Source organism: Streptomyces sp. NPDC041124 (genome assembly GCF_055592385.1).
Window position 1 is genome coordinate 111499 of the sequence record NZ_JBVIYR010000008.1, and the last position, 57671, is coordinate 169169.

51 protein-coding genes and 1 pseudogene (2 of these 52 only partly in view) are annotated in these 57671 nt (G+C 71.3%); 38 read left to right on the top strand and 14 right to left on the bottom strand.

All coding sequences use genetic code 11. The features are described 5' to 3' along the window. Nucleotides 1-161, top strand: the 3' end of a protein-coding gene (locus tag ACZ6A9_RS22385; protein WP_468987978.1) for a chaplin. Its footprint begins 589 nt before the window's first position; the window shows 161 of its 750 coding nt (coding positions 590-750); its start codon lies off the left edge, out of view; the stop codon is at nt 159-161. A gap of 73 nt (nt 162-234) precedes the next feature. Here the strand turns inward: ACZ6A9_RS22385 and ACZ6A9_RS22390 are convergent, their stop codons facing one another. Further along, entirely contained in the window at nt 235-423 is a 189-nt protein-coding gene (locus ACZ6A9_RS22390) for a DUF5703 family protein (RefSeq protein WP_142196342.1), read from the bottom strand. Between the two features lie 47 nt (nt 424-470). On the opposite strand from ACZ6A9_RS22390, the gene ACZ6A9_RS22395 reads away from it, so the two are divergent. Beyond that, on the top strand, nt 471-1160 hold the full coding sequence (locus tag ACZ6A9_RS22395; protein WP_468987980.1) for a hypothetical protein: 690 nt from the start codon (nt 471-473) through the stop codon (nt 1158-1160). A 64-nt stretch (nt 1161-1224) separates the two neighbouring features. Here the strand turns inward: ACZ6A9_RS22395 and ACZ6A9_RS22400 are convergent, their stop codons facing one another. Together ACZ6A9_RS22400 and ACZ6A9_RS22405 are read right to left on the bottom strand one after the other, a co-directional pair. After that, the gene (locus ACZ6A9_RS22400) at nt 1225-3273 is read right to left on the bottom strand and encodes a helix-hairpin-helix domain-containing protein (protein WP_468987982.1); all 2049 of its coding nucleotides are present in this window, start codon (nt 3271-3273) and stop codon (nt 1225-1227) included. Continuing rightward, on the bottom strand, nt 3270-4256 hold the full coding sequence (locus tag ACZ6A9_RS22405; protein ID WP_468987984.1) for an aldo/keto reductase: 987 nt from the start codon (nt 4254-4256) through the stop codon (nt 3270-3272). Before ACZ6A9_RS22405 ends, ACZ6A9_RS22400 begins: the two co-directional genes overlap by 4 nt. Before the next feature lie 479 nt (nt 4257-4735). Between ACZ6A9_RS22405 and ACZ6A9_RS22410 the strand changes: the two genes are divergently transcribed. Together ACZ6A9_RS22410 and ACZ6A9_RS22415 are read left to right on the top strand one after the other, a co-directional pair. After that, nucleotides 4736-5791, top strand: a complete 1056-nt coding sequence (locus ACZ6A9_RS22410; protein ID WP_468987985.1) for an LLM class F420-dependent oxidoreductase — start codon at nt 4736-4738, stop codon at nt 5789-5791. A 254-nt stretch (nt 5792-6045) separates the two neighbouring features. Further along, complete coding sequence (locus ACZ6A9_RS22415; RefSeq protein ID WP_468987987.1) at nt 6046-6834, top strand: ferritin-like domain-containing protein; 789 nt, start codon at nt 6046-6048, stop codon at nt 6832-6834. 63 nt (nt 6835-6897) lie between these two features. On the opposite strand, the gene ACZ6A9_RS22420 is transcribed toward ACZ6A9_RS22415, so the two are convergent. Beyond that, the gene (locus ACZ6A9_RS22420; RefSeq protein ID WP_468987989.1) at nt 6898-7893 is read right to left on the bottom strand and encodes a magnesium and cobalt transport protein CorA; all 996 of its coding nucleotides are present in this window, start codon (nt 7891-7893) and stop codon (nt 6898-6900) included. Nucleotides 7894-8021: 128 nt separating this feature from the next. Between ACZ6A9_RS22420 and ACZ6A9_RS22425 the strand changes: the two genes are divergently transcribed. From ACZ6A9_RS22425 to mshC, 4 genes are all read left to right on the top strand, one after another. Next, on the top strand, nt 8022-8708 hold the full coding sequence (locus ACZ6A9_RS22425) for a histidine phosphatase family protein (RefSeq protein ID WP_468987990.1): 687 nt from the start codon (nt 8022-8024) through the stop codon (nt 8706-8708). 100 nt (nt 8709-8808) lie between these two features. Further along, entirely contained in the window at nt 8809-9399 is a 591-nt protein-coding gene (locus ACZ6A9_RS22430) for a DUF3090 domain-containing protein (protein ID WP_468987992.1), read from the top strand. Continuing rightward, complete coding sequence (locus ACZ6A9_RS22435; protein WP_468987994.1) at nt 9363-10196, top strand: SCO1664 family protein; 834 nt, start codon at nt 9363-9365, stop codon at nt 10194-10196. The genes ACZ6A9_RS22430 and ACZ6A9_RS22435 overlap by 37 nt, the downstream gene beginning before the upstream one ends. 154 nt (nt 10197-10350) lie before the next feature. Further along, complete coding sequence (gene mshC / locus ACZ6A9_RS22440) at nt 10351-11580, top strand: cysteine--1-D-myo-inosityl 2-amino-2-deoxy-alpha-D-glucopyranoside ligase (RefSeq protein ID WP_468987996.1); 1230 nt, start codon at nt 10351-10353, stop codon at nt 11578-11580. A gap of 66 nt (nt 11581-11646) precedes the next feature. Here mshC and ACZ6A9_RS22445 read toward each other — a convergent pair whose 3' ends face one another. The 6 genes from ACZ6A9_RS22445 to ACZ6A9_RS22470 form a co-directional block, all read right to left on the bottom strand. Continuing rightward, entirely contained in the window at nt 11647-12633 is a 987-nt protein-coding gene (locus ACZ6A9_RS22445) for a PAC2 family protein (RefSeq protein ID WP_468987998.1), read from the bottom strand. 162 nt (nt 12634-12795) lie between these two features. Continuing rightward, entirely contained in the window at nt 12796-13467 is a 672-nt protein-coding gene (locus ACZ6A9_RS22450; RefSeq protein WP_468988000.1) for a FadR/GntR family transcriptional regulator, read from the bottom strand. A gap of 372 nt (nt 13468-13839) precedes the next feature. Continuing rightward, entirely contained in the window at nt 13840-15456 is a 1617-nt protein-coding gene (locus ACZ6A9_RS22455; protein WP_468988002.1) for a glycerol-3-phosphate dehydrogenase/oxidase, read from the bottom strand. 8 nt (nt 15457-15464) lie between these two features. Next, on the bottom strand, nt 15465-17003 hold the full coding sequence (gene glpK / locus ACZ6A9_RS22460) for a glycerol kinase GlpK (RefSeq protein WP_468988003.1): 1539 nt from the start codon (nt 17001-17003) through the stop codon (nt 15465-15467). An 84-nt stretch (nt 17004-17087) separates the two neighbouring features. Next, nucleotides 17088-17882 carry an MIP/aquaporin family protein gene (locus ACZ6A9_RS22465; protein WP_468988005.1) on the bottom strand — a complete coding sequence of 265 codons (795 nt, stop codon included), beginning with the start codon at nt 17880-17882 and terminating at the stop codon, nt 17088-17090. Nucleotides 17883-18216: 334 nt separating this feature from the next. Continuing rightward, on the bottom strand, nt 18217-18981 hold the full coding sequence (locus tag ACZ6A9_RS22470; RefSeq protein ID WP_189560450.1) for an IclR family transcriptional regulator: 765 nt from the start codon (nt 18979-18981) through the stop codon (nt 18217-18219). 295 nt (nt 18982-19276) lie between these two features. Here ACZ6A9_RS22470 and metH point away from each other — a divergent pair, with 295 nt between their 5' ends. From metH to ACZ6A9_RS22490, 4 genes are all read left to right on the top strand, one after another. Further along, a complete protein-coding gene (gene metH / locus ACZ6A9_RS22475) occupies nt 19277-22789 on the top strand; it encodes a methionine synthase (protein WP_468988007.1) in 3513 nt (1170 codons plus the stop codon). Nucleotides 22790-22906: 117 nt separating this feature from the next. Further along, on the top strand, nt 22907-23608 hold the full coding sequence (locus ACZ6A9_RS22480) for an HAD family hydrolase (RefSeq protein ID WP_468988008.1): 702 nt from the start codon (nt 22907-22909) through the stop codon (nt 23606-23608). Nucleotides 23609-24053: 445 nt separating this feature from the next. Continuing rightward, a complete protein-coding gene (locus tag ACZ6A9_RS22485; RefSeq protein WP_468988009.1) occupies nt 24054-25661 on the top strand; it encodes an ABC transporter substrate-binding protein in 1608 nt (535 codons plus the stop codon). A gap of 63 nt (nt 25662-25724) precedes the next feature. Beyond that, nucleotides 25725-27311 carry an ABC transporter substrate-binding protein gene (locus tag ACZ6A9_RS22490; RefSeq protein WP_468988010.1) on the top strand — a complete coding sequence of 529 codons (1587 nt, stop codon included), beginning with the start codon at nt 25725-25727 and terminating at the stop codon, nt 27309-27311. Between the two features lie 74 nt (nt 27312-27385). Here the strand turns inward: ACZ6A9_RS22490 and ACZ6A9_RS22495 are convergent, their stop codons facing one another. After that, entirely contained in the window at nt 27386-28057 is a 672-nt protein-coding gene (locus ACZ6A9_RS22495) for a response regulator (RefSeq protein ID WP_189560445.1), read from the bottom strand. 14 nt (nt 28058-28071) lie between these two features. Next, nucleotides 28072-29014, bottom strand: a pseudogene (locus ACZ6A9_RS22500) (RecB family exonuclease). Nucleotides 29015-29178: 164 nt separating this feature from the next. Between ACZ6A9_RS22500 and ACZ6A9_RS22505 the strand changes: the two are divergent. The 3 genes from ACZ6A9_RS22505 to ACZ6A9_RS22515 all read left to right on the top strand — a co-directional run bounded on the left by ACZ6A9_RS22505 (nt 29179) and on the right by ACZ6A9_RS22515 (nt 32610). Next, nucleotides 29179-30801 (top strand): site-2 protease family protein, encoded by a 1623-nt coding sequence (locus tag ACZ6A9_RS22505; protein WP_468988011.1) that lies wholly within the window; start codon nt 29179-29181, stop codon nt 30799-30801. 101 nt (nt 30802-30902) lie between these two features. Continuing rightward, a complete protein-coding gene (locus ACZ6A9_RS22510) occupies nt 30903-31805 on the top strand; it encodes a tRNA (adenine-N1)-methyltransferase (RefSeq protein WP_228967665.1) in 903 nt (300 codons plus the stop codon). Nucleotides 31806-32034: 229 nt separating this feature from the next. Further along, complete coding sequence (locus ACZ6A9_RS22515; protein ID WP_468988013.1) at nt 32035-32610, top strand: hypothetical protein; 576 nt, start codon at nt 32035-32037, stop codon at nt 32608-32610. 130 nt (nt 32611-32740) lie between these two features. Here ACZ6A9_RS22515 and ACZ6A9_RS22520 read toward each other — a convergent pair whose 3' ends face one another. After that, a complete protein-coding gene (locus ACZ6A9_RS22520; protein WP_468988015.1) occupies nt 32741-33046 on the bottom strand; it encodes a ferredoxin in 306 nt (101 codons plus the stop codon). 245 nt (nt 33047-33291) lie between these two features. Between ACZ6A9_RS22520 and arc the strand changes: the two genes are divergently transcribed. The 6 genes from arc (at nt 33292) to prcA (ending at nt 39282) form a co-directional block, all read left to right on the top strand. Next, the gene (gene arc, locus ACZ6A9_RS22525; protein WP_468988016.1) at nt 33292-35058 is read left to right on the top strand and encodes a proteasome ATPase; all 1767 of its coding nucleotides are present in this window, start codon (nt 33292-33294) and stop codon (nt 35056-35058) included. 232 nt (nt 35059-35290) lie between these two features. Then, nucleotides 35291-36802: a depupylase/deamidase Dop gene (gene dop, locus ACZ6A9_RS22530; protein WP_468988017.1), complete on the top strand. Its 1512-nt coding sequence runs from the start codon at nt 35291-35293 to the stop codon at nt 36800-36802. Nucleotides 36803-36979: 177 nt separating this feature from the next. Next, the gene (locus ACZ6A9_RS22535; RefSeq protein WP_030867314.1) at nt 36980-37198 is read left to right on the top strand and encodes a ubiquitin-like protein Pup; all 219 of its coding nucleotides are present in this window, start codon (nt 36980-36982) and stop codon (nt 37196-37198) included. A gap of 200 nt (nt 37199-37398) precedes the next feature. Then, nucleotides 37399-37647 (top strand): endonuclease domain-containing protein, encoded by a 249-nt coding sequence (locus tag ACZ6A9_RS22540; RefSeq protein ID WP_468988018.1) that lies wholly within the window; start codon nt 37399-37401, stop codon nt 37645-37647. Beyond that, entirely contained in the window at nt 37599-38444 is an 846-nt protein-coding gene (gene prcB / locus ACZ6A9_RS22545) for a proteasome subunit beta (RefSeq protein ID WP_468988021.1), read from the top strand. Before ACZ6A9_RS22540 ends, prcB begins: the two co-directional genes overlap by 49 nt. Nucleotides 38445-38508: 64 nt before the next feature. Next, nucleotides 38509-39282 carry a proteasome subunit alpha gene (gene prcA, locus ACZ6A9_RS22550; RefSeq protein ID WP_468988023.1) on the top strand — a complete coding sequence of 258 codons (774 nt, stop codon included), beginning with the start codon at nt 38509-38511 and terminating at the stop codon, nt 39280-39282. Nucleotides 39283-39714: 432 nt separating this feature from the next. On the opposite strand, the gene ACZ6A9_RS22555 is transcribed toward prcA, so the two are convergent. After that, entirely contained in the window at nt 39715-40734 is a 1020-nt protein-coding gene (locus ACZ6A9_RS22555; protein WP_468988025.1) for a LacI family DNA-binding transcriptional regulator, read from the bottom strand. Nucleotides 40735-40828: 94 nt separating this feature from the next. Here ACZ6A9_RS22555 and ACZ6A9_RS22560 point away from each other — a divergent pair, with 94 nt between their 5' ends. The 17 genes from ACZ6A9_RS22560 to ACZ6A9_RS22640 form a co-directional block, all read left to right on the top strand. Then, the gene (locus ACZ6A9_RS22560; RefSeq protein ID WP_468988027.1) at nt 40829-42088 is read left to right on the top strand and encodes an MFS transporter; all 1260 of its coding nucleotides are present in this window, start codon (nt 40829-40831) and stop codon (nt 42086-42088) included. A gap of 9 nt (nt 42089-42097) precedes the next feature. Further along, on the top strand, nt 42098-43459 hold the full coding sequence (gene pafA, locus ACZ6A9_RS22565; protein WP_189560433.1) for a Pup--protein ligase: 1362 nt from the start codon (nt 42098-42100) through the stop codon (nt 43457-43459). 139 nt (nt 43460-43598) lie between these two features. Then, nucleotides 43599-44600, top strand: coding sequence for an FKBP-type peptidyl-prolyl cis-trans isomerase (locus tag ACZ6A9_RS22570; protein ID WP_468988028.1), 1002 nt, complete (start codon nt 43599-43601; stop codon nt 44598-44600). A 61-nt stretch (nt 44601-44661) separates the two neighbouring features. Beyond that, entirely contained in the window at nt 44662-45033 is a 372-nt protein-coding gene (locus tag ACZ6A9_RS22575; protein WP_030835713.1) for an FKBP-type peptidyl-prolyl cis-trans isomerase, read from the top strand. A gap of 123 nt (nt 45034-45156) precedes the next feature. Further along, nucleotides 45157-46110, top strand: a complete 954-nt coding sequence (locus tag ACZ6A9_RS22580; RefSeq protein WP_189560431.1) for a helix-turn-helix transcriptional regulator — start codon at nt 45157-45159, stop codon at nt 46108-46110. Nucleotides 46111-46128: 18 nt separating this feature from the next. Further along, nucleotides 46129-47124, top strand: a complete 996-nt coding sequence (locus ACZ6A9_RS22585) for a helix-turn-helix transcriptional regulator (RefSeq protein WP_468988030.1) — start codon at nt 46129-46131, stop codon at nt 47122-47124. A gap of 88 nt (nt 47125-47212) precedes the next feature. Beyond that, a complete protein-coding gene (locus tag ACZ6A9_RS22590; RefSeq protein ID WP_468988031.1) occupies nt 47213-47473 on the top strand; it encodes a hypothetical protein in 261 nt (86 codons plus the stop codon). A 9-nt stretch (nt 47474-47482) separates the two neighbouring features. Then, entirely contained in the window at nt 47483-47677 is a 195-nt protein-coding gene (locus ACZ6A9_RS22595) for a hypothetical protein (protein WP_468988033.1), read from the top strand. Between the two features lie 278 nt (nt 47678-47955). Then, the gene (gene tatA, locus ACZ6A9_RS22600; protein WP_190099433.1) at nt 47956-48240 is read left to right on the top strand and encodes a Sec-independent protein translocase subunit TatA; all 285 of its coding nucleotides are present in this window, start codon (nt 47956-47958) and stop codon (nt 48238-48240) included. A 47-nt stretch (nt 48241-48287) separates the two neighbouring features. Beyond that, nucleotides 48288-49232: a twin-arginine translocase subunit TatC gene (gene tatC, locus ACZ6A9_RS22605; protein ID WP_468988035.1), complete on the top strand. Its 945-nt coding sequence runs from the start codon at nt 48288-48290 to the stop codon at nt 49230-49232. 31 nt (nt 49233-49263) lie between these two features. Beyond that, on the top strand, nt 49264-50154 hold the full coding sequence (locus ACZ6A9_RS22610) for a diacylglycerol kinase (RefSeq protein ID WP_468988038.1): 891 nt from the start codon (nt 49264-49266) through the stop codon (nt 50152-50154). A gap of 38 nt (nt 50155-50192) precedes the next feature. After that, nucleotides 50193-53051 carry a DEAD/DEAH box helicase gene (locus ACZ6A9_RS22615; protein ID WP_468988041.1) on the top strand — a complete coding sequence of 953 codons (2859 nt, stop codon included), beginning with the start codon at nt 50193-50195 and terminating at the stop codon, nt 53049-53051. Between the two features lie 459 nt (nt 53052-53510). After that, nucleotides 53511-55064, top strand: coding sequence for a sensor histidine kinase (locus tag ACZ6A9_RS22620; RefSeq protein WP_468988042.1), 1554 nt, complete (start codon nt 53511-53513; stop codon nt 55062-55064). Then, entirely contained in the window at nt 55061-55468 is a 408-nt protein-coding gene (locus ACZ6A9_RS22625) for a roadblock/LC7 domain-containing protein (RefSeq protein WP_468988044.1), read from the top strand. The genes ACZ6A9_RS22620 and ACZ6A9_RS22625 overlap by 4 nt, the downstream gene beginning before the upstream one ends. Then, complete coding sequence (locus ACZ6A9_RS22630) at nt 55465-55875, top strand: DUF742 domain-containing protein (protein WP_468988045.1); 411 nt, start codon at nt 55465-55467, stop codon at nt 55873-55875. Before ACZ6A9_RS22625 ends, ACZ6A9_RS22630 begins: the two co-directional genes overlap by 4 nt. Further along, the gene (locus tag ACZ6A9_RS22635) at nt 55856-56476 is read left to right on the top strand and encodes a GTP-binding protein (protein WP_468988046.1); all 621 of its coding nucleotides are present in this window, start codon (nt 55856-55858) and stop codon (nt 56474-56476) included. The genes ACZ6A9_RS22630 and ACZ6A9_RS22635 overlap by 20 nt, the downstream gene beginning before the upstream one ends. A gap of 58 nt (nt 56477-56534) precedes the next feature. Next, nucleotides 56535-57671, top strand: partial view of a cytochrome P450 gene (locus ACZ6A9_RS22640; RefSeq protein ID WP_468988049.1) — the 5' portion only. 372 nt of this gene lie beyond the right edge of the window; the window shows 1137 of its 1509 coding nt (coding positions 1-1137); its start codon is at nt 56535-56537; the stop codon falls past the right edge of the window.

The following is a 57671-nucleotide window of genomic DNA, read 5'->3' on the forward strand; positions in this document are numbered from 1 at the left end:
ACGGCAACCAGCCGGACACCCACTCCGGAACCCGGCCCGGGGCCGGCACGGAGCTGGCCCGCACCGGCAGCGAACTGCCCCTGGGCCTCGTCCTGCCGGCAGGCGCGGGCGCCCTGATCGCCGGCGCGGTCCTCTACCGCAGGGCCCGCACCGCCGCGTGACACCGGACACACGGAGCGGGCCCCGCGTGACGAGGCCCGCTCCGTCGTGTGATTCCGGCCGGGAGTGGCGAGCTCACCAGGTGGCGCGCACCTGTCGGATGATCCGCCGCCGCAACCGCACCCTGCGGCTGCCGTCACGCATCAGCGTCAGGCGGTACAACTCCCAGTGACCGTACTCGGCGTGGTCCGTCAGCAGACGTGCCGTCTCCCTGCGGGAGACCCCGCGCGGTACGTACACGTCGACAAATTCGTATTCCGGCATCGCATCTATTGTGCGGGCCGGGCCCCGGTACGGATAGCGTCTGCACTATGTCTGATGCTGCGCAGCCCACCGCTGCCGAGGTACGCGCCGCCGCCGAGGCGGTGAAGACCGCGCTCGACCGCCACCTGGCCGCGGTCGAAAGCCGGTCGGGGGATGAGGACCCGGCCGTCTACGAGGCGTTCAACCAGCTGGCCGCGGCCGCGGAGGCGTACGACGAACTGCTCTACGACCGCTACGACGAGGTCACGCCCTTCGAGATTCCCAGCGCCGGGGACGCTCCGCCGTACACCGGCCCCGAGGAGCCGAGCGCGGTCAGCGTGCTGATCCGCCGCGACTACGCCGTGGCCGAGCCGCAGCGGCTGCGCGCGCACGCCCAGCGGATCGAGGCGGCGGACGACGAGGGCGGGGAGGCCTCCGGCACCGTCCACGGCGCGCTCGGCCTGCTGTTCGGCGAGTTCGAACCGGACGAGATCGCCTCCCGGCACGCGGAGTTCGGCCTGGAGGAGGGCGACTCGACGCTCTGGGTGACGGCATCGGACGAACCGGCGGAACCCGGCGAGTGGCTGGAGGCCCCGTTCGATCAGGTGGACCCGCAGCAGGTGGTCTGCCGCTTCGACGTCAGCGCCGTCTTCGACGACGAGGACCTGGACGACGACGGGGACGACGACCTGGAGGGGATGCCGGCCCTGGTCCTCGACGAGGACGAGGACCTGGAACCGCTCGACGCGGACCGCTGACCGCACCCGGGCGGCGGCGGCGTCCACGCATGCCGCCGCCGCGCGGGCCCGAACCGTCCCGGTCTCAGTCGCCGGTGCCCGCCGGAAGCTGCGGCGCCAGCAGCACCGGCAGCCTCGTCGTCCGGGGCTTCGCCGGCACCTCGGCCACGGCACGCGGCAGCGCCTGCTCCACCCCGTGCACCACGGACAGATGCCGTCCGGCCCGGCCGAACGCCGTGTACACCCAGGGCCTGCTCAGCGCCTGCACCGCGTCACCGGGCAGCACCACCACCACCGCGGGCCACCGGCAGCCCACCGCCTGGTGCGCGGTGAGCGCCCACCCGTGCCGCACGGACTGCTCCACCCGCTCCCTCGGCACGACGACCTCCTCACCGCCGCACTCCAGGTGCAGACCCTCACCGTCGGCCGTCACCACACGGCCCGGCAGGGTGCGTCCGGGTGCGGGGGAGTAGGCGACCCGGTCGCCCGGGTCGAACCCGCCGAAACGCCCCGGCCCCGGATTGAGCCGCTCCTTCAGCGCGCTGTTCAGCACCCGCGTGCCCACGGCGCCCCCGTGCCCCGGAGTGATCACCTGAGTCTCCTCGGCCGGTACCCCGATGGCGCGCGGCACCGAGTCCACCACCAGCTGCACGGTGCGGTGCACGGCCTCTCCCGCGTCCCTCACCGGCACGATCACGACCTCCTTGCCGGGCGCCTCCACCTGGTTCAGCTCGCCGACGCCGATCCCGGAGACCAGCTCGCCCAGCGGCCCCGGATCGGGCCGCCGGGAGGCGACCTGCGGGCAGACCCGCGCCGCCAGCAGATCCGCGAACACCCGCCCGGGCCCCACGGACCACAGCACCCCCGGATCACCGGACAACACCAGCCGCGCCCCGTCCGGCAGCGACTCCGCCACCAGGGCCGCGGCCTCGACGTCCAGCTGCGGAGCGTCGAGCACCAGCAGCAGGTCCACGTCCCACGCACCGTCGCCGTCCCGCCCGGGCCCCTCGGCACCGGACAGCAGCCCGGCGACCGTCGCCACACCGGGCCCCTCCACCAGCGCCTCGAAACGGACCCGCCCGAGCGGACCGTGCGTGGCGGCCCAGGCCCGCAGCCCCAGACCGTGCGCCGCGTTCAGCAGCGCCGCGGCCTCCACCGACGAGGCCTCCCCGCCGGTGTGCAGCACCAGCCCGTGCCCGGCGACGCCGCGGATCAGCTCACCGGCGGACCCCTCCGCCGCGGCGGCCGCACGCTCCCACTCGTCGTCCGCGCCGTCCCGCCCGGTCACGGAGTTGATCAGCCGGGCCAGTCCGTCGGCGAGAGCCTCCTCGGCCATCGCGTACCGCTCCAGACCCACCAGCACCCGAACCGGCTGCTCCCCGTCCTCCCCGGCCTCGCCCAGGGCGTCCTGGAAGACGAGGACGTCCCCCTCCGCGATGGCGTCCTGCACGGCCCCCTCCGGCTCCGGCACGCCCTGCCGCCCCAGCGCGTCGGCCAGCGCGGCCGGCTCCAGCACGGTGTGCCCGGCCGTCGCGGCCTGCTCCAGCAGCCACACGGCGACCGAACGGCCCCGCCGCCCGTCACCCGGACCGGCCTCGGCACCGAGCAGCGCCCGCGCGAACCCGTCGGCCTGTTCGGGCCGTACCCCGGCGATCCGCAGCAACTGCCACGGATCGGAGCGCAGCACCCCGGCGGCCCCCTCACCCCACACGGCGGCGGCCTGCACGGCCAACCCCTCGGGAGCACCCCCCTGGGCCAGCACCTCCCGCACGCCCTCCACGGCACCGGCGGCGGGAACGGCCGGAGTCACGGCCGGAGCCCGCCGTACGGGCTCGGGCTCGGGCGCGGGCCGCCGGGGAGCGGGCCGCGCCTCCTCGAACACGGTGGCGGGCGGCTTCTGTCCGCTCTCCACCGCCCGCACCGCGGCCAGCAGATCGGCCGCGGTGCCGCTCAGCTTGCCCCCGGCCTCGACCGGCCCCTGCCGCTCCGCCCTGCGCCGCTCGATGCGCTCCCGCTCCAGGCGCTGCGCGGCCAGCTCGGCCTCGGCCTCGGACACCTGCGCGCCCTCGGCGGGTGTGCCGTCCGCGCTCCCCGGCTCGGCGTCCTCCGGTGTCTCGGGCGGCTCGGTGCTCACAGCGTGCTCCAGTCGTGATCGGGATAGCGGTGCACGGGCGCCGACACGTCGTCCAGCGCCCGGCAGATCTCGTCAGGAAGACTAAGCGTCTCCACTGACAACGCCGCCGTGAGCTGCCGCGCGTTGCGCGCGCCGACGATGGGAGCGGCCACCCCGGGCCGGTCCCGGACCCAGGCGAGCGCCACCTGCAGCGCGGTCACGGCGAGCCCGTCCGCCGCCGTGGTCACGGCGTCCACGATGCGGCTCGCGGCGTCGTCCAGATACGGCGCGACGAACGGCGCGAGGTGGTCGGACGCGCCCCGGGAGTCCGCCGGGGTGGCGTCGCCCCGGTACTTGCCGCTGAGCACGCCCCGCCCCAGCGGTGAGGACGGCAGCAGCCCGATGCCGAGGTCGAGGGCGGCGGGCAGCACCTCACGCTCCACACCGCGCTGCAGCAGCGAGTACTCCATCTGCGTACTCGCCAGCCGTGTCCGGGTGCCCGGCGCGGCCAGCTGCCAGGTCGCGGCCTTGGCGAGCTGCCAGCCGCAGAAGTTGGACACACCGGCGTACCGCACCCGGCCGCTGCCGACGGCGATGTCGAGCGCCTGGAGCGTCTCGTCCAGCGGGGTGGCGGGGTCGTAGGCGTGGAGGTGCCACACGTCGACGTAGTCGGTGCCGAGCCGGGTGAGCGAGGCGTCGAGGGCGGCGAGCAGGTGACCCCGGGAGCCGTCGAAGCGGCGCTCCGGATCGGGCACGCTGCCTGCCTTCGTGGAGATGACGAGGTCGCGGCGCGGTACGAGCCCGTCCATCAGCCTTCCGAGCAGGTACTCGGCCTCTCCGTCGCCGTACACGTCGGCGGTGTCGACGAGTGTGCCGCCGGCGTCCCAGAACGTCTTCAGCAGGTCCGCCGCGTCGTGCTCGTCGGTGTCCCGACCCCAGGTCAGCGTCCCGAGCCCGATCCGGGACACACGCAGGCCGGTACGGCCGAGATGCCTCTGCTCCATGGACGCCGAGATTACTGGCCGTGGGCGCGGGCGTGGGGGCCTGTGGACAACCGATTTCCGCGAGGTCGCGGGGCGGCCGGGGCGGGCTGCGCGACCCGGCGTCGCCGCGTCGCGGCACGACTGCCCGCGGACGAGGGACGGCGGGTGGGGGCGTGGTCGCGCGCGGCGGGGGTGGCCGCCCGCAGTGGCCGGCGCGTCCGCACCGGCCGGTCCCACCAACGGCACTGTCACGCCAGCCCGAGGACGGACACCCCCGACGCGGCCCCGCACCACCCACCCACCGCAGGCGCTACCCCAAGCCCCCACCGGAGGGACAGCGGCGCCGCAGGCATCCACCCACCAGCCGCACACACCACCACACAGACGCCCCGCCCCGACAGGCACAGGCACCGGCACCCGCGCCACAGACCTCCGCCCGACCACCGGAGGTATAGGGTCTCCGCACACACGACGTTACTCATCGGTAAGGGGAGTCGGTCATGCAGCTAGGGATCAACCTCGGCTACTGGGGCGCCGGAATGGACGCGGACAACCTCGCCGTGGCCCAGGAAGCCGACCGCCTCGGATACGCGGTCTGCTGGGCCGCGGAGGCCTACGGCTCCGACGCCGCCACGGTCCTCGCCTGGGTGGCCGCCCAGACCGAGCGCATCGACGTCGGCTCCGCCATCTTCCAGATCCCCGCCCGCCAGCCCGCGATGACCGCGATGACCGCGGCCACCCTCGACTCCCTCTCCGGCGGCCGTTTCCGCCTGGGCCTCGGCGTCTCCGGCCCCCAGGTCTCCGAGGGCTGGTACGGCGTCAAGTTCGACAAGCCCCTCGCCCGCACCCGCGAGTACGTCGAGATCATCCGCAAGGCCATGACCCGCGAGCGCCTCTCCTACGAGGGCGAGCACTGGACCCTCCCCCTCCCGGGCGGCCCCGGCAAGCCCATCAAGCTCACCGTGCACCCCGAGCGCGAGCACATCCCCCTCTACATCGCCGCGATCGGTCCGAAGAACCTCGAGCAGACCGGCGCGATCGCCGACGGCGCGCTGTTGATCTTCCCCTCGGCCGACCACCTCGAGGACACCGCCGTCCAGCACATCCGTGCCGGCCGCGAGAAGGCGGGCAAGACCCTCGACGGCTTCGACATCTGCCCCACGCTCCCCCTCGCCGTCGGCGAGGACAAGGACGTCACCACCCTCGCCGACACCTTCCGCCCTTACACCGCGCTGTACGTCGGCGGCATGGGAAGCCGTAAGCAGAACTTCTACAACCAGCTCGCCCGGCGCATGGGCTACGAGCGGGAGGCCGCCGAGATCCAGGACAAGTACCTGTCCGGTGACAAGCAGGGCGCCGCCGCCGCGGTCCCGCACGACCTGATCGACAAGACGACCCTGCTCGGCTCGGTCGACCGGATCGCCGACCGCATGAAGGCCTACGCCGCCGCCGGAGTCACCACCCTCACCCTCGCGCCGGCCGGCTTCACGCTCGACGAGCGCCTCGCCTCCCTGCGCGCGGGCACCGAAGCGATGGAGCGCGCGGGCCTGGCCTGACACGTCAGCGGCCGTGGCGGGGGCTCGGGGGTCGACCCCGCCACGGCCATCACCTCGACAACGCCCCCACGTCTCCGCGGTCACGCCCTGCGTACCCACGGTCCACGGTCAGGTCACGCGCACCCCCATGCGTAATCCTTTTGGCGGAGTTGTCCGACTCGCCGGTTGCCGCGCCCGCCTCCGCGCACTTGACTCCTTCTTTGCGGAACTGCAGTAAGTGCAGCACCGCGGAAGCCCGCGGAGAGGTGGCCATCATGCTGTCGGCGAAGAGCCTGTTCCAGGAGATCCTCGACCACGACGCGTCGTTCGCGTTGTTCTGCTCGATCGCCGCCAGCGGCGAGTCGCAGGGCGGCTGGGAGAACGCCCGCATCGCGGCGCTGGTCCCGGAGACCCAGCGTGACCTCGCACCCAAGATCACCAGGCACGGCGCCGACGAGGACAAGCACGGCCGGATCTTCGAGGCGTTGCTCAAGAAGCGCGGTCTGGACCCCGTCCCCGTCCCCCCGGACACCGACTACACGATGCTCCTGGAGCAGAACGGCATCGGTCTGGCCCACGACCAGCTCAAGCGCGACGAGCCGCTCACGGTCGAGGACATCGTGACCTACCTGGCCCACAGCAGGGTCACCGAACAACGCGCCTCGGAGCAGATGGAAGTGCTCCGCAAGCACTTCGCCGACCACCCCGACCTCGGCCGCGCGGTGAAGGTGATCTCCCATGACGAGGACAACCACCTCGCCTACTGCCACGAGGAACTGCTCCGCTTCGCGTACGCGGGCCACGGGCGGGCCATCCAGCGGACCCTGCGCGAGTGCGCGCTGGCGGAGATCCGCGTCTACCGTGACGTCAGTCTCGCGGTGATGGCCCACATGGGCCGCGTCCTGAACTGGCCGAGGCCCAAGGCCGCGGTCCTCGCGGCGGGCATCCACGCGGTCTACGCCTACGAACGCCTGGGGGGCTGGCGCCGCATGGTCTCCCTGCGCATGCCCGAGCGCCGCGGCGCGTTGTCCGGCCCGGCGGCCCCGGAGCCGGAGGCTGCCTGACCACTCGCGCCGCGCGCCACGTGCCACGTGCCCGCCGTCACGCGCCAAAGCCGGCCTGCGGGACTACATCCACCCCCGCCGCTTGAACATCCGGTACAGCAGCACCTCCAGCAGACCCATCGCCACGATCACCACCGGATACGACCACTCCCACCGCAGCTCCGGCATGTGCTCGAAGTTCATCCCGTAGATCCCGGCGATCATCGTCGGGACCACGGCCATGGCCGCCCAGGCGGAGATCTTCCGCATGTCGTCGTTCTGCTGCACGCCCACCTGGGCGAGATGCGCCGAGAGGACGTCCGAGACCAGCCGGTCCAGTCCTTCCACGGACTCGTTCACCCGGGTGAGGTGGTCGTGCACGTCACGGAAGTAGGGCCGCGCCCCGTCCTCCACGAACGGCACCTTCCCCCCGTACGTGCCGACCCCCGCCAGCCGGGCCATCGGGGGTGTCAGCGGCCCGGTGGCCCGGCGGAACTCCAGGATCTGCCGCTTGAAGTTGTAGATCCGGGACGCGGTGCCCCGCGAATCGCCGGCATCGGGGGTGAAGACCTCGGTCTCCAGCTCCTCCAGGTCGGTCTGCAACTCGGTCGCCACGGCGAGGTAGTGGTCGACGACGGCGTCGGCGACCGCGTAGAGCACGGAGGTCGCCCCCTCTCCCAGCAGCTCGGTCTCCCGCTCGAGCCGGTCGCGCACCGCGTCCAGCGGGGCACCCTCCCCGTGCCGCACGCTCACCGCGAACGAGTCGCCGAGGAAGATCATGATCTCGCCGGAGGAGACGGTGTCGGTGCGCGGCTCGTACACCACGGGTTTGAGGACCACGAAGAGCGAGTCGTCGTACACCTCCAGCTTGGGGCGCTGATGGGCTTTGAGGGCGTCCTCCACCGCCAGCGGATGCAGCCCGAACTCCTCCGCCACCAGGTCGAACTCCTCCGCCGACGGCTCGTGCAGCCCGATCCAGACGAAGCCCCCCGTCGACCGCGCCGCGTCCAGCGCGTCGGAGAAGTCGCGGGGCCCCTCCGACCGTCGTCCCTCCCGGTAGATGGCACAGTCGACGATCACGAAACGTGTTCTCCCTTCACCTTCACGGATGCCCGTCCCGCAGGACCGACCCGTATTCCCGTCCCGCATTCCCGTCACGGATTCCCGTCCCGGACGGGGCGCATGCCCGTGCGCCTACCCTGGGCCGCATGCCCACGTTGCTACTGGTCCGGCACGGACGATCCACCGCCAACACCGAGGGACTGCTCGCCGGCCGGACGCCCGGCGTGGCCCTCGACGACCGCGGGGCCGCACAGGCCGCCGCACTGCCCGGACGGCTCGCCGCGCTGCCGCTGGCCGAGATCGTCTCCAGCCCGCTCCTGCGCTGCCGGGAGACGATCCGGCCGCTGCTCGACGCCCGCCCCGGTCTCACCGCGCACACCGACGAGCGCGTCAACGAGTGCGACTACGGCGACTGGACGGGCCGCAAGCTCGCCGAACTCAAGGACGAGCCCCTCATGGACGTCGTGCAGGCGCATCCGTCCGCGGCGGCGTTCCCCGGCGGGGAGTCCATGCGGGCGATGCAGACGCGCGCCGCCGAAGCGGTGCGCGAGTGGAACGCACGCGTGGAGCGCGATCACGGCGCCGACGCCGTCTATCTCATGTGCTCGCACGGCGACATCATCAAGTCCCTCGTCGCGGAGGCACTCGGACTTCACCTCGACCTCTTCCAGCGCATTTCCGTCGAGCCGTGTTCCGTCACCGCGATCCGCTACACCCGGCTGCGCCCGTTTCTCCTCCGGCTCGGCGACACCGGCGACTTCGCGTCCCTGGCGCCGCGCGAGGCGGAGCCCGCCGACGACGCCACGGTCGGGGGTGACGCGGGCGCACCGTGATCGTCGGCCGCAGTAGGGTGAAGCGATCGCAGCAGTGCGGTTCCGTCCGGACCGCCGTGAACAGTCCGCCCGTTCCCACGACTCTCAATGGAGACAGGACGTGTCCCGTCAGGTGTTCCTCTACGACCAACCGGAACGTTTCGTGGCCGGTACGGTCGGACTGCCAGGGCGCCGTACGTTCTTCCTCCAGGCTTCCGCCGGCTCCCGGGTGACCAGCGTGGCCCTGGAGAAGACCCAGGTCGCCGCCCTCGCCGAGCGCATGGACGAACTGCTCGACGAGGTCGTACGCCGCAGCGGCGGCAGCGCCGCGGTGCCCGCGATGGCGCCGGCCGAGGTCGCCGACACCGCCCCGCTGGAGACCCCCGTGGAGGAGGAGTTCCGGGTCGGCACGATGGCGCTCGCCTGGGACGGTGAGGACCAGCGCATGGTCGTCGAGGCGCAGGCGCTGGTCGAACTGGACGCCGAGTCCGAGGAGGATCTCGCCGAGGCCGAGGAGCGGCTGCTCCAGGACGAGGAGAACGGGCCTCCGATGCTGCGCGTCCGCCTCACCGGCACGCAGGCCCGCGCCTTCGCCAAGCGGGCACTGGACGTCGTCAACGCGGGGCGGCCGCCGTGTCCGCTGTGCAGTCTCCCGCTCGACCCGGAGGGACACGTATGTCCGCGCCAGAACGGATACCGTCGCGGAGCGTGACGACCGCCGACCCGGCCGCCGCCGAACTGCTCGCCCGGGGCGAGCTGACCGTGCGCGGACGCATCCGTGAGGCGTCGAACGCGGCGCTGTACTGCACCGTCACCCACGAAGGACGCGAGGCGGCCTGCGTGTACAAGCCGGTCGCGGGGGAGCGGCCCCTGTGGGACTTCCCCGACGGGACGCTCGCCGGGCGAGAGGTCGCCGCGTACGAGGTCTCGCAGGCGACCGGCTGGGGGCTGGTGCCCCCCACCGTGCTGCGGGACGGCCCGTACGGCGAGGGCATGTGCCAGCTGTGGGTCGAGACGGCCCCCGGCGCGGAGCTCCTCGCCCTGATGGACGGGGAGGAGCCCGGGCCCGGCTGGAAGGCGATCGGTTTCGTGGAGGCGGAGGAGGGCCGCACCGCGCTGCTGGTGCACGCCGACGACGAGCGGCTGCGCCGGCTGGCCGTGCTCGACGCGGTGATCAACAACGCCGACCGCAAGGGCGGACACCTGCTGCCCACCACCGAGGGACGGCTGTACGGCATCGACCACGGGGTCACCTTCAACGCCGAGGACAAGCTGCGCACGCTGCTGTGGGGCTGGGCGGGGGAGCCGCTGACGGGAGAGGCCGTCGGTGTCCTCGAGGCCCTGAGGAGCGCGCTGACGGCCACGGGCACGCTCACCGCCGCCCTGGCCCCCCTGATCACCCCCGCGGAGATCGACGCCACCCGCGCCCGCGTCGAGTCCCTGCTCACCACGGGCGTCCACCCGCGGCCCGGAACGGAATGGCCGGCCATCCCCTGGCCGCCCGTCTGACCGCCCCCGGGCCGACAACCGACACGGGAGCGCCACGGGACCGCCGCGGACCCCGGCGGAGCGCATACCGGGCGGGGGTGCGCAAGAGCGCCTTCCCGGCCATCCGGCCCGCTCCGGTTCGTATCCGGAACTCCGGTCCGGTTACGCTCATGACATGCATGCCTGGCCCGCTTCCGAGGTCCCCGCCCTGCCTGGTCAGGGCCGCGACCTGAGGATCCACGACACCGCGACCGGTGGCCTGACCGCCCTGGACCCCGGTCCCGTCGCCCGTATCTACGTGTGCGGCATCACCCCCTATGACGCCACCCACATCGGACACGCGGCGACCTACAACGCGTTCGACCTGGTGCAACGCGTGTGGCTCGACACCAAGCGGCAGGTGCACTACGTCCAGAACGTCACCGACGTCGACGATCCGCTGCTGGAGCGGGCCGAACGGGACGGCATCGAATGGACCGCGCTCGCCGAGCGCGAGACCGCGCTGTTCCGCGAGGACATGACGGCCCTGCGGATGCTGCCCCCGCGGCACTACATAGGAGCCGTGGAGGCGATACCCGGCATCGTCCCGATCGTCGAACGGCTGCGCGAACTCGGTGCCACCTACGAGATCGACGGCGACATCTACTTCTCCGTCGAGTCCGACCGGCACTTCGGCCAGGTCTCGCACCTGGACGCCGCCGCCATGCGGCTGCTGTCCGCCGAACGCGGCGGCGACCCGGACCGTCCGGGCAAGAAGAACCCCGTCGACCCGATGCTCTGGACGGCCGCGCGTGAGGGCGAGCCGAGCTGGGACGGCCGCTCGCTCGGCCGGGGCCGCCCCGGCTGGCACATCGAGTGCGTGGCTATCGCCCTCGACCACCTCGGCATGGGCTTCGACATCCAGGGCGGCGGCTCCGACCTCGTCTTCCCGCACCACGAGATGGGCGCCTCCCACGCCCAGGTGCTCACCGGCGAGTTCCCCATGGCCAAGGCGTACGTCCACGCCGGCATGGTGGCCCTGCACGGCGAGAAGATGTCCAAGTCCAAGGGCAACCTGGTCTTCGTGTCGCAGCTGCGGCGTGACGGCGTGGACCCGGCGGCGATCCGGCTGGCGCTGCTCGCCCACCACTACCGCGCCGACTGGGAGTGGACCGGCCAGGTCCTCCAGGACGCCGTGACCCGGCTGGAGCACTGGCGGGCCGCGGTCTCCCGCCCCGACGGCCCGCCCGCCGACGCACTGGTCGAGGAGATCCGCGAAGCCCTGGCCAACGACCTGGACGCGCCGGCGGCGCTGGCGGCCGTCGACCGCTGGACGCTCCTCCAGGAGGAGAGCGGCGGTACGGACACCGGCGCGCCCGGCGTCGTCTCCCGCGCGGTGGACGCGCTGCTCGGCGTGGCGCTGTAGGACGGCGGGCACGACAAACGCGTGAAGGGCGCCCCTCCCGGCCGGGAGGGGCGCCCTTCACGCGACTCAGTCCTCCGACGACTCCTCGCCGTCCGAGTCCGCCTCCGGCTTCGGCGGCTTCGGCGGCCGGGCCCGGCCGCCGGGAGTGTCCCGCCGGTAGGAGGGACCGTCCGAACCGTCCGCCGTCGCGTGCCCGCCGGGCGGGCCCGACACTCCGTCACGACGCCGCAGGTAGCGCTCGAACTCGCGGGCGATCGCCTCGCCGGACGCCTCCGGCAGCTCGGCGGTGTCCCGGGCTTCCTCCAGCGTCTGCACGTACTCGGCCACCTCGGTGTCCTCCGCGGCCAGTTGGTCCACGCCCACCTGCCAGGCACGCGCGTCCTCGGGCAGTTCGCCGAGCGGGATCCGCACGTCGATGAGGTCCTCCAGGCGGTTGAGGAGGGCCAGGGTGGCCTTCGGGTTGGGCGGCTGCGACACGTAGTGCGGGACCGCCGCCCACAGCGACACGGCGGGTACGCCCGCGTGGGTGCACGCCTCCTGGAGGATGCCGACGATGCCCGTGGGCCCCTCGTACTTGGTCTCCTCCAGGTCCATGCGGCGGGCCAGGTCCGGGTTGGACGTGGTCCCGCTGATCGGGACCGGACGGGTGTGCGGGGTGTCACCGAGCAGCGCACCCAGGACGACCACCAGTTCCACGCCCAGTTCGTGCGCGAAACCGAGGATCTCGTTGCAGAACGACCGCCACCGCATGGACGGTTCGATGCCGCGCACCAGCACCAGGTCGCGCGGCTTGTCGCCGCCGACCCGGACCACCGACAGCCGTGTCGTGGGCCAGGTGATCTTGCGGACCCCGCCGTCCATGAACACCGTGGGGCGGTTCACCTGGAAGTCGTAGTAGTCCTCGGCGTCCAGCGCCGCGAACACCTCGCCCTTCCACTCCCTGTCCAGATGCGCGACCGCGGTGGAGGCTGCGTCACCGGCATCGTTCCAGCCTTCGAACGCGGCCACCATGACCGGGTCGACCAGCTCGGGAACCCCCTCGAGCTCGATCACCCAGCGCCTCCTTCCGACGTGCCCTCGCGTACGTCCCAACCTTACGGCGTGCCCGTGCGGACGCCCGCAGCCCCCCGCACGGGGGGAGTGCCCCATCACTGCCCCTGTCCGACCGGGGGAAACACCCCCGGGTGTCACCGGCCCGGGTGCCGAAGGCGCGGTTCACAGCGTGGAGCGCAGCCACTGCTCCACGCTCGCGATGTGCACCGTCGCCCAGGACCGCGCCGCCTCGGCGTCCCGGTCCCGCAGGGCGGCGAGGATCGCCCGGTGCTCGCGCAGGGTCCGGCCGACCGCGTCCTCCTGGGTGAGACCCCGCCAGATCCGGGCCCGGGTGGTGGGGCCGGACAGACCGTCGAGCAGGGAGCACAGCACGGAGTTGCCGGAGCCGCTCACGATGCCCCGGTGGAACTCCAGATCGGCGGCGACGAGGTCCTCCACGGACGGATCGTCCCCCAGCTCGTCCAACTGCCGTGACAGGGCGTCCAGCTGCTCCTCGCTGATCCGGGCGGCCGCGGCGGCCGTCGCGGCCGGCTCCAGGATCCGGCGCACGGCGAGGAACTCGAGCACCGTGTCGTCGCGGTGGAAGTCGACGACGAAACTCAGCGCCTCCAGCAGGAGTTGCGGATCCAGGCTGGTCACGTAAGTGCCGTCGCCCTGCCGCACGTCCAGGATGCGGATCAGCGACAGCGCCCGCACCGCCTCGCGCAGCGAGTTGCGGGACAGCCCCAGCTCGGCGGCCAGTTCGCTCTCCCTGGGCAGGCGGTCACCGGGACGCAGCGCACCCGAGACGATCATTCCCTTGATCTTCTCGATCGCCTCGTCGGTGACTGCCATGACCGGCCTCCCACGCTCTCAGACGTCCGATGTATCCCGCCATTATGCGTCCGTGAAGGAGTCGACGGTTGCCCGGATCCCGTCCCGGCGCCCTCCGCCTCACGACGGGCGGCACCGGCGGCGGAGCCCCCTCGGCCCGGCGCTCGGTACCGCCGGCCGGGACGAGAGGCGCCTCAGGGCCGCCCACGGCCGACGGTTCGGCGAGCCGCGCTGCGGGGCCGGGCGGCGGAGTTGCCTGCGGGCCGGGCTGCTGCCGCCGGCGCCGGCAGCCCGGCGCGTCTCGTGCGAGACGCGAGAGGGGGCGGCCCCGTCGGCGCGGAGCCGCCCCGTCCCGCTACCGGCTCCCGTGCGGAGGAGCCGGGTCAGTGGCGGTCACTTCTTGTCGAGCAGGTCCTGGACGCCCGCCCGGACCTCGTCCGTGGCCAAGCCCCGGATCGTCAGCGTGGTGCGGCGACGCAGCACGTCGTCCGCGGTCTCGGCCCACTCGTGGTCCCGGGCCCAGACGACCTGCGCCCAGATCTCCGGGGCGTCCGGGTGGACGCGCCGGGCCAGCGCCGGGTCCTCGTTCGCCAGGCGGGCGATGTCGAAGGCCAGCGAGCCGTAGTGGGTGGCCAGGTGCCTGGCGGTGTCCGCCGCCATGCGCGGGCCGGGCGCCGGCCCGTCCACCAGCAGCCGGTGCGCCACGGCGCGGGGGTTGGCCACACCCGGCAGCGGCAGCTTCTTCGGCAGCGAGGAGATCGGCTCGAGGTCCTCGCCCAGCGGATGCCCGGGAAGCGCCTGGAGCTTCTGCATCACCGTGCGCCCGATGTGACGGAACGTGGTCCACTTGCCGCCCGCGACGGACAGCATCCCGCCCGGACCCTCGGTGACGACCGTCTCCCGCTTCGCCTTGGCGGTGTCGCCGGGGCCGCCCGGCAGCACCCGCAGACCGGCGAAGGCGTAGGTGATCAGGTCACGGTCGAGCTGCTGGTCGCGGATGGAGAACGCGGCCTCGTCGAGTATCTGCGCGGTGTCCTTCTCGGTGACCGCGACGTCCGCCGGGTCGCCCTCGAACTCCTCGTCCGTGGTGCCCAGCAGCAGCATGTCCTCCCAGGGGAGGGCGAAGGTGATCCGGTACTTGTCGATCGGCGTGGCCAGCGCGGCCTTCCACGGGGACGTCCGCTTCAGGACCAGGTGCGCGCCCTTCGACAGGCGGATGGACGGCGCCGCGTCGGGGTTCTCCATGCGGCGCAGGTGGTCGACCCAGGGGCCGGTCGCGTTCAGCACCAGGCGTGCGTCGACGCCGAACTCGTCGCCCGAGAGGCGGTCGCGCAGCTCGGCGCCGGTGACCCGGCCCCGGGTGAAGCGCAGGCCCGTCACCTCGGCGTGGTTGAGGACGACGGCGCCCGACTCGGCGGCCGCGCGGACCGTCATCAGCGCCATGCGCGCGTCGTTCATCTGGTCGTCGCCGTACACGGCGACGGCCCTGAGGTTGTCGGTGCGCAGCTCCGGCACGTCCCGCGCGGCCCTGGCCGGGGAGAGCAGGTGGCCGACGCCGTCGCCGAAGGCGGACAGCGCCGAGTACGCGAAGACACCGGCCCCGAGCTTCGCCGCGCCGTGCGGCCCGCCCTTGTACACGGGGAGGTAGAACGTGAGCGGGTTCGCCAGGTGGGGGGCCACCTGACGGGAGACCGCACGGCGCTCGAAGTGGTTCTCCGCCACCAGCTTCACGGCGCCGGTCTGCAGGTAGCGCAGACCGCCGTGGAGCAGCTTGGAGGAGGCGGAGGAGGTGGCGCCGGCGAAGTCGCCGGCGTCCACCAGAGCCACCCTGAGGCCGGACTGCGCGGCGTGCCAGGCGGTGGAGATGCCCAGGATGCCGCCGCCGATCACGAGAAGGTCGTACGACGCCTTGGAGAGCTGCTCCCGGGTCTCGGCGCGGCTCGGGTTCGAGCCGGACGCCGGGTGCGTCCCCAGGGCAGGCACGGACTGCAGGGTGGACTGGGTGGTCATGGCGGTTCTTACTCCTCGTCCTCGAGCCAGCCCATGGTCCGCTCGACGGCCTTGAGCCAGCTCTTGTACTCACGGTCGCGGGTCTCCGCGTCCATGCGGGGGGTCCACTCGGCGGCCCGCCGCCAGTTGGCGCGCAGGTCGTCGGTGCTGTTCCAGAAGCCGACGGCCAGGCCGGCGGCGTAGGCGGCGCCGAGGCAGGTGGTCTCGGCGACCATCGGGCGCACCACGGGGGCGTCCAGGAAGTCCGAGAGCGTCTGCATCAGCAGGTTGTTGGAGGTCATGCCGCCGTCGACCTTGAGGGCGGTGAGCTCCACGCCGGAGTCCTTGGTCATGGCGTCCGCGATCTCCCGCGTCTGCCAGGCGGTGGCCTCCAGCACGGCGCGCGCGAGGTGCGCCTTGGTCACGTACCGGGTGAGGCCGGCGATCACACCGCGGGCGTCGGAGCGCCAGTACGGGGCGAACAGTCCGGAGAAGGCCGGGACGAAGTAGGCGCCGCCGTTGTCCTCGACGGAGAGCGCGAGGGTCTCGATCTCGGCGGCGGTGGAGATCAGGCCCATCTGGTCGCGCATCCACTGCACCAGCGAACCGGTGACGGCGATCGAGCCCTCCAGGGCGTAGACCGTGTCCTGGTCGCCGATCTTGTAGCCGACCGTGGTCAGCAGGCCGCTGTAGGAGTTGATGATCTTGTCGCCGGTGTTCATGACCATGAACGTGCCGGTGCCGTACGTGGACTTGGTCTCGCCCTCGGCGAAGCAGGTCTGGCCGAACAGGGCCGCCTGCTGGTCGCCCAGCGCCGACGCGACGGGGATACCGCCGAGCAGGTCGCCCAGCTTGCCGCCCCTGATCTCGCCGTAGACCTCGGCGGAGGAGCGGATCTCCGGCAGCATCGCGGTGGGGACGCCGATGGATTCGGCGATCCTCTCGTCCCACTGCATGGTGTGCAGGTTCATCAGCATGGTGCGGGAGGCGTTGGTGACGTCGGTGACGTGGTGGCCGCCGTCGACACCGCCGGTCAGGTTCCAGATGACCCATGAGTCCATGGTGCCGAAGAGGATGTCGCCGGCCTCGGCGCGCTCCTTGAGGCCCTCGACGTTGTCGAGCAGCCAGCGGGCCTTCGGACCGGCGAAGTAGGAGGCGAGGGGGAGCCCGGTCTCGCGGCGGAAACGGTCCTGGCCGACGTTGCGGCCGAGCTCGCGGCAGAGGGCGTCGGTACGGGTGTCCTGCCAGACGATGGCGTTGTGGACGGGCTCGCCGGTGTTCCTGTCCCACAGCACGGTGGTCTCGCGCTGGTTGGTGATGCCGATGGCCTTGATGTCGTCGCGGGTGATGCCGGCCTTCTCGACGGCCCCGGCGACGACCTCCTGCACGTTGGTCCAGATCTCGGTGGCGTCGTGTTCGACCCAGCCCGGCTTGGGGAAGATCTGCTCGTGCTCCTTCTGGTCGACGGAGACGATGCGGCCGTCACGGTCGAAGACGATGCAGCGGGACGAGGTGGTGCCCTGGTCGATGGCGGCGATGAACGGGCCGGCGGTGTGGGCGTCGGTCACTGTGTGCTCCTGGGGTGTTCCATGGTTACGGGGCTGGGTGTGCGGCGCTTCTTCAAGGTTCGCGCCTCGCGTCGATCCGGTCACCTATGCGATGGCGAGGTTGTAGAACCCGGCCGCGAGGGCGCCGCCGGCCAGCGGGCCGGCCACCGGGATCCAGGCGTAGGACCAGTCCGAGCCGCCCTTGTTGGGCAGCGGGAGCAGCGCGTGCACGATGCGCGGACCGAGGTCGCGGGCCGGGTTGATCGCGTAACCGGTCGGGCCGCCCAGCGACAGACCGATGGAGACGACCACGAGCGCCGTGATCAGGCCTCCGAGCACACCGAGGCCGTTGCCCGCGTCGTTCAGGCCCTGGGTGAGGATGGCGAGCAGCAGCACGAAGGTGCCGATGATCTCCGTGGCGAGGTTCTGCACCGTGTGCCGGATCTCCGGACCGGTGGAGAAGATGCCGAGCACGGGGCCGGCGCCCTTCTCCTGTGCCTCGACGGACTTGGCGGCGGTGACCTGCGTGCCCGGACCGCCGACGATCTCCTCGTCGGTGAGGTGGGCCTGGAACTGGCCGTAGTAGGCGATCCAGACGAGCGTCGCGCCGATCATCGCGCCGAGGAGCTCACCGGCGAAGTAGACCGGAACGTTGCTCCACTCGCCGTCCTTGACGGCGAGCGCCACGGTCACGGCGGGATTGAGGTGGGCGCCGGAGAGCGGCCCCGCGATGTACACCGCCGTCATGACGGCGAAGCCCCACCCGAAGGCGATGGCGAGCCAGCCGGCGTTACGGGCCTTGGAGGCTTTGAGCGTCACGGCGGCACACACACCGCCGCCGAGCAGGATGAGTATGGCGGTACCGATGGTCTCGCCGATGAAGATGTCGGAGCTGGACACCCGCGACTCCTTTGTCCTTCGTCCAGGGAAGCCGACCCCCGGGTCCCACCGGGGATTGGCGCCCTCAGGGGGTGAGAGCGATGCCGGCCCTTGGCGTTGTCACACTCTAGCGCGTATTACCGGTAGGTGTTCGACAATGCCGACCGATGGACGGGAGTCTTGCCCGGTGCCACAGATGCGTCAAGAGTTTGGCTGCCGGAAGCGCGATCGTTATGGAGCGTCCCGGGCTGTCGATCTTCGTGGCGGTTCCGCCGCCTCACGCCCGGTATGACCGGCCGGGGAACGGCCGGGACCGGAACGCCGCACGGCGTTCCGGTCCTCGATCTCCTTCGGGTCAGAACCGCCCGGCGCCCAGGTCCCGCGAGACCGCGCGGGCGCAGTCGCGCACCGCCGCGATCAGCTCGGGCCGCAGCTCGCCGTCCCGGCGCAGCCGCTCCACCGCCCCCGCGATGCCGACCGCGCCCACCGGCATGCGACGCCGGTCGTGGATGGGGGCGGCCAGCGAGGCGACGCCCTCCCAGGTCTCCTCCACGTCCGCCGCGTACCCGCGCGCGCGGGTCAGGTCGAGGAGGTGCTCGAAGGCGTCGAGGTCGCACACGGTGCGGTCGGTGAAGGCCTTGCGGTCGGCCTCCAGGGCCTCGCTGTGGGCCACCGGGTCGTAGGCCGAGAGCACCTTGCCCAGGGCCGTGGAGTGCAGCGGCTGCATGGCCCCGATCTCCAGGACCTGCCGGCTGTCGTCGGGCCGGAAGACGTGGTGCACGATCAGCACGCCCTGCTGGTGCAGCACGCCCAGGTAGACGCTCTCCCCGCTGGAGCGGGCCAGGTCGTCGGTCCACACCAGGGCGCGCGCCCGCAGTTCGTGCACGTCGAGGTAGGTGGTGCCCAGGCGCAGCAGCTCGGCGCCCAGCTGATAGCGCCCGGAGGCGTCGTCCTGCTCCACGAAGCCCTCCTGCTGCAGTGTGCGCAGGATGCCGTGGGCGGTGCCCTTGGCGAGGCCCAGCGACGAGGCGATGTCCGACAGGCCGAGGCGTCGCTCGCCGCCCGCGAGCAGCCGCAGCATGGCCGCCGCCCGCTCGAGCGACTGGATGTTCCGTGCCATCGCCGTACTGCCTCCGTCCCCTTCGACCGCCGACTCGCGGCGCCGATGCCGCTGTTCGGCAATGCCGAACACTACCGGTCCATGTCGACCTCTTGCTAACGGTCGGCCGTGATCGGTTCCCCGACTCCCGCCCCCTGCACCGTGTTCCGGCCATCATCGTCCGCCCCGTGGACTCCCCGAACATCAGGGCGCGGTCCCGGCTACCCTGACGGCGTGCGCCCTGCCGGGAAGCCGACATGAAGCTCTCCGGACAGCCGCAAAGCCGACAGCCGTCGCACCTGAGGGAGCCCCATTCATGGCCTCGTCGCCGCTGACCCCTTCCGCCGACAGCCGGACCCGTGCGTCCGCGCTCCGAGAGGCACTCGCCACCCGTGTGGTGGTCGCCGACGGAGCGATGGGCACCATGCTCCAGGCCCAGGACCCCACTCTCGAGGACTTCCAGAACCTCGAGGGCTGCAACGAGATCCTGAACCTGACCCGCCCGGACATCGTCCGTTCGGTCCATTCGGAGTACTTCGCCGTCGGAGTCGACTGCGTCGAGACCAACACCTTCGGCGCCAACCTGACCGCCCTCGGCGAGTACGACATCGCCGAACGCGTCACCGAACTCTCCGAAGCCGGCGCCCGCATCGCCCGCGAGGCGGCGGACGAGTTCGCCGCGCGCGACGGACGGCCCCGCTGGGTCCTGGGTTCCATGGGCCCGGGCACCAAGCTGCCCACCCTCGGCCACACCACGTTCGCCGCCATCCGCGACGCCTACCAGCAGAACGCCGAGGGCCTGCTCGCGGGCGGTGCGGACGCCCTGCTGGTGGAGACGACGCAGGACCTGCTGCAGACCAAGGCGTCCGTCGTCGCCGCCCGCCGCGCGATGGAGACCGCCGGGTTCGAGGTGCCGCTGATTGTGTCGGTCACGGTCGAGACGACGGGCACCATGCTGCTCGGCTCCGAGATCGGCGCGGCGCTGACCGCCCTGGAGCCCCTCGGCATCGACATGATCGGCCTGAACTGCGCCACCGGGCCCGCCGAGATGAGCGAGCACCTGCGGTACCTGGCCCGCCACTCCCGCGTCCCGCTCTCGTGCATGCCGAACGCCGGCCTGCCCGAACTCACCAAGGACGGCGCGCACTACCCGCTCGCCCCGGCCGAGCTGGCCGACGCCCAGGAGACCTTCGTACGCGACTACGGCCTGTCCCTGGTGGGCGGCTGCTGCGGCACCACGCCCGAGCACCTGCGCCGGCTCGTGGAGCGGGTGCGCGACGTGGCCCCGGCCGAGCGCGACCCGCGCCCGGAGCCGGGCGCCGCCTCCCTCTACCAGAGCGTCCCCTTCCGCCAGGACACCTCGTACCTGGCGATCGGCGAGCGCACCAACGCCAACGGGTCGAAGAAGTTCCGTGAGGCGATGCTGGAGGGCCGCTGGGACGACTGCGTGGAGATGGCCCGCGACCAGATCCGCGAAGGCGCGCACCTGCTCGACCTGTGCGTCGACTACGTCGGCCGGGACGGCGTGGCCGACATGGCGGAGCTCGCCGGCCGGTTCGCGACCGCCTCCACGCTGCCCATCGTGCTCGACTCCACCGAGGTCGACGTCATCCGCGCCGGCCTGGAGAAGCTCGGTGGCCGCGCCGTGATCAACTCGGTGAACTACGAGGACGGGGACGGCCCCGACTCCCGCTTCGCCCGCGTGACGCGGCTGGCGCGCGAGCACGGAGCCGCCCTGATCGCGCTGACCATCGACGAGGAAGGACAGGCGCGCACCGCCGAGAAGAAGGTGGAGATCGCCGAACGGCTGATCGACGACCTGACCGGCAACTGGGGCATCCGCGAGGAGGACATCCTCGTCGACTGCCTCACCTTCACCATCTGTACCGGTCAGGAGGAGTCCCGCAAGGACGGTCTGGCGACCATCGACGGCATCCGCCTGCTGAAGGAACGCCACCCGAAGGTCCAGACCACCCTCGGCCTGTCGAACATCTCCTTCGGACTGAACCCGGCCGCCCGCATCCTGCTGAACTCCGTCTTCCTGGACGAGTGCGTCAAGGCGGGCCTGGACTCGGCGATCGTGCACGCCTCGAAGATCCTGCCCATCGCCCGGTTCAGCGAGGAGGAGGTCACCACGGCCCTCGACCTCATCCACGACCGGCGCCGCGAGGGCTACGACCCGCTGCAGAAGCTCATGCAGCTGTTCGAGGGCGCCACCGCCAAGTCGCTCAAGGCGGGCAAGGCCGAGGAGCTGGCCGCGCTGCCGCTGGAGGAGCGCCTCAAGCGCCGCATCATCGACGGCGAGCGCAACGGTCTCGAGACCGACCTCGACGAGGCCCTGGGGACCCGCAGGGCGCTGGACATCGTCAACGACACCCTGCTGGACGGTATGAAGACGGTCGGTGAGCTGTTCGGCTCCGGCCAGATGCAGCTGCCCTTCGTGCTCCAGTCCGCCGAGGTGATGAAGAACGCGGTGGCACACCTCGAACCGCACATGGAGAAGACCGACGAGGCCGGCAAGGGCACCATCGTGCTGGCCACCGTCCGCGGCGACGTGCACGACATCGGCAAGAACCTCGTCGACATCATCCTGTCGAACAACGGCTACAACGTGGTCAACCTGGGCATCAAGCAGCCCGTCTCCGCGATCCTGGACGCCGCCGACCAGCACAAGGCCGACGTCATCGGCATGTCCGGCCTCCTGGTCAAGTCGACCGTGATCATGAAGGAGAACCTCGAGGAGCTCAACCAGCGCGGGCTCGCGGCCGACTACCCGGTCATCCTCGGCGGCGCCGCCCTCACCCGCGCCTACGTCGAACAGGACCTGCACGAGATCTACGAGGGCGAGGTCCGCTACGCCCGCGACGCCTTCGAGGGGCTGCGTCTGATGGACGCCCTCATCGGCATCAAGCGCGGCGTTCCCGGCGCCCAGCTGCCCGAGCTCAGGCAGCGCCGGGTCCGCGCGGCCACCGTGGAGGTCGAGGAGCGGCCCGAGGAGGGGAACGTCCGCTCCGACGTCGCCACCGACAACCCGGTCCCCGCCCCGCCCTTCTGGGGCACCCGCGTGATCAAGGGCATCCAGCTCAAGGAGTACGCCAGCTGGCTCGACGAGGGCGCCCTGTTCAAGGGCCAGTGGGGTCTGAAGCAGGCCCGCACCGGCGACGGGCCCACGTACGAGGAGCTCGTGGAGACCGAGGGCCGGCCGAGGCTGCGCGGGCTGCTGGACCGGCTCCAGACGGACAACCTGCTGGAGGCGGCCGTGGTCTACGGCTACTTCCCGTGCGTCTCCAAGGACGACGACCTGATCGTCCTGGACGAGCAGGGCAACGAGCGCACCCGCTTCACCTTCCCGCGCCAGCGCCGAGGCCGCCGGCTGTGCCTGGCGGACTTCTTCCGCCCGGAGGAGTCCGGCGACAGGGACGTCGTGGGCTTCCAGGTCGTCACCGTCGGCTCCCGCATCGGCGAGGAGACCGCGCGGATGTTCGCGGCCGACGCCTACCGCGACTACCTCGAGCTGCACGGACTGTCCGTGCAGCTGGCCGAGGCGCTCGCCGAGTACTGGCACGCGCGGGTGCGCTCCGAGCTCGGCTTCGCGGGCGAGGACCCGGCCGCCATGGAGGACATGTTCGCCCTGAAGTACCGGGGCGCCCGCTTCTCCCTCGGCTACGGCGCCTGCCCGGACCTGGAGGACCGCGCCAAGATCGCCGCGCTGCTCGAGCCGGAGCGCATCGGCGTCCAGCTCTCCGAGGAGTTCCAGCTGCACCCCGAACAGTCCACGGACGCCATCGTGATCCACCACCCCGAAGCCAAGTACTTCAACGCCCGCTGAGGCGCCGCACACGGCACATCAGGCATTCCGGGCCCCGACGACGTACACTGGTCGGTCCACCGCAGGCCGGTTCCCCTCGTGGGAACCGGCCTGATCGTCCCTCAAGGAGGTATGTGGATGACCAGTACGGTCCCCGCGCTCGGAACTCTCACGGCGGAGGGCTCGGCCCTCCAGGCCGTGCTCCTCGACATGGACGGCACGCTCGTCGACACCGAGGGCTTCTGGTGGGACGTCGAGAAGGAGGTCTTCGCCTCCCTCGGCCACACCCTCGACGACGCCTGGCGCCACGTGGTGGTCGGCGGCCCCATGACCCGCAGCGCGGGGTTCCTCATCGAGGCGACCGGTGCCGACATCCCCCTCGCCGAACTCACGGTGCTGCTCAACGACGGCTTCGAGGAGCGCCTCGACGGCGGGCTGCCGCTGATGCCGGGCGCCGCGCGACTGCTCGCCGAACTGTCCGAGTACGAGATCCCCACGGCGCTCGTCTCCGCCTCCCACCGGCGGATCATCGACCGGGTGCTGACGACGCTGGGGGCGCGGCACTTCGCGCTGTCCGTCGCCGGTGACGAGGTGCCGCGCACCAAACCGCACCCGGACCCGTACCTCGCCGCCGCGGCCGGGCTCGGGGCCGACCCCGTGCGGTGCGCCGTCGTCGAGGACACCGTCACCGGGGTCACGGCCGCCGAGGCGGCGGGCTGCCAGGTCGTCGCGGTGCCCTCGGTGGGACCCATCACGCCGGCCGCCCGGCGGACGGTTGTCCCCACCCTGGAAGTCGTGGACCTGACATTTCTGCACGGTTTGATGACGCACATGGGCTAGGCGTTCACGCAGCGTGCGGCGGTGCCGGAAACAGAATTGAGACCACCCGCCTCCCGGCGTGGGGACGTTGTCCCGAAAGGAATTCGATCCGGTTGCCGGCGGTCGAATTCCGGCCCCGTCGACCCCCTTTCACATGTGAGGTTCGCCACACGAAAGGGGGTCGACAACGATGTCCGGGTGTGCCGTCCGTCCGATTTCGGACGTCACGGGAGCGCCCTTGTGTCCCGATTGGTGAGAAGTCGCACTGGTTCATTCCCCTGTCACCTTCTCCGATCCGTTCACACCCGGTTCCACTGCGTGATGAGCGCCCAACTCCGGGCGCCGCGAGCCCTCCTGCGGGCGCGGACTAATGTCGTCGCGAGAACCTCGCCCCCATCCTCGTGATCCGCCGCGACAACCTTGCGTGCCGGATACACGGAGTCGACAGTCCTGGAGAAACTCGAGCATGAACCGCAAGACTTTGGTGCTGGCGGCCGCGATGGGCCTGCTCGCCCCGGTGCTGGCCGCTTGCGGCGACACCGACGGCGGGAGCGGTGGCGGCGATGGGATCGTCGTGGGCACCACGGACCGGTTCACGGCATCCGAGGAGGACGGCAACGCGCCCCTCGACCCGGCCATGGCCTACGACGTCGGCACCTGGAACATCCTGCGGCAGACCGTGCAGACCCTCATGGTCCAGCCCCGCGGTGACGGCGAGCCCGTGCCCGACGCCGCCGAGTCGTGCGGGTTCACCGACGCGGGCAACGAGCGGTACAGCTGCAAGCTGCGCGAGGGCCTGAAGTTCTCCAACGGCGACGCGGTCACCGCGGCCGACGTGAAGTACTCCATCGACCGCGCCCTCGCCATCAAGCACGACAGCGGTGTGTTCGCACTGCTCTCCACCATCGACACCGTGGAGACGCAGGGCGACCAGGAGGTCATCTTCCACCTCAAGGCCGCAGACGCCACCTTCCCGTACAAGCTGTCCACTCCGGTCGCGGGCATCATCAACCCGGACGACTACGAGAAGAACAAGCTGCGCGAGGGCTTCGAGATCAGCGGTTCCGGGCCGTACACCCTCGACGCCGAGGTCGAGGACAACGGGATCGTCCGGGCCGTCTTCACCAAGAACTCGTCCTACAAGGGCGCACTGAAGGTGAACAACGACAAGGTCGAGCTGGTCTCCTACGAGAGCTCCGAGGCCATGGGTGAGGCGCTGGACAAGGGCGACATCCAGGTCATGACCCGCAGCATGTCACCGGAGCAGATCCAGAAGCTCGCCGCCGGCACCGACAGCGCCATCGAACTGGTCGAGTCGCCGGGTCTGGAGATCCGCTACCTGGCCTTCAACACCAAGGCCGAGACCGTCGAGGACAAGGCCGTCCGCCAGGCGATGGCCCAGGTCGTCGACCGCGGCGCGCTCGTCGGCAACGTGTACGGCACCCAGGCCGAGCCGCTGTTCTCGCTGGTCCCCGCCGGTGTCACCGGCCACAACAACGCCTTCTTCAACAAGTACGGCGACCCCAACGTCGCCAAGGCCCGCGAGCTGCTCAAGGATGCCGGCGTGACCACGCCGGTGAAGCTGACGCTGCACTACACCACCGACCACTACGGTCCCGCGACCAAGGGCGAGTTCGAGCAGCTGAGCAAGCAGCTCAACGACAGCGGACTGTTCACGACCGACATCAAGGGCGTCCCCTGGAAGGAGTTCAGCCCCAGTGGACGCAAGGGCAAGTACGACGTCTACGGCATGGGCTGGTTCCCCGACTACCCGGACGCCGACGCCTTCATCTCGCCCTTCCTCGACGCGGACAACTTCCTCAACTCGCCCTACGCCAACCCCGAGATCCGCAAGGACCTGATCCCGGAGTCGCGTCGCCAGGCCGACCGGCTGACCGCCGCCAACACCTTCACGGAGATCCAGGACATCGTCGCCGACGACGTCCCGGTGCTCCCGCTGTGGCAGGGCAAGCAGTACATCGCCACACGCGACGGCATCACCGGCACCGCCTACGCCCTCAACTCGTCCTCGACTCTCCAGCTGTGGGAGCTCGGACGCGGCGCAAGCGGCTGACGGACCAGCACGGGGCCCGGGCCGCCGACACGGCCCGGGCTGGAGAACGACAAGGCGAAACACGTGAATCTGCGCAACCAGTGGCCGGTCCTGCCCATCGTGGCGGGGCTGGCCTCCGGCCTGTTGACCGGCTGCGGCACCGAGAACGGCGGCGGCGCGTCCGGCGGGTCCGGCATCGTGGTGGGGATGTCCGACGACGTCCTGGCCACCGACCCGGCCTCCGGCTACGACCCCGGTTCCTGGCTGCTGTTCAACAACGTCTTCCAGTCGCTGCTCAGCTTCCCCAAGGGAGCCACCGAGCCGCAGCCGGACGCCGCGGAGAGCTGCGGCTTCTCGGACACCTCGACCAGGACGTACACCTGCACCCTGCGGGACGGCCTGAAGTTCAGCAACGGCGAGCCGCTCACCTCGAAGGACGTGAAGTTCTCCTTCGACCGCATGCTGAAGATCAACGACGCCGACGGCCCCGCGGTCATGTTCTCCACGCTCGAAGAGGTCCGCACCCCCGACGACAAGACGGTCGTCTTCCAGCTCAACACGGCCGACGCCGCCTTCCCCAGCAAGATCGCCTCCGGAGCCGGCTCCATCGTCGACCACCGCTCCTACGGCGCCGAGGGCCTGCGCGAGGACGGCGAAGCGGTCGGCTCCGGCCCGTACAAGCTGGACTCGTACGAGAACGACCGGGCCGTGTTCTCCGTCAACGAGCACTACGACGGCACCGCCGTCCCCCGGAACACGGGCGTGACGCTGGAGTTCTTCCACGGCGACCAGAACGCCCTGAAGAAGGCCCTGGAGAACGCCGACGTCGACGTCGCCTACCGCGGCCTCACCGCCGCGGCCATCACCGACGTCGAGGAGGCCGACCGCGGCGGCTCCGGCGGCATCCAGGTCGTCGAGGGCAGCAGCGCCGAGGTCCAGCACCTGGTCTTCAACATGGACGACCCGGTCGCCGGAAAGCTCGGCGTGCGCAAGGCCATCGCCCACCTGATCGACCGTGAGGCGCTCATCCACGAGGTCTACGAGGGCACCGCCACCCCGCTGTACTCGATCGTCCCGGCCGGTGTCGCCGGCCACAACACGGCCTTCTTCGACACCTACGGCGCCCGTCCCTCGAAGGCCAAGGCCGCCGAGGCGCTGGCGGAGGAGGGCGTCAGCGGCAAGGTGAAGCTGACCCTGTGGTCCACCCCGTCCCGCTACGGCCCGGCCACCGACCAGGAACTGAAGACCCTCGCGGGGCAGCTCAACGCCAGCGGACTCTTCGACGCCGACGTCAGGTCCGTCCCCTTCGCCCAGTACGAGAAGGACATCGCGGCCGGAAAGTACGGCGTGTACGTCAAGGGCTGGGTGCCCGACTACCCGGACGCCGACAACTTCACCGGGCCCTTCTTCGGTGAGGGCAACGTACTGGACAACAACTACGACAACCCCACGATCACCGAGTCGCTCCTGCCGCGCACGGCCGCCCAGAGCGACCGCGGTGCCACCGACAAGGACTTCGGGCGGATCCAGGACATCGTCGCCGAGGACGTCCCCGTCCTCCCCGTCTGGCAGGCCAAGCAGTACGCGGTCGTCCAGGACGGTGTGTACGGCCTGGAGTACTGCCTCGACGCCTCGACCGTCTTCAGGTTCTGGGAACTGACCAAGAGCTGACGCCGTACCGACGCGCCGAGGGCGCCCTCCCCGCGTCGGGGGAGGGCGCCCTCGCCGTGTCACGGGCCGCCGCGCTACTGCGCGCCGGGGCGCACCAGCCCGCTCTCGTAGGCGTACACCGCCGCCTGCACCCGGTCGCGCAGGCCCAGCTTGGTCAGCACGTGCCCCACGTGCGTCTTGACGGTGGTCTCGCTGACGAACAGGTCGGCGGCGATCTCCGCGTTGGACAGCCCGCGTGCCACCAGCTTCAGCACCTCGACCTCACGGTCCGTCAGCGTGTGCAGCGTGTCCGGCACGGGCTCGTCGCCGGACGGCAGATGCGTGGCGTACTTGTCCAGCAGCCGGCGCGTGATGCTCGGCGCGAGCATCGCCTCCCCGGCGGCCACCACGCGGATCGCCTGCACCAGCTCGTTGGCCGGGGCGTCCTTCAGCAGGAAGCCGCTGGCGCCCGCCTTCAGCGCCTCCACCACGTACTCGTCGAGATCGAACGTCGTCAGCACCAGCACCTTCGCCGGCCCGTCCCGCTCGGGCCCGGTGATCTGCCGGGTCGCCTCGACCCCGTCCATCCGCGGCATACGGATGTCCATCAGCACCACGTCGGGCTGCAGCGCCCGCACCTGGTCCAGGGCCTGGAGGCCGTCTCCGGCCTCGCCGACGACCGCGAGGTCCTGCTCGGCCTCCAGAATCATCCGGAACCCGGTGCGCAGCAGGGGCTGGTCGTCGACCAGTAGGACGCGGATGGCCACGTAAGTCTCCTTCGCTAGTCCGGCCCCATTCTGCCCTGACGGCCCCCGCCCGGCTCAGCCGCCCTCGACGGGAGGGACCGGGAGGGGGTACGGCGGGGGAGTGCCGCCGAACTCCGGGCAGTGCGCCCGGTGGTCGCACCAGCCGCACAGCTTCGTCGGCCGCGGACGCCAGTCCCCCGTCTCGGTCGCCAGCCGGATCGCGTCCCACAGCGCCAGCAGCTTGCGCTCCACCCGCTCCAGATCGGCGAGGACCGGGTCGTACGTCAGCACGTCACCGCTGCCCAGGTACACGAGCTGGAGCCGGCGCGGGATCACCCGCTTGAGCCGCCACACCACCAGCGCGTAGAACTTCATCTGGAACAGCGCGTCCTCCGCGTACTCCGGGCGGGGCGCCTTGCCCGTCTTGTAGTCGACGATGCGCACCTCCCCGGTGGGCGCCACGTCCACCCGGTCGATGATGCCGCGCAGCCGCAGCCCCGACTCCAGCTCCGCCTCCACGAACAGCTCCCGCTCGGCGGGCTCCAGCCGGCTCGGGTCCTCCAGCGCGAACCAGCGCTCGACCAGCGACTCCGCCTCCGCCAGCCAGCGCGCGAGCCGCTCGCCCTCGGCGTCGTCGGCGAACAGCTCCACGACCTCCGGGCGCGTCTCGCGCAACCGGTCCCACTGGCCCGGCACCAGCGCCTTCGCCCGCGGCACGGTGCGCTCGGCCGCCGGGGCGTCGAAGAGCCGCTCCAGCACCGCGTGCACCAGCGTGCCCCTGGTCGCCGCCTCACTGGGCTTCTCCGGCAGCCGGTCGATCACCCGGAACCGGTACAGCAGGGGGCACCGCATGAAGTCGCTCGCACGCGAGGGGGACAGCGAGGCGGGCGGGGATGCGGACGGACCGCCCGCCGCGGCCGTCTCCGCCGCGGCCGCGCTGCTGTCGGGCCGCGCCGTGCCCTCGGTGCTCGTCTCCATGCCCACAGACCTTACGGCCCGGCACCGACAGCGTGACGTGACGGAAGGGGAAGGAGGGGGTAGGGAAAAGGGTGCGTGCCGAACGGGCGGCGATCGCCGCATACCATCGACGGGAGACCTCCCGTCCGGCAGGCGCGGGAAACGCAGCGAACGAGGGGACACCGGTGGATGTAAGCGGCGGGCGCGGGCAGCCGCGGCCGGGCAACGACGAGTCGGCCGACCACACGGGGCACGAGGCCCCGGCGACCGACGACGCCCTCCCCGACCCCGGCGATCGCCCCGCACCCCCCGCCGGCGATCGCGCCCACGGACCCTCCTCACCCCCCGCAGCGCCCGGTGACGCCCCGGCGAAGCCCGGCGACGCACGCGAGCCGAGCCCCACCGGCCCCCCCGCGCCCGGCGAGGACCGGGAGGAGACCGGGACCCGGCCCCGGACCCCGCCCGCTGTGACCGGGGCCCGCGAGGAGCGACCGACGGCAGGAGCGGGGCGCCACGACTCGCCGGCCGACAGCCGGTCAGCCGGTGTGCCGGAGCCCGGTGACCGTCACGGCGGCCCCTCCACGCAGAAGCACGCCGACCGGCCGTTCGCCCACTCCGGCGACGGACCAGGAAACGCACCGCAGCGGCCCGAGGAGCGGCGGCGGGGCGGACTGCTCATGGGGCGGCCCTTCGGAGTGCCCGTCTACGTGGCCCCCAGCTGGTTCCTCGTCGCCATCCTCATCACCTGGGTCTTCGGCGGACAGATCGACCGCGTCCTCCCCGAGCTGGGGGCCGCCAGCTATCTGGTCTCCCTGTTCTTCGCCGTCGCCTTCTACGCCTCCGTACTCGTCCACGAGCTCGCCCACACCCTCGCCGCCCTCCGCTTCAAACTGCCGGTGCGCCGCATCCAGCTCCAGTTCTTCGGCGGCGTCTCCGAGATCGAGAAGGAGGCCGAGACACCCGGCCGGGAGTTCGTGCTGGCCTTCGTCGGCCCGCTGCTCTCCCTCGTGCTGTCGGGCGTCTTCTACCTCGCCCTGCTGGCCGTGGACCCGAGCAGTGTCCCCGGCGTCCTGCTGGCCGGCCTGATGATCTCCAACCTCATCGTCGCCGTCTTCAACCTCCTGCCCGGCCTCCCGCTGGACGGCGGCCGGATGCTGCGGGCCGTCGTCTGGGCGATCACCGGCAAACCCATGACCGGCACCGTCGCCGCCGCCTGGGTCGGCCGCGCCCTCGCCGTCTCCGTCCTGATCGGCCTTCCGCTGCTCACCCAGTCGGGGGTGCTCGGCTCCGACGCCGTCGACAACGTCGGCATGGACACCGTGCTGGACGCCCTGCTCGCCGCCATCCTCGCCGCGATCATCTGGACCGGCGCCGGCAACAGCCTGCGCATGGCCCGCCTGCGCGAACACCTCCCCGAGCTGCGCGCCCGCAACCTCACGCGCCGCGCGGTGCCGGTCGAGAGCGACACCCCCCTCTCCGAGGCCCTGCGCCGCGCCAACGCCGCCGGCGCCCGCGCCCTGGTCGTCGTCGACCCCGACGGCGTGCCCGTCTCACTGGTCCGCGAGGCCGCCATCGTGGGCGTACCGGAACACCGCCGCCCCTGGGTGGCGGTCAGCGGACTCGCCCAGGACCTCACCGACGGCATGCGCGTCTCGGCCGAGCTCGCCGGGGAGGACCTCCTGGACGCCCTGCGCGCGGCACCGGCCTCCGAGTACCTGGTGGTGGAGGAGACGGGCGAGATCTACGGCGTCCTGTCCGCGGCCGACGTGGAGCGCGCCTTCGTCAAGGCGATGGCCCGGCCCAGCTGAACCGGCGGGGGCGACCGGCCACGCAGGGCGCACACCCGGCCTCACCGTCCGCCGCCTCCGGCCGGTCCGAGACGAGCGCCGGGAACCGGTAGGGTGGTCACATGTCCGAACCGACCGGTGCCGCCCGCAGGCGCGGGCCCTTCAAGGTCGGGGACCAGGTTCAGCTGACCGACCCCAAGGGCCGCCACTACACGTTCACGCTCGAGGCCGGGAAGAACTTCCACACCCACAAGGGTTCTTTCCCCCACGACGAACTGATCGGTGCTCCCGAGGGCAGCGTCGTCCGCACCACCGGGAACGTCGCCTACCTCGCGCTGCGCCCCCTGCTCCCCGACTACGTCCTGTCCATGCCCCGCGGGGCTGCTGTCGTCTACCCGAAGGACGCGGGGCAGATCCTCGCCTTCGCCGACATCTTCCCCGGCGCGCGCGTCGTCGAAGCCGGCGTGGGCTCCGGCTCGCTCAGCAGCTTCCTGCTGCGCGCCATCGGCGACCAGGGCATGCTGCACTCCTACGAGCGCCGCGAGGACTTCGCCGACATCGCCCGGCAGAACGTCGAGCGCTACTTCGGCGGCCCGCACCCCGCCTGGCAGCTCACCGTGGGCGACCTCCAGGACAATCTGTCCGACGCCGACGTCGACCGCGTCATCCTCGACATGCTCGCCCCCTGGGAGTGCCTGGAGGCCGTCTCCAAGGCGCTCGTGCCCGGCGGCATCCTGTGCTGCTACGTCGCCACCACCACCCAGCTCGCCCGGACCGTGGAGTCCATCCGCGAGATCGGCTGCTTCAACGAGCCGACCGCCTGGGAGACGATGATCCGCAACTGGCACATCGAGGGCCTCGCCGTCCGCCCGGACCACCGGATGATCGGCCACACCGGTTTCCTGCTCACCGCCCGCCGCCTCGCCGACGGTGTCGAGCCGCCCATGCGCCGCCGCCGCCCCGCCAAGGGTGCCTACGGCGAGGACTACGCCGGCCCCAACGCCGACGGAGGCACCGCACGCTGACCCGGCTCGCCGGTCCGCAACACACGGGCGCCGTGGCGCAGTTCCCGCAAGCATCCGGGAACTGCGCCACGGCGCTCTCGCGTTGACAGGGTGACACCACGGCGAGGGGGCGACCCGCTCCGGTTCCCCCGTACCGGCACCGCACACACCCCGCCGTTCCCTCCGTCCTGTGACGTGTGGCACGATGCTGGCCACCCCACCGGCACAGCCCTCACAGGAGACACTCCTCGTGCAGTCTTCCGCCGTCCCGGAGCTCGCCCACACGCACGCCCGCCCGATCCACTGGGTCGCCACCGCCACGGCCCTCGCCGGAGTGGTGGCCCTGTCCTCGGTCCTGGGCCCCGACGCCGCCACCGCGGCCCCGACACCCGGGCCGCAGACCAAGGGCGCCACGGCGCAGACCGCCCCGCCCGACCCGGCCGACGTCGAGTTCCCCCTCGAGTGCGGGCCGGTGCAGCCGGTGGTCAGGAAGAAGGCGTCCGGCGACCTCGACGGCGACGGACACCCGGAGACCGTGGCCGTGGTGCGCTGTGACGCCCCGATGGGCACCCCGCCCGACGGCGTCTACGTCGTCACCCGGGCCGCCGGCGCCGAACCGCGCGTGGTCGCCACCCTCGTCGACCCCGGGGACCGCACCAGCGTCGACGACTTCGCCGTACGGGACGGCGAGGTCCGTGCCGCGCTGCTCGGCTACTCGTCCGCCGACGTGCCCAGTTGCTGCCCGGATGTGCGCGAGAGCGTGAAGTGGCGGTGGGAGGACGGCACGTTCGTACGGTCCGCTCCTGCCACCGCCAAGAGCGTGTGACCCGCGCGCGGGCGTGCGGTGCGGCGCGCACGCCGGAGTGAGGAGGCCGCTGTCAGAGGGCCGGTGTGCGGACACCGGTACGAGGACGGCGTGAGGAACCAGGCAGCCATGACGGGCCGTGCCGCGGCCGTCACCCGGCGTCCGGCCCGTACACCTCGGTCCTGTCCGAAACCCGCCGCACGTGGATGCACTCGCCCGGACACTCCTTCGCGGAGTCGATCACATCGGTGAGAAGCGGCAGCGGAACGGGCGTTGTCGCGCCCTTGTCCTGCAGCAGCTCGTCCTGCGGACTCTTCACGTAGGCCAGGCCGTCGATGTCCAGCTCGAACACCTCGGGCGCGTACTGGGCGCAGATGCCGTCGCCGGTACACAGGTCCTGGTCGATCCAGACCTCCAGGGCCTCCCCGACGACTCCGGCCTCCTGCTGCACGCTCATCTCTCCTGCCGTTTCCAGCGTCGAACCGAACGGGAATCCGGCCAGCTCTGACGGGTGTTGAACACTTCGACCCTACCTTCGCCTGGGTTCCAATCATCTTCGGTGGGTATTCCCCTGGCGTGAGGGAGAGCGCAAGGGTGAAGATCGGACACACCCCGACCGTCTTTGTGATCTAGGGGTTTCAATCGACACCCGCCCAGGTAGGGTCTGGAAGCGTCCAGCTCCCCTTGGAGGAGGTGAGGACCGTGGCAGCCCACGACGACGACATGAACCGCGGCATCCGCCCGGGACGCGGGTCCGACGACCCGGCCGGGCAGATCGCCTACCTTGAGCAGGAGATCGCCGTCCTGCGACGTAAGCTCGCCGACTCTCCGCGACACACGAGGATTCTCGAAGAGCGGATCGTCGAGCTGCAGACCAACCTGGCCGGCGTGTCCGCCCAGAACGAACGACTCGCGGGCACGCTCCGTGAGGCCCGCGACCAGATCGTGGCCCTCAAGGAGGAGGTCGACCGGCTCGCACAGCCCCCGGCCGGATTCGGCGTGTTCCTCACGGCGAACGAGGACGGCACGGCCGACATCTTCACCGGCGGCCGCAAGCTGCGGGTGAACGTCAGCCCCAGCGTCGAGCTCGAGGAGCTCCGGCGCGGCCAGGAAGTGATGCTCAACGAAGCGCTCAACGTGGTCGAGGCCATGACCTACGAGCGCGTCGGCGACATCGTCACCCTCAAGGAGATCCTCGAGGACGGCGAGCGGGCCCTGGTGGTCGGGCACACCGACGAGGAGCGGGTGGTGCGGCTCGCCGAGCCGCTGCTGGACGTCACCATCCGCCCCGGCGACGCCCTGCTCCTGGAGCCCCGCTCGGGTTACGTCTACGAGGTCGTTCCCAAGAGCGAGGTCGAGGAACTCGTCCTCGAGGAAGTCCCCGACATCGGCTACGAGCAGATCGGCGGCCTCGGAGGCCAGATCGAGGCCATCCGCGACGCGGTCGAGCTGCCGTACCTCTACCCCGACCTGTTCAAGGAGCACGAGCTGCGGCCGCCCAAGGGCGTGCTGCTGTACGGACCCCCCGGATGCGGCAAGACGCTCATCGCCAAGGCCGTCGCCAACTCGCTGGCCAAGAAGGTCGCCGAGGTCACCGGTCAGGCCGCCGGCAAGAGCTTCTTCCTCAACATCAAGGGCCCCGAGCTGCTGAACAAGTACGTCGGTGAGACCGAGCGGCAGATCCGCCTGGTCTTCCAGCGGGCCCGTGAGAAGGCCAGCGAGGGCACCCCCGTCATCGTCTTCTTCGACGAGATGGAGTCCCTCTTCCGCACCCGCGGCTCCGGTGTCAGCTCGGACGTGGAGAACACCATCGTCCCGCAGCTGCTCGCCGAGATCGACGGTGTGGAGGGCCTGCAGAACGTGGTCGTGATCGGCGCCTCCAACCGCGAGGACATGATCGACCCCGCCATCCTGCGGCCCGGCCGGCTGGACGTGAAGATCAAGATCGAGCGGCCGGACGCCGAGGCGGCCAAGGACATCTTCGGCAAGTACCTCACGGAACGCCTCCCGCTGCACGGTGACGACCTCACCGAGCACGGCGGCGACAAGTCCATGACGGTCCAGAGCATGATCCAGACCGCCGTGGAACACATGTACACCGAATCCGAGGAAAACCGCTTCCTGGAAGTCACCTACGCCAACGGCGACAAGGAAGTCCTCTACTTCAAGGACTTCAATTCAGGCGCCATGATCGAGAACATCGTCGGCCGCGCCAAGAAGATGGCGATCAAGGACTTCCTGGAAAAGAACCAGAAGGGCCTCCGCGTCTCCCACCTGCTCCAGGCGTGCGTGGACGAGTTCAAGGAGAACGAGGACCTGCCCAACACCACCAACCCGGACGACTGGGCCCGCATCTCCGGAAAGAAGGGCGAACGGATCGTGTACATCCGTACGCTCATCACCGGAAAGCAGGGCGCGGACACCGGACGCTCCATCGACACCGTGGCGAACACAGGCCAGTACCTGTAAAAGCCAGGGCGGCTGCGGGTGCCCTCTGCGGGTACCCGCAGCCGACTGTTTTTTCGGGCCACTCCGGAGCACAGCAATTGACGCAAATGATCTCCCCACCAGGGCGAAGGCGTTCTAGGCTCGTCCGTACCGCCGAGTCGCGCAGTGCGGGGACGGGCACCGCACACGCACCGGAGCGCCAGCGGTACAGCAGCGCCCCCGACCGGGGACGCCGCCGGGCAAGGAGGGCCGCATGACCGTACGGCGAGTAATGGGCATCGAGACGGAGTACGGGATCTCCGTGCCCGGTCACCCCAACGCCAATGCCATGCTCACCTCGTCCCAGATCGTGAACGCCTACGCGGCGGCGATGCACCGGGCCCGCCGGGCCCGCTGGGACTTCGAGGAGGAGAACCCGCTGCGGGACGCGCGAGGCTTCGACCTCGCCCGTGAGGTCGCCGACTCCAGCCAGCTCACCGACGAGGACATCGGCCTGGCCAACGTCATCCTCACCAACGGCGCGCGGCTCTACGTGGACCACGCCCATCCGGAGTACAGCGCCCCCGAGGTCACCAACCCGCGTGACGCGGTGCTCTGGGACAAGGCCGGCGAGCGGATCATGGCCGAGGCGGCCGAGCGGGCCGCGCAGCTCCCCGGTGCCCAGCCGATCCACCTCTACAAGAACAACACCGACAACAAGGGCGCCTCCTACGGGACGCACGAGAACTACCTGATGAAGCGGGAGACCCCGTTCTCGGACATCGTGCGCCACCTGACGCCGTTCTTCGTCTCGCGGCAGGTCTTCACCGGCGCCGGCCGTGTCGGCATCGGCCAGGACGGACACGAGCACGGCTTCCAGCTCAGTCAGCGTGCCGACTACTTCGAGGTCGAGGTGGGCCTCGAGACCACGCTGAAGCGCCCGATCATCAACACCCGGGACGAGCCGCACGCCGACGCGGAGAAGTACCGGCGCCTGCACGTGATCATCGGCGACGCGAACCTGTCGGAGATCTCGACGTATCTGAAACTGGGAACCACGGCGCTGGTCCTGTCGATGATCGAGGACGGGTTCATCGCGGTGGACCTGGCCGTGGACCAGCCGGTGCGAACCCTTCACCAGGTGTCGCACGACCCGTCGCTGAAGCGGCTCGTCACCCTGCGCAGCGGGCGGACGCTGACCGCCGTGCAGCTTCAGATGGAGTACTTCGAGCTCGCCCGCAAGTACGTCGAGGAGCGGTTCGGGGCGGACGCCGACGAGCAGACCAGGGACGTCCTGGTGCGCTGGGAGGACACCCTCACCCGGCTGGAGAACGATCCGATGAGCCTGGCCGGCGAGCTGGACTGGGTCGCCAAGCGGGAACTCATGGAGGGGTACCGGCGCAGGGACGGACTGGACTGGGACGCCGCCCGGCTCCACCTGGTGGACCTCCAGTACGCCGACGTCCGCCCCGACAAGGGCCTCTACAACCGTCTGGTGGCCCGCGGACGGATGAAGCGGCTGCTGGACGAGGGCGAGGTCGAGCGGGCCCGTACGGCCCCTCCGGAGGACACCCGCGCCTACTTCCGCGGGCGGTGCCTGGAGCAGTACGCGGACGACGTCGCGGCGGCCTCCTGGGATTCGGTGATCTTCGACCTGCCGGGCCGGGACTCGCTCCAGCGGGTGCCAACCCTGGAACCGCTTCGCGGAACGCGTAATCACGTCAAGGAGCTCCTGGACCGCTGCCGCACGGCGGAAGACCTGGTCAGGGTCTTGTCGGGCCGCTGAGCGGGTAGCGAGGCAACCGGGGAGATCCGGCCGGACAGGGTGGAACACGCCCGGTCCGGGAATCATCGAGGTGGTCCCCGTACGTTGGAGCAACTGCGGGGGCATTGTCGGACCCGGCTTGTAGGGTCTGATCTTGACCGAGCAAGTGTGTCGGGCGAACCGAGCGGGGTGAGGGTGATGGCGACCAAGGACACCGGCGGCGGACAGCAGAAGGCCACCCGGTCCACGGAGGAGGTCGAGGAGCAGGCGGCGGAGACGCAGGCTTCCGAGGACCTCAAGGAGCGTCAGGAAAAGCTGAGCGAGGACGTGGACGACGTCCTCGACGAGATCGACGACGTGCTCGAGGCCAACGCCGAGGACTTCGTGAGGTCCTTCGTCCAGAAGGGCGGGGAGTGATCTCCCCTTGATCTCGACGTGAGATCGGGAGAGATCCGGGCTTCCCGGAGTCGGGTGTGAGGCGCTGATCGCGTCGTCGTCGGCCGGCAGCCCGCCCCGGGCGGCCGGCCGCGAGCGGCGAGGCGGCGCCCGGGGACGACCGGGCGTACTGCCGGGAGTGCTCCCACGAGCGCTCCCGGCAGCGTCGGGAGGCCGAGGGGGTGGGAGCGGCGCCATGTCCGCAAGGCATCTGCCGAACATGCCCTGTTGCCCCCGCCGAGCAGGTGGATCACCGCCACCGGACGGGTAGGGTCCGTGGCGTACTGTGCTTCAGCCGCCCAGGCGGCGCTGGGGCAGTTCAGCAGTTCAAGGATCGGCCCGATGCCATCAGGCGGGCTGCCGCATACGTGGAAGGAATCGCGTGGAAGCCAACACTCGTAGCACCGGGCGTCTACCGGCTGCCTTCCTGACGCCAGGCTCTTCCTCCTTCATGGACTTCCTCTCCGAGCACCAGCCGGAGCTGCTGCCGGGCAAGAGGTCGTTGCCGCCCGTGAAGGGCGTGATCGAGGCCCCGCACGGCACGACGATCGTCGCCGCCACGTTCCCCGGCGGGGTCGTGCTCGCCGGTGACCGGCGGGCCACCATGGGGAACGTCATCGCGCAGCGGGACATCGAGAAGGTGTTCCCCGCCGATGAGTACTCGGCGGTCGGCATCGCCGGCACGGCGGGCCTGGCCGTGGAGATGGTGAAGCTGTTCCAGCTGGAGCTGGAGCACTTCGAGAAGGTCGAGGGCGCGCAGCTGTCGCTGGAGGGCAAGGCGAACCGGCTGTCGACGATGATCCGCTCGAACCTGGGCATGGCCATGCAGGGACTCGCCGTGGTCCCGCTGTTCGCGGGATATGACGTGGACCGGGAGAAGGGGCGGATCTTCTCCTACGACGTCACGGGCGGGCGTTCCGAGGAGCAGGGGTACGCCGCCACCGGATCCGGGTCGGTGTTCGCGCGCGGCGCGATGAAGAAGCTGTTCCGGGGCGACCTCAGTGAGGCCGAGGCCACCACACTGGTGGTACAGGCCCTGTACGACGCGGCAGACGACGACTCGGCGACCGGTGGTCCCGATGTCGCCCGCCGGATCTATCCGATCATCACCGTGATCACCGAGGACGGCTTCCGCCGGCTCACGGAGGACGAGGCGTCCGACGTCGCCCGGTCCGTGCTGGAGCGCCGGCTGCAGCAGCCGGACGGGCCGCGGGCCTCGCTGCTGTAGGCGCGGGCGGGTTGTTCGGTTGTTTGGTGGTCCAGTGACTTCGACAGAAAGGGACGGATAACCGGTGTCGACGCCGTTCTATGTCTCACCCCAGCAGGCGATGGCCGACCGGGCGGAGTACGCCCGCAAAGGCATCGCCCGTGGTCGCAGCCTTGTGGTGCTGCAGTACGCCGACGGGATCGTGTTCGTCGGTGAGAACCCGTCCCGTGCGCTGCACAAGTTCAGCGAGATCTACGACCGGATCGGGTTCGCCGCGGCCGGTAAGTACAACGAGTACGAGAACCTGCGGATCGGGGGCGTGCGGTACGCCGACCTGCGGGGTTACACCTACGACCGGGACGACGTGACGGCCCGGGGCCTGGCGAACGTGTACGCGCAGACGCTGGGGACGATCTTCTCGAGCGTGGGGGAGAAGCCGTACGAGGTGGAGCTGGTGGTGGCCGAGGTCGGGGAGACCCCGGAGCAGGACCAGATCTACCGGCTCCCGCACGACGGTTCCATCGTCGACGAGCACGGCTCGGTGGCGGTCGGCGGCAACGCGGAGCAGATCAGCGGGTACCTGGACCAGCGCCACCGGGACGGGATGACGCTGGCCGAGGCGCTGAAGCTGGCGGTGCAGTCGCTCTCGCGGGACACCAACGGCAGCGAGCGGGAGATCCCGGCGGAGCGGCTCGAGGTGGCGGTGCTGGACCGTACGCGGCCGCAGAAGCGCAAGTTCAAGCGGATCGGCGGCCGGCAGCTCGCGCGTCTGCTGGAGGCGGGCGGCGCGGAGACGGCGGCGGAGGCGGAAGCGCAGGCCGAGGCCGGGGAGACCGATTCCGGCGGCGACGTGGAGTAGCCCGTCCCGGGTACCGGGTCGTCCGTCCGCGGACGCCTGCGGTTGGCCGCGGTGCGGTGGGTGGTCTGCGTGCGGGTTGCCTGCGGCGTGGCGGGGTGCGGGTGAGGTGCCGTGTGCGGCGTGGTGGGTGGACGCCTGCGGCGCCGCTGTCCCTGCGGTGGGGGCTCGGGCAGCGCCTGCGGTGGGTGGGTGGTGCGGGGCCGTCTCGGGGGTGTCCGCTCTCCGCCCTTCGCGGGCTGTCGTGCCCCCGCCTCCGCCCTAACGCGGGCAGTCGTGCCGCTGGGGCGGCACGGGTGGGCGCGACGGCGCCTCGGCCGCGCCGGGCCGCGCGAACACCGCCCGGGCCGCAGCCACGCCGGGCACCCGCCGAGTGGGACCGGCTGCACAGTCACCCCCGGCCCGCACCGGAGCAGTCCGGGCTGCACAGCCCACCTATACCGGCACGCCCCGTACCGGTGCCGTGGAGCCGCGTACCACCAGTTCGACGGGGATGTCGTCGGCCAAGGGGGCGCGGCCCTCCAGGACCGCCAGCAGCGCCCCCATCCCCCGCTCCCCGAACAGCTCCGCGTCCAGCCGGACGGTCGTCAGCTCCGGGTCGATCGCCGTCGCCACCGCCAGATCGTCCAGCCCCGTGACCGACAGGTCCTCGGGGACCCGCACCCCCGTCCGTCGCGCCGCCTTGTACACCCCCGCCGCCAGCTGGTCGTCGTCGCAGACCACCGCGGTCGGCCGGTCGCCGGAGGCCAGCGCGGCCTGCGCCACGGCCTCCGCACCCTTGATCGAGATCGGTGCACGCGCCGTACGCAACGACGTGCCCGGAACCCCCCGCAACCGCGCCGCCAGCTCCCGCGCGCGCACCTCGAAGGTCCACGACGCCACGTCCGCCGCCAGATGCAGGAAGTGGCGGTGGCCCAGACCGAGCAGGTGATCCGTGATCTGGCGGACGCCCCCCGCGATGTCCAGGTTGACCGTGGCCGCGCCCACACTGCCCTCCGGATCGCTGTCCAGCATCACCAGCGGCAGCTGGTCGCCGCGGATCGCCGTCAGGGCCTCCGCGGCCATGGAGGAGGCGATCACGCCGTCCAGGGCCGCCTGGGCGGAGGCGAAGGGGTCACGGGCTGGGCCGATGCCCTCGGGGGAGGGGTACAGGACCACGCCGAAACCGTGCTGGGAGGCGACCCGGGCGGCCCCGGTGTAGACGCCCGCGAAGAACTCCGTGGTGAGCGCGGGCACGACCAGCAGGACCGTACGGGTGCGACCGAGCCGCAGATTGCGGGCGGCCAGGTTCGGGCGGTAGCCCAGCGTGCGCGCGGCCTCGCGGACGCGCTCCGCCGTCGCTTCCGCGACCCGGCCGCGCCACTTGTCGCCGAGGACCAGGGAGACCGCGGCCTGGGAGACGCCGGCGGCCCGCGCGACGTCCCGGCTCGTGGGGCGGGTACCGGCTCGGGGCATGGTCGGGCCGCTCCTTCGTCTGGACTGGTGAACAGCCGACATGGTACGTATGGACACCGAGGTTATACGTAAAACGTCGAGTGGGAGGGGCCGCATGGCCACGGGATACCTGGAGCTGCTCCGGGCACGGCACGCCGCCCGGCTGCTCGTCGGCACGCTCGTGGGGCGGCTTCCGAACGCCACCGCCCCCGTCGCGATCGTGCTGTTCGTGCGCGCGGAGGGCGGCACGTACAGCATGGCCGGTGCCCTCGCGGCGGTGTACGGCGTCGCCAACGCCGTCGGGCAGCCGGTGCTGGGGAGGCTGGTGGACCTGCGGGGACAGCCGCGGGTGCAGCTGCCCGCCGCCGTGCTCTCGGCGCTCGCGATGGCCCAGTTCGCCTTCGCGGGGATCGGGCAGCCGGCCCTGGCCTACCTCTCGGTCGCCGCTGCGGGACTCTTCACGCCGCCCCTGGAGGGCGGGCTTCGGGCGCTGTGGTCCTCCGTGCTGCCCAAGGAGGACCACGTCCACCGGGCGTACGCGATGGACGCCGTGGCCCAGGAGGTGATGTTCACCGTCGGACCGCTGCTCGTGACCTTGTGCGCCTCGTTGTGGTCCGCCGGGGCCGCGCTGCTCGTGCTGAACGGCCTCGGTGTGCTGGGCGCCCTCTCCGTCGTCGTGTCACCGCCCTCGCGCGCCTGGCGGTCGGCGCCGCGCGAGGCGCACTGGCTGGGCGCGCTGCGCTCGCCCGGCCTGCTCGCGCTGCTGGGCGCCTTCCTGGCCGTGGGCATGGCGCTCGGGTCCATCACCGTGGCCGCTCTGACGTACGCGGACGAGCACGGCGGCGACCAGGTGTACGGCTGGCTGATGGCGGGGATCGGCCTGGGCGCCCTGATCGGCGGTGTGGTCTACGGCGCGCGGCAGTGGGCGGGTGAGCCCGCGCGGCGGCTGCAGGTGCTCGTGGCCCTGCTGGCGGTGTGTTACCTGCCGCTGACGCTGATGCCGGACGCGGTGGCCATGACGTTGCTCGCCGTGGTCGCCGGGATCTTCCTGGCGCCGGCCATCGCCTGCGCGTTCGTGCTGGTGGACCGGCACGCCCCGCGCGGGACGGTCACGGAGGCCTTCTCCTGGCTGGTGACGACCTTCACGGTCGGCGCGTCGCTCGGAACGGGCCTGACCGGTCCGGTCGTCGAGGCGGGCGGTGCGCTGTGGGGGTTCGTCGTACCGGGTGTCGCGGGCGGCGTGTCGCTGCTGGTTCTGGTGGCCACCGGACGGGTACTGGCAGCTCCCGCCGGGAGAGCGGTGGTTGCGGCCCGTTCGGAAAATGATCCAAATCGTGCTGTCGAACCCCGTTTCAGCTCGGGGGATCGGGCGTAATGTTCCCTCATGGACCGCCGCATTTTCGGGCTGGAGAACGAGTACGGCGTCACGTGCACGTTCAGGGGACAGCGCCGCCTGTCGCCTGACGAGGTGGCGCGGTACCTCTTCCGCCGTGTCGTGTCATGGGGCCGAAGCAGCAACGTCTTTCTGCGGAACGGCGCCCGCCTCTATCTCGACGTGGGGTCACATCCGGAATACGCGACGCCGGAATGTGACAACGTGACCGAGCTGGTCACCCACGACAAGGCCGGCGAGCGCATTCTCGAAGGACTCCTGGTGGACGCCGAACGACGCCTGCACGAGGAAGGAATCGCGGGCGACGTCTACCTTTTCAAGAACAACACCGACTCCGCCGGCAACTCCTACGGCTGCCACGAGAATTACCTGGTGGCCCGGCACGGGGAGTTCTCGCGGCTCGCGGACATCCTCATCCCCTTCCTGGTGACCAGGCAGTTGCTGTGCGGCGCGGGCAAGGTGCTGCAGACGCCGCGCGGCGCCGTGTACTGCGTCAGCCAGCGGGCCGAGCACATCTGGGAGGGCGTCTCCTCGGCGACGACCCGCTCCCGGCCGATCATCAACACGCGCGACGAGCCGCACGCCGACGCCGAGCGCTACCGCCGGCTGCACGTCATCGTGGGCGACTCGAACATGTCCGAGACGACCATGCTGCTCAAGGTCGGCGCCACCGACCTGGTGCTGCGCATGATCGAGGCGGGCACGGTCATGCGTGACCTCACCCTGGAGAACCCGATCCGGGCGATCCGCGAGGTCAGCCACGACATCACCGGGCGCCGGAAGGTGCGCCTGGCCAGTGGCCGGGAGGCCTCCGCGCTGGAGGTGCAGCGCGAGTACTACGAGAAGGCGGTGGACTTCGTCGAGCGCCGCGGCATCCGCACCGGCACCGTGGAGCAGGTGCTGGAGCTGTGGGGCCGGACGCTGGACTCCATCGAGTCCGAGGACCTCGACCGCATCGGCACCGAGATCGACTGGGTCATGAAGTACAAGCTCCTGGAGCGGTACCGGGCCAAGCACAACATGACCATGTCGCACCCGCGGGTCGCGCAGATAGACCTCGCCTACCACGACATCCACCGCCGTCGTGGTCTGTACTACCTGCTGGAGAAGAAGGGACAAGCCGCCCGGATCTGCAACGATTTGAAGATCTTCGAGGGGAAGTCCGTACCGCCGCAGACCACTCGGGCCCGGCTGCGGGGCGACTTCATCCGGCGTGCCCAGGAGCAGCGCCGCGACTTCACCGTCGACTGGGTGCACCTCAAGCTCAACGACCAGGCCCAGCGCACCGTGTTGTGCAAGGACCCGTTCCGTTCGGTGGACGAGCGGGTGGAGAAGCTGATCGCCGGAATGTGAGAGAGGCGTTCCTGGAGGGGATCCCGAAATTCCCGGAACGTCACACGGGCGCCGTACGTTACACCGTGCGGCGCCCTTCTCACGCCGTAGAGTTGCGCGGACGCCATCCACCAAGATCGATGATTACGAGGCCCCCACCGTGCGCCGACGCTCACTCCTCATTGCCGTTCCCGCTGGACTGGCCACCCTCGCCGCGTGCGGCGACGACGAGTCCGACTCGGGCAATGCCGGCGACAGCGCGTCGCCCTCGGCGCCCGAGACGTCCGCGGCGCCGCCGCCGAAGATCGTCGACGGTCCGCTGCCGGCGATCACGGCGGGCGAGAAGTTCGGGGAGAAGCCGACGGTCGCCAAGGGCAGCGGCGACCCCTCCAAGGACCTCGCGGTCAAGACGGTCATCGCGGGCGGTGGCAAGACGATCGCGGAGAACGACTACGTCGTCGCCAACTACCTCGGCCAGGTGTGGAGCACCGCCAAGGTGTTCGACAACTCGTACGACCGGGGGACCCCGCTGGCCATCCAGCTCGCGCAGGGCACCATCATCGACGGCTGGCGGTACGCGCTCACCGGCAAGAAGACCGGCAGCCGCGTCCAGATGGCCGTCCCGCCCACCTGGGGCTACGGCGAGCAGGGCAACGCGCAGGCGGGCATCAAGGGCACCGACACGCTGGTGTTCGTGGTCGACGTCCAGGACACGTTCAACGCCAAGAGCTCCGCCAAGGGCAGCGAGGTGGCGCAGGACAACAAGGACCTGCCCAAGGTCGGCACCAACACCGACGGCAAGGCGCCCTCCGTCGACGTGCCCGACACCGACCCGCCGGCCAAGCTCGTCTCCAGCTACGTCCTCGAGGGTGACGGCGAGGAGGTCGGCGCCGACAGCAGCGTCCTCGTGCAGTACAAGGGCGTCCTGTGGGACGGCGGCGAGGAGTTCGACTCCACGTACGCCCGGGGGCAGCTGACGTCGTTCTCGCTCCAGCAGGTCGTCAAGGGCTGGGCGCAGGGCCTCGCCGGCAAGAAGGTCGGCAGCCGGGTCCTCATCGTCATCCCGCCGGAGCTGGGCTACGGCGACAACCCGCCGCAGGGCAGCCCCATCAAGAAGGACTCCACGCTGGTCTTCTCGGTCGACCTCCTCGCGAAGCTCTGACGCCCCGGGGATGTAAGACTGTGCGTGTTCGCCTTTCCGCAGACAAGCAGGAGCGTTAGACGTGAGCATCGACAAGCCCGAGATCGACTTCCCGGGCGGCGAGCCCCCGGCGGACCTCGAGATCAAGGACATCTGGGAGGGCGACGGCGAGGTGGCGCAGGCCGGCCAGACCGTCACCGTGCACTACGTCGGCGTGGCCTTCAGCACGGGCGAGGAGTTCGACGCCAGCTGGAACCGCGGCACCCCCTTCCGCTTCCCGCTGGGCGGCGGCCGGGTCATCAAGGGCTGGGACCAGGGCGTGCAGGGCATGAAGGTCGGCGGCCGGCGCCAGCTGACCATCCCCGCCCACCTCGCCTACGGCAACCAGAGCCCCACCCCGGCGATCAAGCCCGGTGAGACCCTGATCTTCGTGGTCGACCTGCTCGGCGTCTGATCCGACCGGAGTCGATCGTGAAGGGCCCATGCCTGTCCGGGCATGGGCCCTCGGCTTTTGCCGCGCCCCCGCGGAGCGGTACGGTCATCGCTCGTAAGCACCAAAGGGAGGCGAAGCGCGTCGATGGCCATTGCCAAGGCCGAGCGGCTGATGAACCTGGCGCTGTGTCTGCTCGGGACGCGGCGGCCGCTCAGCAAGCGTGAGCTGCGCGAGTCCATCGAGGCCTATCTGGAAGCCGGGTCCGACGACTCCTTCAACCGCATGTTCGAGCGCGACAAGGACGACCTGCGCGAACTCGGACTGGTCATCGAGACCGTCGAGAACCTCGACGGCGAGACCGGCTACCTCGCCCGCCGCGACAGCAACCGGCTGCCGCCCATCACCCTCGACGCCGAGGAGGCCGCCGCCCTCGGGCTCGCCGCCAAGGTGTGGCAGCAGGCGCGGCTCGCCGGAGCGGCCAGCGGGGCCCTGCAGAAGCTGCGCGCGGCCGGCCTTCCCGAGGACGTGGACCCCTACGGCGCCCACGGCGCGCTGGAGCCCCGCATTCCCGTGCACGAGGCCGCGTTCGAGCCGCTGATGCTGGCCTGCCGCGACCGCCGGCCGGTCGTCTTCGACTACCGCAAGGCCAACGCCGCCCAGCCCGGGCAGCGGCACGTCGAACCGTGGGCGCTGGAGTGCTGGCGCGGCCACTGGTACCTGGCCGGCTGGGACCGCGACCGGGGTGCCGAGCGGGTCTTCCGGCTCTCCAGGATCACCGGCAAGGTGCGTTCGCGCAGCGGCCGTTTCACCGTCCCGGTCCCGGACGTCGTCACCGTGCGCGAGACCGTGGCGAGCTGGGCCGGGGAGACCGCCGACCGCTCGGCGCGCATCCGACTGCGCTCCGACGCCGGTTACCCCCTTCGGGCGAAGGCCACGACGGTGCGGGAACTCGGCGACGGATGGGACGAGTTGGAGATTCCGTACGGGCACGGGCTGGACGCCTGGCTGGTGGAGTTCGGCCCCGACGTGGTGGTCCTGGAGCCCGCAGAGCTGCGGGCCGATGTGGTGGACCGGCTGCGTGCCGTGGCCAAGGGCTGAGGGGGAGCGGACAAGAACGTGGCAGGCAAACCGGTCAGGCCCGTGAACGCCATCGACCAGACCCGGCGGATGCTGTCCCTGGTGACGTATCTGCGCGAGCGCCCCGGCGCCCGGATCGAGGACGTGGCGCGCGCGTTCGGCATCACCGAGGACGAGCTGGTCTCCGACCTCGACGTGCTGCCCATGTGCGGCACCAGCTTCCGCGGCGGTGACCTGCTCGACATCGACACCGACGGCGAGCGCATCTGGTGGCACAACCCGGCCGCCCTCGGCGCGGACGCCGCCGAGCCGCTGCGCCTCGCCGCCGACGAGGCGACCGCCCTGCTGGTCGCCGCCCGCGCGGTGGCCACGCTGCCCGGGCTGCGCGAGAGCGACCGGCAGGCGCTGCTGCGCGCGACCGCCAAGGTGGAGACCGCGGCCGGTGAGGCTGCGGGCGCCAGTTCCCGGCTGTCGGTGACCTTCGAGTCCGAGGGCGGTGTCTTCGCGGACGTCGACCGGGCCATCGCCGAGCGCCGCAGGCTGTGGATCCGCTACTACTCGCCCGCGCGCGACGAGGTCACCGAGCGGGAGATCGACCCGATCCGCCTGGTCAGCGTCGGCCACACCTATGTCGAGGCCTGGTGCCGCCGCTCCGAGGCGCGCCGCACCTTCCGCCTCGACCGGGTCGCCGAGATCAGGATCCTGGACGAGCCGTCCGCGCCGCCCGAGATAGAGCTGCGCGACCTGTCGGAAGGGCTGGTGCAGCCCGCGGCCGAGGATCCCGAGGTGGTGGTCGAGGTCGCACCGGGTGGCCGCTGGGTCGCCGAGTACTACCCGCACGACAGCGCGGATGAGCTTCCCGACGGCGGGCTCCGTATCACCTTGCGCACCCCCGACCCGGCCTCGCTCAGGCGGCTGGCCCTGCGGCTCGGCCGCGACGGCCGCATCGTCGAGCCGTCCGGGCTGGCGGAGAGCGCCCGGCAGGCGGCACGCGAGGCCCTGGCGGCGTACGACGGAGTCGAGGCCGCCGGATGAGCGGGCCGCGCCCGGCGGTGCGGGACGGGCAGGACGACAGTCAGGAGCGAGGGCTTTGAGCGAGTCGGCGACCCCTGGGGTGCGGGGCATGACGGCGGCGTCCGCGTTCGCCGGGATGAGAAGCGTGTCCCCGGTGATGTTCCGCGCGGGCTGCCCCGACTGCCGGGAGCGTTTCGAACTCGCCGCGAGCGCCCTGCGGCTGGCCATCGGGGCGAGCAGTCGCACGACCTTCTACTCCTTCACCTGCCCGCGCTGCGGGGTCGCCGTGCGCAAGCCGGCGGGGGAGCGGATCGTGGAGCTGCTGACCGGGGGCGGGGTGCGGACGCTGCGGCTGCACTCGACCGTCTAGGCTCGCCTCATGTTCTGGCCGATGTTCGCGATCGCTGTGGGGTTCCTGGGGCTGCTGGTGCTCGGGGTGCTCGCCGTCCGGGTGTTCGTCGAGGCGGAGCGGCTGGGCAGGCAGGTCGCGGACTCGGCCCGTCGGATCAGCAGGGCGGCGGAGGAACTGGAGCGGGCGGCGGACGGGGCGGCGCGGTCCGCCGAGGCACTCTGAGCGGTGGGCCGACCCGGTCGAGGCGGTGAGGCCGCCCACACCGGCGCCCGCCGGTGGCGAGGGACGGGCCGCCGTGGCCTGTCGAGCCACGGGGCGCGGCAGGTACGCTGCTGAGGCGCGGACCGGAGAACGAGGCCCGGACCCGCGGACGGGAGTACGCACGGGGATTGCCTCGCGTTCACCCCTGAGCGTTACGATCGCTGTCAGCACGATCGTTCGGACGCCTGTCCGGCCGGTCGGTCAGCACCCCCGCAGCCTCGGTGAGAAGGTAAAGACTTATGTTCGGTGGCAAGATCGGCGCTCCCGAGATCATTCTCATCCTCGTCGTCGTCATCCTGTTGTTCGGCGCGAAGAAGCTTCCGGACATGGCGCGGTCGCTCGGCAAGTCGGCCCGCATTCTCAAGAGCGAGGCCAAGGCGATGAAGGAGGACAAGTCCTCCGCCCCCGCCGACCCGCCGGCCCCCGGCGAGGAGCCCTCGGCGCAGCGCACCATCCAGGCCGCCCCTGGCGACGTGACCAGCTCCCGCCCGGTGGCGGAGCCGACGGACACGACCAAGCGCTGACGCAGGGCCGGTGAACACCGGCCCGCCGCACGAGATGGGAACGTGGGTTGCTGAAGTCTGCCCGCAAACAGGAGAAGGATCCGGAGGGGCGGATGCCCCTCGCGGAGCACCTTCGTGAGCTCCGCAACCGGCTCGCGAAGGCCCTGCTGGCCATCGTCCTGGTGACGGTCGTCGCAGCCTTCTTCTACAACGACATCATCAACTTCTTCACCGACCCGGTGCTCAAGTCCGTCGGGTGCGGCCAGTCCTTCGAGGAGCTGTCCCGTACCACGCAGGACAAGGACCAGCCGTGCGCGTTGATCACGATCAACGGCCTGCTCACACCGTTCACGCTGGCCCTGAAGGTCTCCCTGATGGCCGGCATCGTGTTCGCCGCCCCGGTCTGGCTGTACCAGCTGTGGGCCTTCGTCGCCCCCGGTCTGCACCGCCACGAGAAGAAGTACGCCTACGCGTTCGTCGCCACCGGCTTCCCGCTCTTCCTCGGCGGCGCCTACTTCGCCTACCGGGTGCTGCCGACCACCGCCAAGGTGCTGATCGAGTTCACGCCCGGCAGCGTCGACAACCTGCTGCCGCTGGACGACCTGCTCGACCTCGTCACCCGCATGGTGGTCGTCTTCGGTCTCTCCTTCGAGCTGCCGCTGCTGCTGATCATGCTCAACCTCACCGGGGCGCTGACCGGCAAGCGGATGCTCGGCTGGTGGCGCGCCATGATCATGGGCATCACGCTGTTCGCGGCCATCGCCACGCCGAGCACCGACCCGCTGACGATGATCGCGCTCGCCGGGCCGATCTGGATCCTCTACTTCACGGCGGTCTGCTTCGCCCTGCTCAACGACCGCCGCAAGCGCCGCATCGAGGCCATGGGCCCCGCCGACGACGAGGCGTCCGAGCTGGACCTGACGCCCGAGGCCATCGACCCCGTGGAACCCGTGGCCGCACTCCCCGAGCAGTCGACCAAGGACCGGGTCAACGGTTATGACGACGTGACCTGAGGATCCGCTCGCAGCTCATAGGGTCACTCCCGTGACCAGCGAGATCACCCTCTTCGTCAACCCCACCGCGGGCCGCGGCCGGGGCGCCCGCGCGGCGCTGCCGGCCGCTTCCGCGCTGCGGGACGCCGGCTTCCCGGTGCGCACCGTCCTCGGCGACGACCCCCGGGACGCCCTCGTCCGGGCGCGCGCCGCCATCGACGAGGGCACCGGTGCCCTGGTCGCCGTGGGCGGCGACGGGATGGCGAATCTCGCCCTCCAGGCCGTCGTCGGCACCGGCACCCCGTTCGGTCTCGTGGCGGCCGGAACCGGCAACGACTTCGCCCGGGCGCTCGGCATGCCGCTGAGGGAACCGGCCGCGGCCGGCCGGATGATCGCCGACGCCCTCAAGTGCGGCCGGGTCCGCGACATCGACCTCGGCCGGATCGGCGACCGCTGGTTCGGCGCCGTGCTCGCCTCCGGCTTCGACTCCCGGGTCAACGACCGCGGCAACCGGATGCGGCTGCCGCTCGGGCGCCTGAAGTACGACGTCGCCATGGTCGCCGAGCTGGCCGCCTTCCGCCCGCTGCCGTACCGGATCACCCTCGACGGCGGCGAGGTCCGCGAGGTCGAGGCGACCCTGGTGGCCGTCGGCAACGGACCGTCCTACGGCGGCGGCATGCGGATATGCCCCGGCGCGGACCTCACCGACGGGCTGTTCGACATCACGGTGGTCGGCGAGTGCAGCCGCGCCACACTGCTGCGGGTGTTCCCGAGGGTCTACGCCGGCACGCACGTCGGTCACCCCGCGGTCACCGTGCTGCGCGCCGCGAGCGTCGAGCTGGCCGCCGAGCACGTCACCGGGTACGCGGACGGGGAGCCGGTGGGGCCGCTGCCGCTGACGGCGCGGTGCGTACCGGGCGCCCTGCGGGTCGTCGGCCCCTGATCCGGCGGCCCCGTCACCCGCGGGGACGGGTCCCGATAATGATCGTCCTGTTGTCGGTGCGGCCCGGTACGCTCGAAAGCACGATGACAGAGGATCTCTCACCGGCCGAGCGGTACGCGGCAGCACGCAGGCGCGCTGCCGAGCAGGCCACGGCGCTCGCGTCCTTCCGCGAGATGTACGACTTCGGCCTCGACCCCTTCCAGATCGAGGCCTGCCAGGCGCTCGAGACGGGCAAGGGCGTGCTGGTCGCCGCGCCCACCGGCTCCGGCAAGACGATCGTGGGCGAGTTCGCCGTCCACCTCGCCCTCCAGCAGGGCAAGAAGTGCTTCTACACGACACCCATCAAGGCGCTGTCGAACCAGAAGTACGCCGACCTGTGCCGCCGCTACGGCACGGACAGGGTGGGGCTGCTCACCGGCGACAACAGCGTCAACTCCGAAGCCCCCGTGGTCGTGATGACCACCGAGGTGCTGCGGAACATGCTGTACGCCGGGTCGCAGACCCTCCTCGGCCTCGGCTACGTGGTGATGGACGAGGTGCACTACCTCTCCGACCGGTTCCGCGGCGCCGTCTGGGAGGAAGTGATCATCCACCTCCCCGAGTCGGTGACCCTGGTCTCCCTGTCGGCGACGGTGTCGAACGCGGAGGAGTTCGGTGACTGGCTGGACACCGTCCGCGGTGACACCCAGGTGATCGTCTCCGAGCACCGGCCCGTGCCCCTGTTCCAGCACGTCCTCGCCGGACGCCGGATCTACGACCTGTTCGAGGACGGCGAGGGCCACAAGAGGGCCGTCAACCCCGACCTCACGCGCATGGCGCGCCTGGAGGCGAGCCGCCCGTCCTGGGGGGACCGCCGGCGCGGGCGGGGCAATACGCGCGAGGCCGACCGGGAGCGGGAGCGCAGGCAGCGCTCGCGCGTGTGGACACCGAGCCGGCCCGAAGTCATCGAGCGGCTCGACTCCCAGGGCCTGCTGCCCGCCATCACCTTCATCTTCAGCCGCGCCGCCTGCGAGGCCGCCGTCCAGCAGTGCCTGTACGCCGGGCTGCGGCTCAACGACGAGGAGGCGCGGGCGGAGGTACGCGCCCTGGTCGAGGAGCGCACCGCCTCCATCCCGGCCGAGGACCTGCACGTCCTGGGCTACTACGAGTGGCTGGAGGGCCTGGAGCGGGGCATCGCGGCCCACCACGCGGGCATGCTGCCGACGTTCAAGGAGGTCGTGGAGGAGCTGTTCGTCCGCGGCCTGGTGAAGGCGGTGTTCGCCACCGAGACCCTCGCCCTCGGCATCAACATGCCCGCCCGCTCGGTGGTGCTGGAGAAGCTCGTCAAGTGGAACGGCGAGCAGCACGCCGACATCACCCCCGGCGAGTACACCCAGCTGACCGGCCGGGCCGGCCGGCGCGGCATCGACGTCGAGGGCCACGCGGTGGTGCTGTGGCAGCGCGGCATGAACCCCGAGCACCTCGCGGGACTGGCCGGTACGCGCACGTATCCGCTGCGCTCCAGCTTCAAGCCGTCGTACAACATGGCGGTCAACCTGGTCGAGCAGTTCGGCCGGCACCGCTCGCGCGAACTGCTCGAGACGTCCTTCGCGCAGTTCCAGGCGGACAAGTCGGTCGTCGGCATCTCGCGCCAGGTGCAGCGCAACGAGGAGGGCCTCGAGGGCTACAAGGCCTCCATGACCTGCCACCTCGGCGACTTCGAGGAGTACGCGCGACTGCGCCGCGAGCTGAAGGACCGGGAGACCGAACTGGCCCGGCAGGGCGCCTCGCAGCGCCGCGCGGAGGCCGCCGTGGCGCTGGAGAAGCTCAAGCCGGGTGACATCATCCACGTACCCACCGGCAAGTACGCGGGGCTGGCGCTCGTGCTCGATCCGGGGCTGCCCGCGGGGCGTTCGGGCGGGCACCGCGGCGTGGAGTACCACGACGGCCCGCGCCCGCTGGTGCTGACCGCCGAGCGGCAGGTCAAGCGGCTGGCGTCGATCGACTTCCCGGTGCCGGTCGAGGCGCTGGAGCGGATGCGGATCCCGAAGTCCTTCAACGCGCGTTCGCCGCAGTCCCGTCGGGAGCTCGCCTCGGCGCTGCGCACCAAGGCCGGGCACATCGCTCCGGAGCGGCACCGCAAGAAGCGGTCCCAGGCGGCCGACGACCGGGAGATCGCGAGGCTGCGCAAGGAGCTGCGGGCGCATCCGTGCCACGGCTGCCAGGACCGTGAGGACCACGCCCGCTGGGCCGAGCGGTACCACCGGCTGCTGCGCGACACCTCGCAGCTGGAGCGCCGTATCGAGGGCCGGACGAACACCATCGCCCGTACCTTCGACCGGATCGTGGCCTTGCTGACCGAGATGGACTATCTGCGCGGCGACGAGGTCACCGAGCACGGCAGGCGGCTGGCCCGGCTGTACGGCGAACTCGACCTGCTGGCCAGTGAGTGCCTGCGCGAGGGCGTCTGGGAGGGTCTCGCCCCCGCCGAACTCGCCGCGTGCGTGTCGGCGTTGGTGTTCGAGGCCCGGGTGGCCGACGACGCGATGGCGCCCAAGCTGCCCTCGGGCAGGGCCAAGGCCGCCCTCGGCGAGATGGTCCGCATCTGGGGCCGGCTGGACGCCCTGGAGGAGGACTTCCGGATCAGCCAGACCGAGGGCGTGGGCCAGCGCGAGCCCGATCTCGGTTTCGCCTGGGCCGCCTACATGTGGGCCTCGGGCAAGGGCCTGGACGAGGTGCTGCGCGAGGCGGAGATGCCGGCCGGTGACTTCGTGCGCTGGTGCAAGCAGGTCATCGACGTGCTGGGCCAGATCTCGGCCGCGGCTCCGGCCTTCGAGGGTTCGACGGTCGCGAAGAACGCGCGCAAGGCGGTCGACGGACTGCTGCGCGGCGTCGTCGCGTACTCCTCCGTGGGCTGACCCGACCGACGCCGGTGCGGAGAGCCCGGCGCCCGACCGCCCCGAAGCCCGGTGCGCCCCGTGCGCGCCGGGCTCGTGCGTTCCGCGCGCCCTCGCGGGGCGCATCATCGGCCCGGCCGACGGGCAGGATCCGGATGGCCGCGGAGCCTTCCTCACCCGTGACGGTGAGTGTTCTTCGCATGTCCGTACGCCGTGACGCAACGTGTTCGAAAAGATGCCGAGCGTGCAAATGTCCTGAGCGTACTCCCGCCGCAGAGGCCGTTTCCGGCACTTGCCGAATATGACATGGCGATGATCCGGCCGGACTAAGCTCGCCCGCAGCGCACCGAGTTGAGGTGGATTCGTGCGCTTGTTCCCCTATGTGCACGTTCCCCCGTCACCAGTCGATCCGCTCAGAGGGCTCACATGGCGAGTGTTCAACTTCCCTACGCACGTGCGTTGTTGCTACCGGCGATAGTGATGGCCGCGGCGACCGGAGCCGCCGTCGCCCTGGTGGCGGAGCCCGCCCGGACCGCCGTCGGGGTGTGCGGCGCCCTGGCGACCCTGCTCGTGACCGCCGCCACGGCGGAGGCGGTGCGCCGCGGCCGCGTGCTGCGGGAGGCCCGCGCCGAGTACGACCGTCACCGTGCGTACCTGGAGGCGCGGATCGCCGCCCACGACACGGAGACGCGGTACTTCGCCGAGCGGGTCGTCCCCGCGGCCCTCGACCACCTGCACAGCGGCAACGAGCCCGACGAGGTCATCCGCCACCTGCCCTGGCTCGACCCGGCGTGGAAGGACCTCCCGAAGTACCAGGTCGTGCTGCTCGGGAAGATGCTGCAGATCATCGACGACGAGGAGAAGCTGCGCGACTCCTCCCAGCGCTCCTTCGTCAGCATCGCCCGCCGCGTCCAGGCGATCGTGCACCAGCAGGCCAAGGAACTCCGCGAGATGGAGGAGGACCACGGCCGCAACCCCGACGTCTTCGACGACCTGCTGCGCATCGACCACGGCACCGCCCTGATCGGCCGCCTCGCCGACTCCATCTCCGTCCTCGGCGGTGGCCGCCCCGGACGACAGTGGCCCCAGCCCGTCGCGCTCTACAGCGTGCTGCGCGGCGCCATGTCCCGCATCCTCGAGTACCGCCGCATCGACCTGAAGTCGATCGCCAAGATCAACATCAAGGGCATCCACGTCGAGCCGGTCATCCACGCCGCCGCCGAACTCCTCGACAACGCCACCCGCTACTCGCCCCCGACCTCCAAGGTCAGCGTCACCGCCACCGAGGTGCAGACCGGCGTCGCCATCGAGATCGAGGACGCCGGAGTCAGCCTCGACGAGCAGGCCAGGGCCCGGATCGAGGGGATCCTGGAGCAGGCCCAGCGGGGTGTCGACCTCCAGGAGATCGGCAGCAACCCACGCCTCGGCCTCGCCGTCGTCGGCCGGCTCTGCACCGCCTTCGACATGCAGGTCTCGCTGCGTGCCTCCGCCTACGGAGGGGTGCGCGCCGTCCTCGTCGTGCCGAGCGAGATGATCACCGACGAGCCCGGTGTGGGCCTCGCCCACGGCATCGGGGCGACCGCCGTGCCCCGCCCGGTCGACGCCCTCCCCGGCCCGGAGCGCGCACCCAAGAGGCGCCGTCCCACCAGCCCCCGCATCCCCGACACGGTCCCGATAAAGGACGAAGTCCCCGAGGTGACCGAGTGGACCGCGGGCGGACTGCCGCAGCGCCGCAGCCGGGTCAAGACCCCGCTCGCCCAGCGTTACGCCGAGCAGGCGGCCGCCGAACGGGCCGAGCGGGAGGCCAAGGAGCGGGGCGAGGAGTACCACGACATCTGGGCCGCTCCCGAGCCCAGGAAGAAGCGGAACGACCGCGAACCCGGGCTGTGGGTCGACGCCTTCTGGGAGGGCCTGAAGAAGGACCTCGACCCGGGCGTCCACCCCACCGACTTCACCCGCAACCCGACCGCCTACCTGCATCTCATCAACGAACCGGCCCGCACCGAGGCCGATGACGAGGGGGACCTCAAGTGATCCAGCAACGGGCCAACTTCGACTGGATGCTCAAGGAGCTCGCCGACGGCGTACCGGGCGTCGAGATGATCGTGGTGCTCTCCGCCGACGGCCTGCGCATCGCCCGCTACGGCGGCGAGCCCGACGCCGCCGACCGGGTCGCCGCGGCCTGTGCGGGAGTACAGAGCCTCGCCGGGGCCGTCGCCCAGGAACTCCCCTACGGCGACGGCGAGATGAAGATGGTGCTCATCGAGATCGACGAGGGCTACTTCTACCTCATGGCGGCAGGCGCCAACGCCTATCTCGCGGTGCTGTCCGACATGACGTGCGAACCCGGCCGCATGGGCGGCATGATGCGCGACCTCGTGGTCCGCATCGGCGCCCATCTGACCAGCCCGCCGCGACGCAACGGGCAGACCGTATGACGCCTCCTGAACGCCACCGGCGCACCCCCCAGGACGGCGCCCCTCCGCAGCCGGCCGCACCGGCCGGGAAGGAGGGCCCGGGCGGCAACCCCGAGCGGCTGTACGTGGTCGCCGGTCCGGACGGCGAGCGGGCGGAACTCGACCTGGTGACGCTGATCGTCGCCCGCTCGCCGGACCCCCCGCCCTCCGCCACCCCCGAGCAGGCGGCGTTGCTCCGGCTCTGCGTCGCCCCCCTGTCCGTGGCCGAACTGTCGGCCTACCTCAGCCTGCCGTTCGGCGTGGTGACCGTGCTGCTCACCGAGCTGCTGACGGCGGAACTGGTCCAGGCACGCTCCTCGATCGTCCGCAAGGCGCTCCCCGACCGTGCCCTTCTCGAAGCGGTGATGCATGGACTTCAAAGGCTCTGAGACCCTGCCCGGACCCCGGGCCGAGGACCAGTTGCCGCACACGGCCGAGACCGCGGTGAAAATCGTCATCGTGGGCGGATTCGGGGTCGGCAAGACGACCATGGTCGGCTCGGTCAGCGAGATCAAACCGCTGACCACCGAGGAGACCATGACGCAGGCCGGCATCGGGGTCGACGACGACTTCGGCTCGGCGTCCAAGACGGCCACCACCGTGGCCATGGACTTCGGCCGCATCAAGATCACGGACCAGCTGGTGCTGTACCTGTTCGGCACCCCGGGCCAGGAGCGCTTCTGGTTCCTGTGGAACGGCCTGTTCGAGGGGGCGCTCGGCGCGGTGGTCCTGGTCGACACCCGTCGCCTCGAAGTCAGTTTCGACGTCATGGGGCGCCTGGAGGAACGCGGCGTGCCGTTCGTCGTCGCCGTCAACTCCTTCCCGGACGGCCCGCGATATCCCATCGAAGACCTGCGGTCCGCCCTCGACCTGTCCGAGCGGATCCCCATCGTGGAGTGCGATGTGCGGCGCCGCGCCTCCAGCCGTGACGTCCTGATGACCCTGATGCGGTTCCTGCACTCCCTCGCCATGACGGGCTCGCGCACCTGATCCCCGGGACCCGTTCCCCCACCCCAGCCTCCTGTTCTCCCTCTTCGGAGCGACCACTGTGACGTCTGAACCCCCCTCCCCGACGGGAGCATCCCCGACCGGCACGGACGGCTCCCGGCCCGAGCCTCCCCCCGGCTGTCCCGCGCACGGCCCGGGCCCCGGCGGGCTCGCCCGGCTGCACGAGTCGGAGGACCTGCGGAGTTTGTACGAGGACCTGCGCGCCGAACACGGGCCGGTGGCGCCCGCCCTCCTCCACGACGACGTGCCGATGTGGGTGGTCCTCGGCCACGCCGAGAGCCAGCAGCTGGTGCGCACCCCGGCGCAGTACTGCAAGGACAGCCGCATCTGGTCCCCGCTCCGTGAGGGCCTGGTCAAGCCCGACCATCCGCTGATGCCGCACATCGCCTGGCAGCCGATGTGCGCGCACGCCGAGGGCGACGAGCACAAGCGGTTGCGCGGCGCCATCGACACCGCCGTGGCGGCGACCGACTTCCGCGGCCTGCGCCGGCACGTCAACCGCAGCGTCCAGCGGGTCGTCAACCGGTTCTGCGAGGCGGGCGAGGCCGACCTGGTGAGCCAGTACGCCGAGCACCTGCCGATGGCCGTCATGTGTCACGTCCTCGGCATGCCCGACGAGTACAACGACCGGATCGTCGAGGCCGCCCGCGACATGCTCAGGGGCACCGAGACCGCCATCGCCAGCAACGCGTACATCATGGGGGCACTGGAACGCCTCACCGCCCGGCGCCGTGCCGAGCCACTGGGCGACTTCACCGGCCGGCTCATCGCCCACCCGGCCGGCCTGACCGACGAGGAGGTCAGCCAGCACCTCAGAGTGGTGCTGATCGCCGCCTGCGAGGCCACCGCCAACCTCCTGGCCAACGTGCTGCGCCAGGTGCTGATCGACCCGCGCTTCCGCTCGCAGCTCAACGGCGGCCAGATGACCGTGCCCCAAGCGGTGGAGCAACTGCTGTGGGACGAGCCGCCGTTCAGCACCATCTTCGCCTACTTCGCCAAGCAGGAGACGGAGCTCGGCGGTCGGCGCATCCGCAAGGGAGACGGACTGCTGTTCGCGCCCGCGCCGGCCAACGTCGATCCACGGGTGCGCCCCGACCCGACCGCCGACATGCAGGGCAACCGCTCGCACCTCGCCTTCGGCGGCGGCCCGCACGAGTGCCCCGGCCAGGACATCGGC

Excerpts from the sequence above, each read along its gene's own strand:
- ACZ6A9_RS22595 (WP_468988033.1), top strand. The coding sequence starts at position 47,483 with ATGTTCTGGCCGATGTTCGCGATCGCTGTGGGGTTCCTGGGGCTGCTG.
- tatA (WP_190099433.1), top strand. The coding sequence starts at position 47,956 with ATGTTCGGTGGCAAGATCGGCGCTCCCGAGATCATTCTCATCCTCGTC.
- ACZ6A9_RS22470 (WP_189560450.1), bottom strand. The coding sequence starts at position 18,981 with ATGGCACGGAACATCCAGTCGCTCGAGCGGGCGGCGGCCATGCTGCGG.
- ACZ6A9_RS22410 (WP_468987985.1), top strand. The coding sequence starts at position 4,736 with ATGCAGCTAGGGATCAACCTCGGCTACTGGGGCGCCGGAATGGACGCG.
- metH (WP_468988007.1), top strand. The coding sequence starts at position 19,277 with ATGGCCTCGTCGCCGCTGACCCCTTCCGCCGACAGCCGGACCCGTGCG.
- ACZ6A9_RS22405 (WP_468987984.1), bottom strand. The coding sequence starts at position 4,256 with ATGGAGCAGAGGCATCTCGGCCGTACCGGCCTGCGTGTGTCCCGGATC.
- ACZ6A9_RS22635 (WP_468988046.1), top strand. The coding sequence starts at position 55,856 with ATGGACTTCAAAGGCTCTGAGACCCTGCCCGGACCCCGGGCCGAGGAC.
- ACZ6A9_RS22480 (WP_468988008.1), top strand. The coding sequence starts at position 22,907 with ATGACCAGTACGGTCCCCGCGCTCGGAACTCTCACGGCGGAGGGCTCG.
- ACZ6A9_RS22580 (WP_189560431.1), top strand. The coding sequence starts at position 45,157 with ATGGCCATTGCCAAGGCCGAGCGGCTGATGAACCTGGCGCTGTGTCTG.
- ACZ6A9_RS22615 (WP_468988041.1), top strand. The coding sequence starts at position 50,193 with ATGATCGTCCTGTTGTCGGTGCGGCCCGGTACGCTCGAAAGCACGATG.
- ACZ6A9_RS22395 (WP_468987980.1), top strand. The coding sequence starts at position 471 with ATGTCTGATGCTGCGCAGCCCACCGCTGCCGAGGTACGCGCCGCCGCC.
- ACZ6A9_RS22520 (WP_468988015.1), bottom strand. The coding sequence starts at position 33,046 with ATGAGCGTGCAGCAGGAGGCCGGAGTCGTCGGGGAGGCCCTGGAGGTC.
- dop (WP_468988017.1), top strand. The coding sequence starts at position 35,291 with ATGACCGTACGGCGAGTAATGGGCATCGAGACGGAGTACGGGATCTCC.
- ACZ6A9_RS22415 (WP_468987987.1), top strand. The coding sequence starts at position 6,046 with ATGCTGTCGGCGAAGAGCCTGTTCCAGGAGATCCTCGACCACGACGCG.
- ACZ6A9_RS22510 (WP_228967665.1), top strand. The coding sequence starts at position 30,903 with ATGTCCGAACCGACCGGTGCCGCCCGCAGGCGCGGGCCCTTCAAGGTC.
- ACZ6A9_RS22590 (WP_468988031.1), top strand. The coding sequence starts at position 47,213 with ATGACGGCGGCGTCCGCGTTCGCCGGGATGAGAAGCGTGTCCCCGGTG.
- ACZ6A9_RS22535 (WP_030867314.1), top strand. The coding sequence starts at position 36,980 with ATGGCGACCAAGGACACCGGCGGCGGACAGCAGAAGGCCACCCGGTCC.
- ACZ6A9_RS22620 (WP_468988042.1), top strand. The coding sequence starts at position 53,511 with ATGGCCGCGGCGACCGGAGCCGCCGTCGCCCTGGTGGCGGAGCCCGCC.
- ACZ6A9_RS22560 (WP_468988027.1), top strand. The coding sequence starts at position 40,829 with ATGGCCACGGGATACCTGGAGCTGCTCCGGGCACGGCACGCCGCCCGG.
- ACZ6A9_RS22485 (WP_468988009.1), top strand. The coding sequence starts at position 24,054 with ATGAACCGCAAGACTTTGGTGCTGGCGGCCGCGATGGGCCTGCTCGCC.
- ACZ6A9_RS22450 (WP_468988000.1), bottom strand. The coding sequence starts at position 13,467 with ATGGCAGTCACCGACGAGGCGATCGAGAAGATCAAGGGAATGATCGTC.
- pafA (WP_189560433.1), top strand. The coding sequence starts at position 42,098 with ATGGACCGCCGCATTTTCGGGCTGGAGAACGAGTACGGCGTCACGTGC.
- ACZ6A9_RS22435 (WP_468987994.1), top strand. The coding sequence starts at position 9,363 with ATGTCCGCGCCAGAACGGATACCGTCGCGGAGCGTGACGACCGCCGAC.
- mshC (WP_468987996.1), top strand. The coding sequence starts at position 10,351 with ATGCATGCCTGGCCCGCTTCCGAGGTCCCCGCCCTGCCTGGTCAGGGC.
- ACZ6A9_RS22425 (WP_468987990.1), top strand. The coding sequence starts at position 8,022 with ATGCCCACGTTGCTACTGGTCCGGCACGGACGATCCACCGCCAACACC.
- ACZ6A9_RS22455 (WP_468988002.1), bottom strand. The coding sequence starts at position 15,456 with ATGACCACCCAGTCCACCCTGCAGTCCGTGCCTGCCCTGGGGACGCAC.
- ACZ6A9_RS22390 (WP_142196342.1), bottom strand. The coding sequence starts at position 423 with ATGCCGGAATACGAATTTGTCGACGTGTACGTACCGCGCGGGGTCTCC.
- ACZ6A9_RS22555 (WP_468988025.1), bottom strand. The coding sequence starts at position 40,734 with ATGCCCCGAGCCGGTACCCGCCCCACGAGCCGGGACGTCGCGCGGGCC.
- ACZ6A9_RS22630 (WP_468988045.1), top strand. The coding sequence starts at position 55,465 with ATGACGCCTCCTGAACGCCACCGGCGCACCCCCCAGGACGGCGCCCCT.